General features: G+C 72.9%; 43 protein-coding genes (2 of these 43 running past the window's edge). 25 read left to right on the top strand and 18 right to left on the bottom strand.

Going from position 1 to position 57671, the window contains the following annotated elements; translation table 11 throughout:
* The 8 genes in view from ACWDRW_RS11910 to ACWDRW_RS11875 are tightly spaced (at most 38 nt apart) and all read left to right on the top strand, a layout consistent with a single transcriptional unit that may run on beyond the window.
* On the top strand, window positions 1-4377 hold the 3' portion of the coding sequence (locus ACWDRW_RS11910) for an amino acid adenylation domain-containing protein (protein ID WP_451722336.1). Its footprint begins 654 nt before the window's first position; the window shows 4377 of its 5031 coding nt (coding positions 655-5031); the start codon falls outside the window, past its left edge; it ends in the stop codon at window positions 4375-4377.
* Window positions 4374-15161: an amino acid adenylation domain-containing protein gene (locus ACWDRW_RS11905; RefSeq protein WP_451722335.1), complete on the top strand. Its 10788-nt coding sequence runs from the start codon at window positions 4374-4376 to the stop codon at window positions 15159-15161. The genes ACWDRW_RS11910 and ACWDRW_RS11905 overlap by 4 nt, the downstream gene beginning before the upstream one ends.
* 37 nt (window positions 15162-15198) lie before the next feature.
* Window positions 15199-16122 (top strand): ornithine carbamoyltransferase, encoded by a 924-nt coding sequence (locus tag ACWDRW_RS11900; protein ID WP_451722334.1) that lies wholly within the window; start codon window positions 15199-15201, stop codon window positions 16120-16122.
* The gene (locus tag ACWDRW_RS11895; RefSeq protein ID WP_451722333.1) at window positions 16119-17387 is read left to right on the top strand and encodes an MFS transporter; all 1269 of its coding nucleotides are present in this window, start codon (window positions 16119-16121) and stop codon (window positions 17385-17387) included. Before ACWDRW_RS11900 ends, ACWDRW_RS11895 begins: the two co-directional genes overlap by 4 nt.
* Window positions 17384-18139 carry a thioesterase II family protein gene (locus ACWDRW_RS11890; RefSeq protein WP_451722331.1) on the top strand — a complete coding sequence of 252 codons (756 nt, stop codon included), beginning with the start codon at window positions 17384-17386 and terminating at the stop codon, window positions 18137-18139. Before ACWDRW_RS11895 ends, ACWDRW_RS11890 begins: the two co-directional genes overlap by 4 nt.
* Window position 18140: 1 nt before the next feature.
* Window positions 18141-19076, top strand: coding sequence for a TauD/TfdA family dioxygenase (locus ACWDRW_RS11885; RefSeq protein ID WP_451722330.1), 936 nt, complete (start codon window positions 18141-18143; stop codon window positions 19074-19076).
* Between the two features lie 38 nt (window positions 19077-19114).
* Entirely contained in the window at window positions 19115-19891 is a 777-nt protein-coding gene (locus ACWDRW_RS11880; RefSeq protein WP_451722329.1) for a 4'-phosphopantetheinyl transferase family protein, read from the top strand.
* Window positions 19888-20826: a TauD/TfdA family dioxygenase gene (locus tag ACWDRW_RS11875; protein WP_451722328.1), complete on the top strand. Its 939-nt coding sequence runs from the start codon at window positions 19888-19890 to the stop codon at window positions 20824-20826. The genes ACWDRW_RS11880 and ACWDRW_RS11875 overlap by 4 nt, the downstream gene beginning before the upstream one ends.
* A gap of 156 nt (window positions 20827-20982) precedes the next feature.
* Here ACWDRW_RS11875 and ACWDRW_RS11870 read toward each other — a convergent pair whose 3' ends face one another.
* From ACWDRW_RS11870 to ACWDRW_RS11855, 4 genes are all read right to left on the bottom strand, one after another.
* Window positions 20983-23430, bottom strand: coding sequence for an FtsX-like permease family protein (locus ACWDRW_RS11870; protein WP_451722327.1), 2448 nt, complete (start codon window positions 23428-23430; stop codon window positions 20983-20985).
* Window positions 23424-24161: an ABC transporter ATP-binding protein gene (locus tag ACWDRW_RS11865; RefSeq protein WP_451722326.1), complete on the bottom strand. Its 738-nt coding sequence runs from the start codon at window positions 24159-24161 to the stop codon at window positions 23424-23426. The genes ACWDRW_RS11870 and ACWDRW_RS11865 overlap by 7 nt, the downstream gene beginning before the upstream one ends.
* 195 nt (window positions 24162-24356) lie before the next feature.
* Entirely contained in the window at window positions 24357-24860 is a 504-nt protein-coding gene (locus tag ACWDRW_RS11860; RefSeq protein ID WP_451722324.1) for a DedA family protein, read from the bottom strand.
* 165 nt (window positions 24861-25025) lie between these two features.
* Complete coding sequence (locus tag ACWDRW_RS11855; protein WP_451722322.1) at window positions 25026-26882, bottom strand: BTAD domain-containing putative transcriptional regulator; 1857 nt, start codon at window positions 26880-26882, stop codon at window positions 25026-25028.
* 286 nt (window positions 26883-27168) lie between these two features.
* On the opposite strand from ACWDRW_RS11855, the gene ACWDRW_RS11850 reads away from it, so the two are divergent.
* The 3 genes from ACWDRW_RS11850 (at window position 27169) to ACWDRW_RS11840 (ending at window position 29694) form a co-directional block, all read left to right on the top strand.
* The gene (locus tag ACWDRW_RS11850; protein WP_451722321.1) at window positions 27169-28476 is read left to right on the top strand and encodes a sensor histidine kinase; all 1308 of its coding nucleotides are present in this window, start codon (window positions 27169-27171) and stop codon (window positions 28474-28476) included.
* A 17-nt stretch (window positions 28477-28493) separates the two neighbouring features.
* Window positions 28494-29108: a LuxR C-terminal-related transcriptional regulator gene (locus ACWDRW_RS11845; protein ID WP_451722319.1), complete on the top strand. Its 615-nt coding sequence runs from the start codon at window positions 28494-28496 to the stop codon at window positions 29106-29108.
* A gap of 130 nt (window positions 29109-29238) precedes the next feature.
* Window positions 29239-29694, top strand: coding sequence for a phospholipase (locus ACWDRW_RS11840; RefSeq protein ID WP_451722317.1), 456 nt, complete (start codon window positions 29239-29241; stop codon window positions 29692-29694).
* On the opposite strand, the gene ACWDRW_RS11835 is transcribed toward ACWDRW_RS11840, so the two are convergent.
* Entirely contained in the window at window positions 29691-30185 is a 495-nt protein-coding gene (locus ACWDRW_RS11835; protein WP_451722316.1) for a GNAT family N-acetyltransferase, read from the bottom strand. The two genes, ACWDRW_RS11840 and ACWDRW_RS11835, sit on opposite strands and share 4 nt — an antisense overlap.
* A gap of 80 nt (window positions 30186-30265) precedes the next feature.
* Here ACWDRW_RS11835 and ACWDRW_RS11830 point away from each other — a divergent pair, with 80 nt between their 5' ends.
* Window positions 30266-31069, top strand: a complete 804-nt coding sequence (locus tag ACWDRW_RS11830) for an exodeoxyribonuclease III (RefSeq protein WP_451722314.1) — start codon at window positions 30266-30268, stop codon at window positions 31067-31069.
* A gap of 16 nt (window positions 31070-31085) precedes the next feature.
* On the opposite strand, the gene ACWDRW_RS11825 is transcribed toward ACWDRW_RS11830, so the two are convergent.
* Entirely contained in the window at window positions 31086-31706 is a 621-nt protein-coding gene (locus ACWDRW_RS11825; RefSeq protein ID WP_451722413.1) for a MerR family transcriptional regulator, read from the bottom strand.
* A gap of 171 nt (window positions 31707-31877) precedes the next feature.
* On the opposite strand from ACWDRW_RS11825, the gene ACWDRW_RS11820 reads away from it, so the two are divergent.
* The 4 genes from ACWDRW_RS11820 to ACWDRW_RS11805 all read left to right on the top strand — a co-directional run bounded on the left by ACWDRW_RS11820 (window position 31878) and on the right by ACWDRW_RS11805 (window position 35548).
* Window positions 31878-33467, top strand: a complete 1590-nt coding sequence (locus ACWDRW_RS11820) for a flavin-containing monooxygenase (protein WP_451722312.1) — start codon at window positions 31878-31880, stop codon at window positions 33465-33467.
* A complete protein-coding gene (locus ACWDRW_RS11815; RefSeq protein ID WP_451722311.1) occupies window positions 33464-34396 on the top strand; it encodes an alpha/beta fold hydrolase in 933 nt (310 codons plus the stop codon). Before ACWDRW_RS11820 ends, ACWDRW_RS11815 begins: the two co-directional genes overlap by 4 nt.
* Window positions 34393-35277 (top strand): SDR family oxidoreductase, encoded by an 885-nt coding sequence (locus ACWDRW_RS11810; RefSeq protein WP_451722310.1) that lies wholly within the window; start codon window positions 34393-34395, stop codon window positions 35275-35277. Before ACWDRW_RS11815 ends, ACWDRW_RS11810 begins: the two co-directional genes overlap by 4 nt.
* 88 nt (window positions 35278-35365) lie before the next feature.
* Window positions 35366-35548, top strand: a complete 183-nt coding sequence (locus ACWDRW_RS11805; RefSeq protein WP_451722309.1) for a hypothetical protein — start codon at window positions 35366-35368, stop codon at window positions 35546-35548.
* A 67-nt stretch (window positions 35549-35615) separates the two neighbouring features.
* Here ACWDRW_RS11805 and ACWDRW_RS11800 read toward each other — a convergent pair whose 3' ends face one another.
* Window positions 35616-38852 (bottom strand): S41 family peptidase, encoded by a 3237-nt coding sequence (locus tag ACWDRW_RS11800; protein WP_451722308.1) that lies wholly within the window; start codon window positions 38850-38852, stop codon window positions 35616-35618.
* Between the two features lie 172 nt (window positions 38853-39024).
* Between ACWDRW_RS11800 and ACWDRW_RS11795 the strand changes: the two genes are divergently transcribed.
* From ACWDRW_RS11795 to ACWDRW_RS11785, 3 genes are all read left to right on the top strand, one after another.
* On the top strand, window positions 39025-39627 hold the full coding sequence (locus tag ACWDRW_RS11795) for a TetR/AcrR family transcriptional regulator (RefSeq protein WP_451722306.1): 603 nt from the start codon (window positions 39025-39027) through the stop codon (window positions 39625-39627).
* 103 nt (window positions 39628-39730) lie between these two features.
* Window positions 39731-41950 carry an MMPL family transporter gene (locus ACWDRW_RS11790; RefSeq protein WP_451722305.1) on the top strand — a complete coding sequence of 740 codons (2220 nt, stop codon included), beginning with the start codon at window positions 39731-39733 and terminating at the stop codon, window positions 41948-41950.
* 123 nt (window positions 41951-42073) lie between these two features.
* Window positions 42074-42571: a YbaK/EbsC family protein gene (locus ACWDRW_RS11785; protein ID WP_451722304.1), complete on the top strand. Its 498-nt coding sequence runs from the start codon at window positions 42074-42076 to the stop codon at window positions 42569-42571.
* Window positions 42572-42608: 37 nt separating this feature from the next.
* Here the strand turns inward: ACWDRW_RS11785 and ACWDRW_RS11780 are convergent, their stop codons facing one another.
* Together ACWDRW_RS11780 and ACWDRW_RS11775 are read right to left on the bottom strand one after the other, a co-directional pair.
* On the bottom strand, window positions 42609-43238 hold the full coding sequence (locus ACWDRW_RS11780; RefSeq protein WP_451722303.1) for a maleylpyruvate isomerase N-terminal domain-containing protein: 630 nt from the start codon (window positions 43236-43238) through the stop codon (window positions 42609-42611).
* A 137-nt stretch (window positions 43239-43375) separates the two neighbouring features.
* Window positions 43376-43792 (bottom strand): RidA family protein, encoded by a 417-nt coding sequence (locus ACWDRW_RS11775; RefSeq protein ID WP_451722301.1) that lies wholly within the window; start codon window positions 43790-43792, stop codon window positions 43376-43378.
* Window positions 43793-43898: 106 nt separating this feature from the next.
* On the opposite strand from ACWDRW_RS11775, the gene ACWDRW_RS11770 reads away from it, so the two are divergent.
* Window positions 43899-44174, top strand: a complete 276-nt coding sequence (locus ACWDRW_RS11770; RefSeq protein ID WP_451722299.1) for a DUF1876 domain-containing protein — start codon at window positions 43899-43901, stop codon at window positions 44172-44174.
* A 53-nt stretch (window positions 44175-44227) separates the two neighbouring features.
* On the opposite strand, the gene ACWDRW_RS11765 is transcribed toward ACWDRW_RS11770, so the two are convergent.
* The 6 genes from ACWDRW_RS11765 to ACWDRW_RS11740 all read right to left on the bottom strand — a co-directional run bounded on the left by ACWDRW_RS11765 (window position 44228) and on the right by ACWDRW_RS11740 (window position 49116).
* Window positions 44228-45397, bottom strand: a complete 1170-nt coding sequence (locus tag ACWDRW_RS11765; protein WP_451722298.1) for a serine hydrolase domain-containing protein — start codon at window positions 45395-45397, stop codon at window positions 44228-44230.
* 43 nt (window positions 45398-45440) lie between these two features.
* A complete protein-coding gene (locus ACWDRW_RS11760) occupies window positions 45441-45887 on the bottom strand; it encodes an organic hydroperoxide resistance protein (protein ID WP_451722296.1) in 447 nt (148 codons plus the stop codon).
* A 132-nt stretch (window positions 45888-46019) separates the two neighbouring features.
* Window positions 46020-46490 (bottom strand): MarR family winged helix-turn-helix transcriptional regulator, encoded by a 471-nt coding sequence (locus ACWDRW_RS11755; protein ID WP_451722295.1) that lies wholly within the window; start codon window positions 46488-46490, stop codon window positions 46020-46022.
* A gap of 10 nt (window positions 46491-46500) precedes the next feature.
* On the bottom strand, window positions 46501-47268 hold the full coding sequence (locus ACWDRW_RS11750) for an energy-coupling factor ABC transporter ATP-binding protein (protein WP_451722293.1): 768 nt from the start codon (window positions 47266-47268) through the stop codon (window positions 46501-46503).
* A complete protein-coding gene (cbiQ, locus tag ACWDRW_RS11745; protein WP_451722291.1) occupies window positions 47256-48017 on the bottom strand; it encodes a cobalt ECF transporter T component CbiQ in 762 nt (253 codons plus the stop codon). Before cbiQ ends, ACWDRW_RS11750 begins: the two co-directional genes overlap by 13 nt.
* Window position 48018: 1 nt before the next feature.
* The gene (locus ACWDRW_RS11740) at window positions 48019-49116 is read right to left on the bottom strand and encodes an energy-coupling factor ABC transporter permease (protein ID WP_451722289.1); all 1098 of its coding nucleotides are present in this window, start codon (window positions 49114-49116) and stop codon (window positions 48019-48021) included.
* Between the two features lie 166 nt (window positions 49117-49282).
* On the opposite strand from ACWDRW_RS11740, the gene ACWDRW_RS11735 reads away from it, so the two are divergent.
* Entirely contained in the window at window positions 49283-49642 is a 360-nt protein-coding gene (locus ACWDRW_RS11735) for an SsgA family sporulation/cell division regulator (RefSeq protein ID WP_451722288.1), read from the top strand.
* Window positions 49643-49683: 41 nt separating this feature from the next.
* Here the strand turns inward: ACWDRW_RS11735 and ACWDRW_RS11730 are convergent, their stop codons facing one another.
* The 3 genes from ACWDRW_RS11730 to ACWDRW_RS11720 form a co-directional block, all read right to left on the bottom strand.
* Window positions 49684-51348: a penicillin-binding transpeptidase domain-containing protein gene (locus ACWDRW_RS11730; RefSeq protein ID WP_451722287.1), complete on the bottom strand. Its 1665-nt coding sequence runs from the start codon at window positions 51346-51348 to the stop codon at window positions 49684-49686.
* A 141-nt stretch (window positions 51349-51489) separates the two neighbouring features.
* Window positions 51490-53109, bottom strand: coding sequence for a penicillin-binding transpeptidase domain-containing protein (locus ACWDRW_RS11725; protein WP_451722286.1), 1620 nt, complete (start codon window positions 53107-53109; stop codon window positions 51490-51492).
* Window positions 53110-53193: 84 nt separating this feature from the next.
* Window positions 53194-54945 (bottom strand): dolichyl-phosphate-mannose--protein mannosyltransferase, encoded by a 1752-nt coding sequence (locus ACWDRW_RS11720; RefSeq protein WP_451722284.1) that lies wholly within the window; start codon window positions 54943-54945, stop codon window positions 53194-53196.
* A gap of 62 nt (window positions 54946-55007) precedes the next feature.
* Here ACWDRW_RS11720 and rsmI point away from each other — a divergent pair, with 62 nt between their 5' ends.
* From rsmI to ACWDRW_RS11700, 4 genes are all read left to right on the top strand, one after another.
* A complete protein-coding gene (gene rsmI / locus ACWDRW_RS11715; RefSeq protein WP_451722282.1) occupies window positions 55008-55850 on the top strand; it encodes a 16S rRNA (cytidine(1402)-2'-O)-methyltransferase in 843 nt (280 codons plus the stop codon).
* Window positions 55851-56021: 171 nt separating this feature from the next.
* Window positions 56022-56378 carry a hypothetical protein gene (locus ACWDRW_RS11710; RefSeq protein ID WP_451722281.1) on the top strand — a complete coding sequence of 119 codons (357 nt, stop codon included), beginning with the start codon at window positions 56022-56024 and terminating at the stop codon, window positions 56376-56378.
* A 33-nt stretch (window positions 56379-56411) separates the two neighbouring features.
* Window positions 56412-57302: a TatD family hydrolase gene (locus tag ACWDRW_RS11705; protein ID WP_451722280.1), complete on the top strand. Its 891-nt coding sequence runs from the start codon at window positions 56412-56414 to the stop codon at window positions 57300-57302.
* A gap of 136 nt (window positions 57303-57438) precedes the next feature.
* A protein-coding gene (locus ACWDRW_RS11700) for a ubiquitin-like domain-containing protein (protein ID WP_451722279.1) crosses the window boundary here: on the top strand, window positions 57439-57671 show its start. It continues 1126 nt past the right edge of the window; the window shows 233 of its 1359 coding nt (coding positions 1-233); the start codon lies at window positions 57439-57441; its stop codon lies beyond the right edge, outside the window.

The following is a 57671-nucleotide window of genomic DNA, read 5'->3' as shown; positions in this document are numbered from 1 at the left end:
GTGCTCGCGCCGGCGGGCGCCGAACGCGACCCGGCGGCGCTGCTGCGCGCGGTCGCCGCGCACGACGTCACCGTCCTGCAGGTCGTGCCGTCGGTGCTCCGGCTCCTCGTCGAGGAGGGCGACTTCACCGGCTGCGGCTCGCTGCGGCTGCTGTTCTCGGCCGGCGAGGCCCTGCACGCCGAGCTGGTCACGCGGCTGCGCGAGCGGGCCGGAAGCGGCCTGGAGGTGTGGAACACCTACGGCCCCACCGAGTGCTCCATCGACGTCACCGCCCAGCTCGTCGACCCCGGGCTCACCACCGGCCCGGTCCCGATCGGCCGGCCGCTGCCCGGCCTGCGGGTCCTGGTCCTCGACGCCAACCTCGCCCCCGTGCCCGTCGGCGTCCCCGGCGAGCTGTACGCGGGCGGTGTCGGCGTCGCCCGCGGCTACGCGGGCCGCCCCGACCTGACCGCCGAGCGGTTCGTGCCCGACCCGTACGCCGCCGAGCCCGGCGCCCGCCTCTACCGCACCGGCGACCAGGTCCGCTGGCGGGCCGACCGCACCCTGGAGTACCTGGGCCGCCTCGACCACCAGGTCAAGGTCAACGGCGTCCGCATCGAGCCCGGCGAGGTCGAGGCCGCGCTCGCCGCTCACCCCGACGTCACCGGCGCGGTCGTCGTGCCCTACCCCGCCGAGGACGGCGGCAAGCGTCTCGCCGCCCATCTCACCGGCTCCGTCGACCCCGCCGAGCTGCGCGCCTTCCTCGCCGAGCGGCTGCCGGACAGCCATGTGCCCGCCCTCTTCCACGTGCTGGACGCTTTCCCGCTGCTGCCCAGCGGCAAGGTCGACCGCGCGCGCCTGCCCTCCGCCGAGGAGATCACCGCCGCGGGGCAGCCCGCCTTCACCGCCCCGCGCGACACCGCCGAGGAGCTGGTGGCCGGGGTCTGGGCGGAGCTGCTGGGCCAGGACCGGGTCGGCGCCCACGACGACTTCTTCGCCCTCGGCGGCACCTCTCTGCAGCTGACCCGGCTCGCCTCGCGGCTGCGCGCCGCGTCCGGCGAGAAGGTCTCCCTGCGCGGCCTGTTCGCGGCCACGACGGTCGAGGCGCAGGCCCGGCTCATCGGCAAGCCCGTCGCGGACGGGGACGCGATCGTCGCCGTCCCGCGCACCGGCGAACTGCCCCTGTCCTCCGGTCAGCGCCGGCTGTGGTTCCTGGACCGGATGCACCCCGGCAGCCCCGAGTGGGTCGCCCCCCTCTTCCTGCGCCTGCCCGGCTCCCTCGCCGCCGACGACGTACGGTCCGCGCTCGACGCGCTGGCCGCCCGGCACGAGCCGCTGCGCACCCGGTACGTCAGCCAGGGCGGTGAGCCGCGCCAGGTCATCGACGCGCCCGGCGCCCTGGGCGTCGAGCTGCGCGTCGAGGACGCGACCGCCGACGGCGTCGCCGCCCTGTTCGGCGAGCAGTTCGCGCGCGGCTTCGACCTCGCCGAGGGCCCGCTGTGGCGGGCGCTGCTGGTCCGGATCCCGGGCGAGGACCACCTGCTGCTGCTCACCCTGCACCACATCACCTGCGACGGCTGGTCGACCGTTCTGCTGGAGCGGGAGCTGCGCGCGCTGTGCGAAGGGGCCGAACTGCCCGCCCTCGCCCTGCAGTACGCCGACTACGGCTCCTGGCAGCACGCCCGGCTCACCGAGGAGGTCGTCGAGCGGGAGCTGACGCACTGGCGCACCGCCCTGGACGGCATCGCCCCGCTGGACCTGCCCACCGACCGACCCCGCCCGGCGGTCCGCGACCCGCGCGGCGCGGTCGTGCCGTTCCGCATCAGCCCCGAGGTCGCGGGCAGGCTCACCGAGTTGGGCCGCGAGAACGGCGCCACCCCGTTCATGACGCTGCTCACCGCCTACGCGACCCTCGTCGCCCGCTACAGCGGGCAGTGGGACGTGCCGGTCGGCACCCCGGTCGCGGGCCGCACCCGGCCCGAGACCGAGAACATGGTCGGCTTCTTCCTCAACTCGCTGATCGTGCGCTGCGGACTCGGCCCCGAGGTCGGCTTCACCGAGGCCCTCGGCCGGGTCCGGGACGCGGCCCGCGCCGCCCTCGTCCACCAGGAGCTGCCGTTCGAGCGGCTCGTCGACGAGCTGCAGCCCGAGCGCGACCTGTCCCGCACGCCGCTCTACCAGGTCGCCTTCGACCTGCACAGCGAGGGCGTCACCAGTGTCGTCACCGCCGACGCCGACCTCGCCGCGTTCACCGAGGCCTGGCAGGTCGCCAAGACCGATCTGTCGCTGTTCATGCGGCAGACCCCCGACGGCTCGCTGGACGGTGTCCTGGAGTACGCCACCTCACTGTTCGACCGCGCCACCGCCGAGCGGATGACCGGCCACTTCCTCACCCTGCTGGAGCGGGTCGCCGCCGCGCCGGACACCCCGCTCGGCACCGTCGACCTGCTCTCCGCCGAGGAGCGCGGCCGGCTGCTGACCGAGTGGAACGACACCACGTTCCCCTTCGACGACAGGGCCGTCTTCGAGCTCTTCGAGGAGCGGGCCGCCGAGACCCCCGAGCGCACCGCGCTGACCTGCGGCACCCGCACGATGACCTACGGCGAGCTGGACGCCGCCGCCAACCGGCTCGCGCACCATCTGCGCACCCGGGGCGCGGGCTGCGAGTCGCGGGTCGCGGTGCTGCTCGACCGGGGCCCGGAGCTGGTGACCGCGCTGCTCGCGGTGTGGAAGGCCGGCGGCGCCTATGTGCCGGTGGACCCCTCCTACCCGGCCGACCGGATCACCGCGATGTGCACGGCCGCGGGCGCCCGGACGGCGGTCACCTCCGCCGCCTACGCCCACCGCTTCCAGGACTCCGGCGCCCGGCCGCTGCTGGTCGACGAGGACGCCGCCGACATCGCCGTCCGTCCCTCGACGATCCCCGCGCGGAGCCGGGACACCGACCTGGACCGGCTCGCGTACGTCATCTTCACCTCCGGCTCCACCGGTACGCCGAAGGGCGTCGAGGTGCACCACCGGGGCCTCGCCAACCACGTCGCCTGGGCGGCGCGGGAGCTGGCGGGGGAGGACTACGGCGGCGGCGCCCTGTTCTCCTCGGTCGCCTTCGACCTGGTCGTGCCCAACCTGTGGGCGCCGCTGGTCACCGGGCAGCGGCTGTTCCTGCTGCCGCAGGACACCGACATGTCCGAGCTGGGCAAGCGCCTGGCGGAGGCCGAGCCCTTCAGCTTCCTCAAGCTGACCCCCGGTCACCTCGACATCCTGGCGCACCAGCTGAGCCCCTCGCAGGCCGGCGCCCTGACCCCGGTGATGGTGGTGGCGGGCGAGGCCTTCACCCGGGCCACGCTGGAGCGCTGGCGCGAACTCGCCCCGGACATGCGGCTGATCAACGAGTACGGCCCGACCGAGGCCTCCGTCGGCACCTCCGTCCACCCGGTCCCGGCCGACGGCACCGAGGGCATCGCGGACGTCCTGCCGATCGGCCGCCCGCTGCCCAACATGACCATGTACGTCCTGGACGCGGCGCTCCAGCCGGTCCCGGTCGGTGTGACGGGCGAGCTGTACGTCGGCGGCACCGGCGTGGCGCGCGGTTACGCGAACCGCCCCGACCTGACCGCCGAGCGCTTCCTGCCCGACCCCTACGGCACGCCGGGCGCCCGCCTCTACCGCACCGGCGACCTGGTGCGCCGGCTGCCCGACGGTGACGTGGCCTTCCTCGGCCGGATCGACGACCAGGTCAAGATCCGCGGCCACCGCGTCGAACTCGGCGAGGTCCAGGCGGCGCTGGCCGCCCACGCGGGGGTGCGCGAGGCGTACGTGACGACCGTGGACGGCGAACTCGCCGCCTACTGCACCCCGGCCGCGGTCCCGGTCGACGCGCTGCGCGAGCACCTGGCGGAGCGGCTGCCGGAGTACATGATCCCGGCGACCTTCACCGGGCTCGACGCCCTCCCCGTCAACGCCAACGGCAAGATCGACCGGCGGGCGCTGCCCGCGCCGGGCCGGGCCGCCGAGGACGCGGGGCACGTGCCCCCGAGCGGTCCGGTCGAGGAGCGCATCGCCGAGATCTGGACCGAGCTGCTCGGCGTCCAGGCCGGCGCGCACGACAACTTCTTCCACATCGGCGGCAATTCCATCCTCGCCATCCGGCTCATCTCGCACCTCCAGCAGGAGTACGAGATCGACTTCGCCGTCCGCACGGTCTTCGAGGGACCGACCATCGCCCGGCTCGCCGCCGCCGTCGAGGAGCGCGTCCTCGCGCAGATCGACGCGCTGTCCGACGCCGACCTGCTGCGGGACGCCACGCAGCCGACGGACGCGCGGCCCGGCCCCGGCGCGCCGCGGGACGCCACCACGGACCTTTCGACCCACGCATCGCTGAAGGAGCACCAGGCATGAGCACGGGGGAAATCGAGCAGAGCACGGTCTCGGGCGCCGATCCCGAGGCGTTGCGGGCCGAGTTGCTGCGTCGGCGGCTCGCGGGGCGGCGGGGCGGGGCGGCACGGCGCGCGGAGATCACCCGCGCCGACCGGTCCCGGCCGCTGCCGCTGTCGTACGGGCAGCAGCAGATGTGGTTCCTCAGCCGGCTGGAGCCGGACAGCCCCGAGTACCTGGTCCCGCTGGTGCTGAGGCTGCGCGGTGACCTCGACACCGACGCTCTCGGGCGGGCCTGGCAGGGGCTGCTGGAACGGCACGAGATCCTGCGCACCCGGTACGTCCTCGACGGCGACGAGCCCGTCCAGGTCGTCGACGCCCCGCGCCCCACCCCCCTGGAGCTGTCCGAGGCGGCCGGTGACGCGGAGGCCCGCGCCCTCGTCGAGGCCGACCTGGCCCGCCCCTTCGACCTCGGCCGCCACTGGCCGGTGCGCGGGCGGCTGATCCGCCTCGCCGCCGACGAGCACCTCCTCGCCGTCGTCTTCCACCACATCGCCTGTGACGCCTGGTCCACCGGTGTCTTCGGCCAGGAGCTCGGCGAGCTGTACACCGGAGCCACGCCGGCCCCGCTCGCCGTGCAGTACGCCGACTACGCAGCCTGGCAGCGTGCCGAGCTGACCGGTGAGGTCATCGAGCGCCACCTCGGCTACTGGCGGCGCCAGTTGGACGGTCTGACCCCGCTGGACCTGCCCGCCGACCGGCCGCGTCCCGCGGTGCGCGACGGCGCGGGCGCCTCCGTCGCCTTCCAGGTCCCGGACGCCCTCGCGGCCCGGCTGCGCGAGCTGGCCGCCGGTCACGACGCCACTTTGTTCATGCTGTTCCTGGCCGCCTACCAGTCCCTGCTGGCCCGCTGGACCGGCCGCACGGACATCGCGGTCGGCACCGTGGTCTCCGGCCGTGGCCGCCCCGAGCTGCAGCAGCTCATCGGCTACGGCATCAACAGCCTGGTGATGCGCGGCGACCTGACCGGCGACCCCGCCTTCGGCGAGCTGCTGGCCCGCACCCGGTCCACCGTCCTCGACGCCTACGACCACCAGGACGTCGCCTTCGCCCAGGTCGTCGAGGCCATCGGCCCGGAGCGCGACCTGTCCCGCACCCCGCTGTTCCAGGTCGCGTTCACCATGCACGGCGACCGCGGCGCCGCCTTCGCCTTCCCCGGTGTGGACGTCACCCCGTTCGAGGGCTCCGGCAGCGTCGCCAAGTTCGACCTCGACCTCCAGGTCCGTGAGGGCGCCGACGGCTCCCTCGGCGGTCAACTGGAGTACGCCACCGCCCTGTTCGACGAGGCCACCGTCGAGCGCTTCGCCGGGCATCTGCTGCGGCTGCTGGACGCCGTCGCCGCCGACCCGGCCGCGCCCCTGTCGTCGTACGACATCCTCGGCGCCGAGGAGCGGGCCGTGCTGGTCGGCTCCCCGGAGGTGCCCGAGCCGGTGGTCCGGCGCGTGCACGAGCTGTTCGAGGAGCAGGCGGCGCGTACGCCCGACGCGGTGGCCGTCTCCTTCGAGGACGGCGCTCTCACCTACGCCGAGCTCAATGCCCGCGCCAACCGCGTCGCGCACGCCCTGATCGCCCGCGGTGTCGGCCCCGAGACGCTCGTCGGGCTGAGCCTGGAGCGCGGCGCCGAGCTGATCCCGGCGCTGCTCGGCATCCTCAAGTCCGGTGCCGCCTATCTCCCGCTCGACCCCGCCAACCCGGCCGACCGCATCGCCTACATCGTCCAGGACGCGCAGGCGCCGGTGGTGGTCACCACCCCCGAGCACGCCCACCTGTTCGACGTGGACGTGCTGTTCGTCGGCGACGAGGGGGAGCAGCCGGAGACGAACCCGGGCGTCCCGGGCAGCCCCGAGAACCTGATCTACACGATCTACACCTCCGGCTCGACCGGCAGGCCCAAGGGCGTCGCGCTCAGCCACGCCAACGTCGTGCGGCTCCTGGAGCGCGGCCACGAGCACTACGCGTTCTCCGAGACCGACGTCTGGCCGCTGTTCCACTCCTACGCCTTCGACGTGTCCGTGTGGGAGATGTGGGGTGCCCTGCTGTTCGGCGGGCGGCTCGTCGTGGTGCCGTACGCGGTGACCCGTTCGCCGGAGGAGTTCCTCGACCTGCTGGTGCGCGAGAAGGTCACGGTCCTCAACCAGACGCCGACCGCGTTCCGCTCGCTGATCGGCACCGACGCCGAACTCTCGCTGCGCGCGGTCGTGTTCGCGGGCGAGAAGCTGGAGGTCTCCGAACTGCGGCCGTGGACCGAGCGGTTCGGGCTGGACCGGATCGCCCTGGTGAACATGTACGGGATCACCGAGACGACCGTCCACACCACCTACCACCGCCTCACCGAGGCCGACCTCGACCCGCAGGCCGGCAACCCCGTCGGCCACCCGCTGGCCGACCTGCGGGTCTACCTGCTGGACGGCGACGGCCTGCTCGTCCCGGTCGGTGTGCCGGGCGAGATCCACGTCGGCGGCCCGGGTGTGGCCCGCGGCTACCTCAACCGGCCGCGGCTGACCGCCGAGCGGTTCGTGCCCAACCCCTACGGCCCGCCCGGCTCCCGGCTCTACAAGAGCGGCGACCTGGCGCGCCGACTGCCCGACGGCAGCCTGGAGTTCCTCGGCCGCATCGACGACCAGGTCAAGATCCGCGGCTTCCGCATCGAGCTCGGCGAGATCGAGACCGCCCTCGCCGCGCACCCCCGGGTCCGCGACGCCGTCGTCCTGGTCCGCGAGGACACCCCCGGCGACAAGCGCCTGACCGCCTGGGTCACCCCGGCGGGCGACACCGCCCCGACCCCGGCCGAGCTGCGCTCCCACCTGTCCGGGCAGCTGCCCGAGTACATGGTCCCGGCCGCCTTCGTGGCCCTCGACGCGCTGCCGCTGACCACCAACGGCAAGCTCGACAAGCGCGCCCTGCCCGCCCCGGGCCAGGACGCCCTCGGCGCCTGCGGGTACGTCGCCCCGCGCACGGTCGCCGAGGAGCGCATCGCCGAGGTGTGGGCCGAGGCGCTGGGCCTGGAGCGGGTCGGTGTCGAGGACGGCTTCTTCGAGCTGGGCGGCCACTCCATCCGCGCCGTCAGCCTCGTCGGCCGGCTGCGCGCCCTCGGCTACGACCTCGCCGTCCGGGACGTCTTCGAGCACCGTACGGTCGCCCGGATCGCCGAGCTGGTCACCGGCCGCCCGGCGCCCGCCGAGGCGGTCCGTACCGTCGAGCCGTTCGCCCTGGTCCCCGACGCGGACCGGGCGCAGCTGCCCGAGGGCCTCGCCGACGCCTACCCGCTGTCGCAGGTGCAGCTCGGCATGGTCGTCGAGATGCTCACCGACGACGGCAAGCACCCGTACCACAACGTCACCTCCTTCCGGATCCGCGACGAGCGCCCCTTCTCCCTCGACGCGCTGAAGGAGGCCGCCGCGGTCGTCGTCGCCCGCCACGAGGTGCTGCGCACCTCCGTCGCCCTCACCGGCTACTCGGTGCCGCTCCAACTGGTGCACGCCGACGCCGAGATGCCGGTCGGCGCCCGGGACCTGTCCCACCTCACCGACGACGAACTCCAGGCGTCCTTGCGTGAGTTCACCGTCGTCGAGCGAGCCCGCCTGTTCGACCTGGCCACGCCTCCGCTGCTGCGCCTGTACGCGCACACGGCCGCCGACGGCAGCTGGTGGATCACCAACACCGAGTGCCACGCGATCCTCGACGGCTGGAGCCACCACTCCCTGCTGATGGAGGTCCTGACCGAGTACGACCGGATCCGCGACGGCCGGGAGCCCTCCGAGGCCCCCGTCCCGGCGGTCCGCTTCGCCGACTTCATCGCCGCCGAACTGGACGTGCTGGACTCCGCCGACTCCCGCGCCTACTGGCAGGGGATCGTGGACGGGCACGCCCGGCTCACCGTCCCCGCCCCCTGGCGCGGCGACCCGGACGACACCGGCGCCCCCTACCGGGTGGCCGTGCCCTTCCACGACCTGGAGGAGCGGCTGCGCTCCCTGGCCGCCAAGGCCGGCGCCTCCCTCAAGAGCGTCCTGCACGCCGCCCACCTGAAGACGCTGAGCATGCTCACCGAGGAGGAGCGCTTCTTCTCCGGCCTGGTGTGCAACGCCCGGCCCGAGATCCTCGGCGCCGACCGCGTCTACGGCATGCACCTCAACACCCTGCCGTTCGCCCACGACCGCGACCACGACACCTGGCGCGAGCTGGTCGCCGCCGTGTTCGCCCGCGAGATCGAGCTGTGGCCGCACCGCGCCTTCCCGATGCCGGTCATCCAGCGCGATCTCGCCGACGGCGAGCGGCTGATCGACATGCGTTTCAGTTACCACGACTTCGACCAGGTCGACCGCGAGCAGGTCGACTACCTGGCGAGCATCGACGACAGCCCCACCGAGTTCCCGCTCGGCGTCTCCGCCCGCGTCGGCCACCTCGTCCTCACGACCTCCCCGCGCGCCCTCGGCCGCACCGGCACCGACCGCCTCGCCGCCATGCTCCGCCAGGTCCTGGAGGCCATGGCCGCCGACTCCGAGGGCGACGCCCGCGCCACCTTCCTGCCCGAGGGCGAGCTGGACCGGCAGCTGGTCGAGTGGAACGCCACCGCCCACCCCGCCGAGACCCGGACCGTGCTCCAGCGCTTCGAGGAGCAGGCCGCCCGCACCCCGGGCGCCGTCGCCGTCCGCCACGCGGGAGGCACGCTCTCCTACGGCGAACTCGACGCCCGCGCCAACCAGGTGGCCCACCACCTGCGCGCCGAGGGCGTCGGCGCCGAGTCCCGGGTCCTGGTGCGGCTGGACCGCGGCCCCGACCTGCTGACCGCGCTGCTCGCGGTGTGGAAGGCGGGCGGCGCCTACGTGCCCGTGGACCCGTCCTACCCGGCCGACCGGGTCGAGGCCGTGCGCGCGCTCTCGGGCGCCGCGCTCACCCTGACCGCGCTGCCCGCCGACGCCCTCGTCAACCGGCCCGTGCACGCCCCGGACCGGACGGACGACCTGGACCGGCTGGCGTACGTCATCTTCACCTCCGGCTCGACCGGCACGCCGAAGGGCGTCGAGGTGCACCACCGGGGCCTGGTCAACCACGTCGCCTGGGCCGGCCGCGAGCTGGCCTCGCGCGGGGAGGGCGGCGCCCCGCTGTTCTCCTCCGTCGCCTTCGACCTCGTCGTCCCCAACCTGTGGGCGCCGCTGGTCACCGGGCAGGCCGTGCACACCGTCGCGGGGGACGTCGACATGGCGGACCTCGGCGAGACGCTCGCGGCCTCGGCACCGTACAGCTTCGTCAAGCTCACCCCCGGTCACCTGGACGTGCTGGCCCAGCAGTTGACCGCCGAGCAGGCGGCCGCGCTGGCGCCGGTGCTGGTGGTCGCCGGCGAGGCGTTCACCCGGGCCACCCTGGAGCGCTGGCGCGCGCTCGCCCCGGACGTGACGCTGATCAACGAGTACGGCCCCACCGAGGCCTCGGTCGGCACCACGATCCACCCGGTCCCAGAGGACGCCGACACGGACGTCCTGCCGATCGGGCGTCCGCTGCCGAACATGACGACGTACGTCCTGGACACGGCGATGCGTCCGGTGCCGGTCGGGGTCACGGGTGAGCTGTACGTCGGCGGTACCGGGGTGGCGCGCGGGTACGCGGGCCGTCCGGACCTGACCGCCGAGCGGTTCGTGCCGGACCCGTACGGCGAGGTGCCGGGCGCCCGGCTGTACCGCACCGGTGACCTGGTGCGCCAACTCGCTGACGGGAACGTCGAGTTCCTCGGCCGGATGGACGACCAGGTCAAGATCCGCGGCTACCGCGTCGAACTCGGCGAGGTCCAGGCCGTCCTAGGCGCCCACCCGGACGTCCGTGACGTCTTCGTCACCACGGCCGACGGCGAGCTCGTCGCCTACTGCACCCCCGCGACGGTCACCGCCGACTCCCTGCGCGCGCACCTGGCGGACCGGCTGCCCGAGTACATGGTCCCGGCCGCGTTCGTCGCGCTGGACGCCCTGCCGCTGAACGCCAACGGCAAGGTCGACCGGCGCGCCCTGCCCGCCGTGGACCCGGTGGCCGCCGTGCACGACGGCTACGTCGCCCCGCGCACCGTCACCGAGGAGCGCATCGCCCAGGTCTGGGCGCAGGTCCTCGGCCTGGAGCGGGTCGGCGTCGAGGACGGCTTCTTCGAGATCGGCGGCCACTCCATCCGTGCCGTCGCCCTCGTCGGCGCGCTGCGCCAGGCCGGCTTCGACATCGGCGTCCGCGACGTCTTCGAGCACCGCACGGTCGCCGAGCTGAGCGAGTTCCTCACCGGCCGCCCTGGGCGCACCGAGGTGGACACGCCCGTCGAGCGGTTCGCCCTGATCTGCGACGAGGACGAACAGAAGCTGCCCGCCGACGCGGTGGACGCCTATCCGCTCACCCAGGTCCAGCTCGGCATGGTCCTGGAGATGCTCGCCGACCGGACCCAGGCCGCCTACCACAACGTCTCCTCGTTCCGGATCACCGACGACGACCGCCCGTTCTCCGCCGCCGCCCTGCGCACCGCCGCGGCCACCGTCGCCGCCCGGCACGAGCTGCTGCGCACCTCCTTCCACCTGGACGGGTACACCGAGCCGCTCCAGGTCGTGCACGCCGACGCGACCGTCCCGGTCGCCGTCCACGATCTGACCGGCCTCGACGAGACCGCCCGCCGGGACGCCGTCCAGGAGTTCATCGCCGCCGAGCGCGCCGATCTGTTCGACCTGGAGCGGGCCCCGCTGCTGCGGATGACCGCGCATGTCGAGGGCGACGGCGCCTGGCGGCTCGGCCTCACCGTCTGCCACGCCATCACCGAGGGCTGGAGCCACCGGGCGCTCCTCATGGAGCTTCTCGACGAGTACCGCCGCGCCCGCGACGAGGCCGCCCCGGCCGAGCTGCCGGCGCCCACCGTCCGCTACGCCGACTTCGTCGCCGCCGAACTGCGCTCCCTGGACTCGGAGTCGGACCGCGGCCACTGGCAGGACGTCACCGGCCGGTACGCGCGCTTCGCCCTGCCCTCCGCCTGGGCGGGCGACCGCACCGCCCCGCGCGAGCGGTTCCGCGTCGCCGTCGAGCTCCGCCCGTACGAGCAGGGGCTGCGGGCGCTCGCCACGCGGGCCCGGGTCTCCCTCAAGAGCGTGCTGCTCGCCGCCCACCTGAAGGCGCTCAGCCTGCTCACCGAGGAGGACCGCTTCCACTCCGGGCTCGTCTTCAGCGCCCGCCCCGAGGCCCCCGGCGCCGACCGCGTCTACGGCATGTACCTCAACACCCTGCCGTTCGCCTTCGACGCCGACCGCGACCGCACGTGGGAGGAGCTGGTCCGCGAGGTCTTCGCGCACGAGGCGGGCATGTGGGAGCACCGCCGCTACCCGATGCCGGCCATCCAGCGCGACGCGGGCCTGGAGCGGCTGCTCGACGTCCGGTTCAGCTACCAGGACTTCGACCACGTCGACACCGAGCGCGTCGACGTCGGCGACAGCTCCGGCGAAGGGGCCACCGAGTTCGACCTGGCCGTCTCCGCGGTCTCCGGCTACCTGTTGATGACCACCCACACCCACGCCCTGTCGAGGGAGCACGCCGACCGGCTCACCGCCCTGTACGCGGGTGTCCTCACCGCCATGGCGACCGACCCCACCGGCGACGCCCGGCTCGTCCCGCTGCCCGCGCAGGAGCTGCACCGCCAGCTGGTGGAGTGGAACGACACCGCGCACGAGGCCGAGACCGCCACCGTGCTCCAGCGCTTCGAGGAGCAGGCGGCCCGCGTCCCGGACGCCCCGGCCGTCGCCCTCGGGGACGAGACGGTCACGTACGCCGAGCTCGACATGCGCGCCAACCGCCTGGCCCACGCGCTGCGTTCGCGCGGCGTCGACGCCGAGGCCCGAGTGGCCGTCCAGCTCGACCGGGGGCCGGACCTGATCGCCGCACTGCTCGCGGTGTGGAAGGCGGGCGGCGCCTACGTGCCGATCGACCCGTCCTACCCGGCCGAACGCGTCGCCGCGATCGTCCGCACCTCGGGCGCCGCGGTGGCGCTCACGCAGACGGAGTACGCGGACCGCTTCGGCGGTACGGACGTCCTGCTCGTCGACTCCGACCTCGGATCCGCGCCGGCCACGCCTCCGGTCCGCACCGACGACCTGGACCCGCTGGCGTACGTCATCTTCACCTCCGGCTCGACCGGCACGCCCAAGGGCGTGGAGGTGCCGCACCGGGGCCTGGTCAACCATGTCGCCTGGGCGGCGCGCGAGCTGGCGTCGCGGGGCGAGGGCGGCGCGCCGATGTTCTCCTCGGTCGCCTTCGACCTGATCGTCCCCAACCTGTGGGGGCCGCTGGTCACCGGGCAGCGCGTGTTCACCGTCGGGCAGGACACCGAGCCCGGCATGCTGGGGCGGGCGCTGCTCGCGGGTGCGCCGTACGCGTTCATCAAGCTCACGCCGGGCCATCTGGACCTGCTCGCCGAACAGCTCACCACCGAGCAGGCGCAGGAGCTCGCCGGGGTCATGGTCGTCGCGGGCGAGGCGCTGCCCGGCGCGACCGCGGACCGCTCCCTGGACATCCTCGGCCCGGGCCGGCTGATCAACGAGTACGGGCCCACGGAGGCCTCCGTCGGTTCCACGGTCTTCCCGGTCGTCGAACCCGTCGCCCGGGACGTCGTCCCGATCGGGCGTCCGCTGCCGAACATGACGACGTACGTCCTGGACACGGCGATGCGTCCGGTGCCGGTCGGTGTGGCGGGCGAGCTGTACGTCGGCGGTACCGGGGTGGCGCGCGGGTACGCGGGCCGTCCGGACCTGACCGCCGAGCGGTTCGTGCCGGACCCGTACGGCGAGGTGCCGGGCGCCCGGCTGTACCGCACCGGTGACCTGGTGCGCCAACTCGCGGACGGGAACGTCGAGTTCCTCGGCCGGATGGACGACCAGGTCAAGATCCGCGGCTACCGCGTCGAACTCGGCGAGGTCCAGGCGGTGCTCGCCGCCCACGCGGAGGTGCGCGACGCCTTCGTCACCGTCCACGAGCCGGTGCCGGGGGACCGGCGCCTGGTCGCGTACTGGACGCCGGCCGCGTCCGCCGCGCCCGACGCCGAGACCCTCGCCGCGCACTGCGCCCTGCGCCTGCCCGACTACATGGTCCCGTCGGCCTTCGTCGCCCTGGACGCCCTGCCGCTGAACGCCAACGGCAAGGTCGACCGGCGTGCCCTGCCCGCCGTGGACCGCGGCGCCCTGCGCACCGGCACCGACCACGTGCCGCCGCGCACGCCCACCGAGCTGACCCTCGCGGGCATCTGGTCCGACGTCCTCGGCGTCGAGCAGATCGGCGTCCACGACCGGTTCTTCGACCTCGGCGGCCACTCGCTGCTGATGATCAAGGTGCTGGCGGCGGCCCGGGCTGCCGGGCTCACGGTCTCGATCTACCGCATGTACCAGCACGACACCCTGATCGACCTGGCGGCGGCGATCGACGAGGACATGGCGGAGGCCGCGCCGGCCGTGCCGGAGGCCGTACCGGAGGAGCCCGAGGCTCCCGCCACGGGCACCGTCCAGGTGCCCGCCGAACTCCTCGCCACCCTGCTGCGGCAGGCTCAGGCGGGAGCCGCGGACCCCGCCGCACTCGCCCGGGCCGCGGCACTGCTCGGCCCGGCCACCACTCCGCACTTCTCCGCCCGGCGGGAGTTCGCCGACGGCCTCACCGCCGTCATGGCCGACCACCACGTCCCCGGAGTCGCCCTCGCGGTGCTGCGGGACGGCGCCCTGGCCGACGTACGCGGACACGGCCTGCTCGTCGCGGACGGGGAGGCACCGGTCACCGACCGGACCCTGTTCCAGGTCGGCTCGATCAGCAAGCACGTCACCGCCTTCGCCGCCGTACGGCTGGTGGACCAGGGCGTGCTCGACCTGGACGCGGACGTCAACACCCTGCTGACCTCCTGGAAGCTGGCCGACGACCCGGCCGCGCCGGGGCCGGTCACCGTGCGCCAGCTGCTCGGCCACCGCGCCGGACTCGCCCGGCACCGCAGTGTCGGCTTCAAGCCCGGCGAGCAACTGCCGACCCTGCTCGACCTGTTGGAAGGCCGCCCGCCGGTCAGCACCCCGCGCGTGCGCCGGGAACTGCCGCCCGGTGAGGTGTTCCGCAAGAGCAGCACCCACTACTGGGTGCTCCAGCAAGTTCTCGAGGACGTCACCGGCGAGGACTTCGAGACGCTGATGCGGCGCCTGGTCCTGGATCCGCTGGGCCTCGCCGACACCAGCTTCGACCAGCGGTTCCCGGAGACCTCCGGGCTGCCGGCGGCACACGGCCACGACGCCCACGGCACCCCGCTCGCGGGCGGCTGGCGGGGCCGCGCCCACCTGGCCGCCGCGGGCCTGTGGACCACGGCCGGGGACACCGCCCGGCTGGTCCTCGCCGTACGGGACGCCCTGCTCGGCACCGAGGGCGCGCTCGTCGGCCAGGCAAGCGCGCGGGAACTGCTGGCGGGTGAGTCCGGCACGTTCTACGGGCTCGGCACCATCGTCGACGACAGCGGCGACGACCTGGAGTTCGGGCACGGGGGCGAGCCCTCCGGCTACTGGAACATGGCGATCAGCAGGCTGCACGCCGGCACCGGCTTCGTGGCCCTGACCAACGCCGACTCCGGCAAGGCCGTGGTCAAGCACCTCACCGCCGAACTCGGCCGGGACGACGCCCGGTTCGGCAGCGGACGGCTCGCCGCCGACTGGCGCGGCGAGGGCGACGCCGGCGAACTGCCCGCCGTACTGGCGCCGGTCGTCACCGACGAGGACCGCGCATGACCGTCCCGGCCCGCATCCCGACCTCCTGGAGGACACCGTGGCATCCGTACGGCACCTGATCTCCATCGACGACCTCGACGACACCGACCTGCGCTCGCTCGTCGCGCGCGGCGCCGAGTTCTCGGCCCGCGCGGCGGGCCGCCCGACGCCGCTGGCCGGGGACGTCGTGGGCATCTACTTCAGCAAGACCTCCACCCGCACCCGCACCGCCTTCTCCAGCGGTGCCCTCCGGCTCGGCGCGCAGATCATCGCCTACGGGCCCGGCGACCTCCAGCTCAACACGGGGGAGACCAGCGAGGACACCGGGCGGGTCATGTCCCGGATGCTCGACGTGCTCGTCGCCCGGACCGCGGGCGACCCCGCCGAGATGCGGGCCTGGGCCGCGCAGGAGCGGATGGCGGTGATCAACGCCATGAGCGCCGACGAGCACCCCACCCAGGCGCTGACCGATCTGACCACGCTCCAGGGGCAGTTCGGACGGGTGGACGGACTGAAGGTGCTCTACGTCGGCGAGGGCAACAACACCGCCTCCGCCCTCGCCCTCGCCCTGACCCGCTTCCCCGAGGTCGAGTTCGAGCTGCGCACCCCGCCCGGCTACGGCCTCGCCCCCGCCTACCGGGAGCGGGCCGCCGCACAGGCCGCCCGCAGCGGGGCCCGGTTCGCGGAACGCCACGACATGGACGCCGTACCCGCCGGATTCGACGTCGTCTACACCACCCGCTGGCAGACCACCGGCACCGCCAAGCCGGACCCCGACTGGCGGGAGATCTTCGCGCCGTTCCAGGTCACCAAGGCGCTGTGGGAGGACAGCCCCAAGGCGGTGTTCATGCACGACCTGCCCGCCCACCGCGGCGAGGAGGTCACCGCCGAGGTGCTGGACGGCCCCGAGTCCATCGCCTTCGCCCAGGCCGAGAACAAGATGCACAGCGCGATGGCGGTCCTGGAGTGGTGCAGGACATGACCTCGCCCGTCGCCGAGGCCCCCGCCGCCCCGGCACCGCTGCGCCGCAACCGGGAGTTCCTGCTGCTGTGGTCCGGGGCGAGCCTGTCGTTCCTGGCCGCCCGGGTCACCTCGGTCGCCTATCCGCTGATCGTGCTCTGGCACACCGGCTCGCCGGTCGCCATGTCGGTCGTCACCACCGCGGCCCTGCTGCCGCTGCTGCTGGTGCAGCTGCCGGCCGGAGTGGTCGTGGACCGCTTCGACCGGCGCCGGCTGATGCTGGTCTGCGAGGCGGGGCGGCTGCTGGCGGTGGGCAGCGTGGCGCTCGCCCTCGCGGCGGGCCGCATGTCGGTGGCGCACCTGGCGGCCGTGGCGTTCGCGGAGTCGGCGCTGGCGGTGTTCTACCGGCTGGCCGAGCGGGGAGCCGTACGCAACCTCGTGCACCCCGCGCACCTGTCGGCCGCCCTCGCGCAGAACGAGGCGCGCGGGCGGGCGGCCGGGCTGCTCGGCCAGCCGGGCGGCGCGCTGCTCTACACGGCGGCACGCGGCCTGCCCTTCGGCTTCGGGGCGCTCGCCTACGCCTGTTCCTTCGTGAGCCTGCTCCTGATCCGCAAGGACTTCCAGCAGCGGCGCACGGTGGCCCCCCGTCGCCCGGCCGCCGAGGTCGCCGAGGGCATGCGCTGGCTGTGGCGGCAGCGGTTCCTGCGGGCGGCGCTCGGCTATGTCGCCGGGACCAACGTGCTCTTCCAGATGCTCGCGCTGGCCCTGATCCTGCGGATCAAGGAGGAGGGCCTGTCGCCGTCGGCCCTCGCGGTCGTGGTGGGCGTCGGCGGGATCGGCGGCCTGTGCGGGGCGCTGGCCGGCGGGCGGCTCGAGCGCCGGACCAGCCGCCGGGCCCTGCTGATCGCCGGGGCGGTGGTCTGGGCCCTGCTGATCGGCGCCATGGGCTTCACCGCGCGGCCGGTCCTGCTCGGAGCGCTCTACGCCGGGATCGGCTTCGTCGGCGCGGTCTTCAACGTCTCCGCCGCCGTCTACCAGGTCCGCACCACCCCGGACGCCCTCCAGGGCCGCGTCGCCGCGACCGCCGCGCTGATCGGCTCCGGCACGAACGCCCTCGGCTCCTTCGCGGGCGGCCTGCTCCTGGCGGCGTGGGGAGCGGAGTCCACGGTCCGGGCGATCGCCGCCGCGATGGCCGTGCTGGCGCTACTGGCGGTACTGGCACCCGACCTGAGACGAGAACTCCCGGGCGAGCCCGAGACATCCACGAAAGGAGAGGCGGCCTCATGACCGTCGTACAGGACATGCCCTGGTTGCGGTCCTACCCCGCCGCGTCCGGACGGGCACCCCGGCTCCGGCTCGTCTGTTTTCCGCACGCCGGCGGCAACGCGCAGCTGTTCCGCGGCTGGGCCGCCCGGCTGCCGGCCGACGTGGAGCTGCTGGCCGTGCGCTACCCCGGCCGGCAGGAGCGACTCAGTGAGCCGTGCGTGGAGGACATGGCCACCCTCGCCGACGCCGTGACCGCCGCGCTGCTGCCCTTCCTCGACCGGCCCCTCGCCCTGTTCGGGCACAGCATGGGCTCCTCCGTGGCCTACGAGAGCGCCCTGCGGCTGCAGACGCGGCACGGCGTCGTCCCGCGCCGCCTGGTGGTCTCCGCCCGCTCCGCCCCGCACCGCGCCCGCCCCACCGGACTGCACCACCGCTCCGACGACGACCTCGTCGCCGGGGTGCGCCGCCTCGGCGACCTCGGCTCGGAGGCCTACGACGTCCCCGAACTGCGCGAGCTGCTGCTGCCCGCCCTGCGGGCCGACTACCGGCTCATCGAGGCCTACCGGCCCGCCGATCCGCCCGAGGTCGTGCATGCCCCGATCACCGCCTGCCTCGGCAGCGACGACCCCGGCTGCGACCCGGACGCGGTCGCCGCCTGGGCCGAACTGACCACCGCCGGATTCCGGTTGCGCACCTACCCCGGCGACCACTTCTACCTCGCGCCGCGCGAAGCCGAGCTGCTCGCCGACATCACCCAAGACCTGGAGGTTTGACATGACTCAGACGGACATCTGGACCCCCCTGGAGATCGAGGCCGAGGGGACGGGCGGCGCCGACGAACTCGTGGAGCGGGTCATCGGCATGGGCGAGCAGTTCGGCAAGCTGCTCGTCGCCGAGAAGGGCCTGGTCTTCCGCGGCTTCGGCGTCACGCCCGCCGAACTCGACCGGGTGCTCGACGCGCTGCTGCCCAACCGGCTCGCCTACGTGCACGGCAACTCCCCGCGCACCAAGGTCGGCAGCAACGTCTACACCTCGACCGAGTACCCGCAGGAGTTCACCATCTCGATGCACAACGAGATGAGCTACGCCCACGCCTGGCCGGCCCGCCTGGCGTTCTACTGCGAGGTCCAGCCCGGCAGCCGCGGCGCCACTCCGGTCGTCGACGCCGCCCTGTGGCTGCGGTCCCTCGACGACAAGGTGCGCGAGTCCTTCGCCGACGGCGTGCGCTACGTGCAGAACCTGCACGACGGCTTCGGCCTCGGCAAGAGCTGGCAGGACACCTTCGAGACCACCGACCGGGAGGCCGTCGAGGCCTTCCTCGCCCCCACCGGCGCCGACTGGGAGTGGAAGGCCGACGGCGGCATCCGCGTCTCCTCGCTGCGCCCGGCCACCACCCTTCACCCGGTCACCGGCGCCGAGGTGTGGTTCAACCAGGCCGACCAGTGGCACCCCGCGGGCCTGGGCGACGACACCGCCGCCGCCCTGGCGCAGATCCTGCCCGAGGACGAGCTGCCGCAGAACGTCACCTTCGCCGACGGCAGCCCCATCCCCGCCGAGTACGTCGAGCAGATCCGCGACCGCGGCCTGGAGCACGCCGTGGACGTCGACTGGCGCACCGGCGACCTGCTGCTGATCGACAACGTCCTGCTGGCCCACGGCCGCCGCCCCTTCACCGGGGACCGCCGGGTGCTGGTCGCCATGTCCGACTGACCCCTCGGCGCACCGACGAAACAGAACGGACTGAGGCGATGACCGCCGCATACGAGTATCTGAGGGACCACGACGCGGTCCACGTCTGGCGGGGCAGGGCACCGGACACCCTCGCGCCGGGCGACCTCGATCTGCTGTCCGAGGAGGAACTGGCGCAGGTGCGGCGGCTGGGCGACCCGGCCGCCACCCGCTACGCGTCCGCGCACGCGGCCCTGCGCCGGATCCTCTCCGAGTACCTCGGCGTGCCCCCGCGCGAGGTGGTCCTCGGCCGCCGCCCGTGCCCGCGCTGCGCGCACCCCCGGCACGGGCGGCCGACGATCGACCGACCCGCCACGGACCTCGACTTCAACCTGTCGAGGTCCGGGCCGCACTGGCTGCTCGCCGTCCTGGTCGGCCGGCAGGTCGGCGTCGACCTGGAGGACGGCCGCGACCTGGACGTGGAGGGCGCCTCCCGGTTGGTGATGAGCGCCTCCGAACTCGCCCACGTGGACTCCCGCGCGGGCGAGACCGAGCGGCTGCACGCCTTCTTCCGCTGCTGGACCCGCAAGGAGGCCGTGGTCAAGGCGAGCGGCGTCGGCATCATCACCAACCTGCGCGAGGTCGACGTACAACCGGCCGACGACGGCCCGGTGCTCGTCGACCATGCGCTGCCCACCGGGCCCGACACCTGGCTGGTGGAGGACCTGCCGGTGGTCGACGGCGTGTTCGCCGCGCTGGCCCGGCAGGCGGGCACCGCACTCGGCCCGGTCGTACCGCGCCGCTACGAGTCCCTGGAGAGCCAGGGCGAGACGACGAGAGGGGTCCTGGTCCCATGACCGCGATCACGTACACGGCCGCGCCCGGCACCGCGGTGCACGAGTGGATCGCCGAGCACCGCACCGAGCTGCGGGAGGTCCTCGGCACCCGCGGAGCGATCCTGCTGCGCGGCTTCGAGGTCGGCGGCGTCGACGGCTTCGACGGGGTGGTGCGGGCCTTCTCCGGCAGCGCGCCGCTGGACTACGCCGAGCGCTCCTCGCCGCGCTCCACCATCAAGGGGCAGGTGTACACCTCGACGGACTACCCGGCGGACGAGGAGATCTTCCTGCACAACGAGAACTCCTACCAGGCCGTCTGGCCGCACACCCTGTACTTCTACTGCATCGAGCCGGCCCTCACCCAGGGCGCGACCCCGCTCGCGGACATCCGCGAGGTGTACGCGGCGATCGACCCGGCGGTGCGCGAGGAGTTCGTCCGGCGCGGCGGCTGGCGCGTGGTGCGCAACTTCCACGCCGACTTCGGGGTGCCGTGGCAGGAGGCCTTCGGTACCGAGGACCGGGACGCGATCGTGGCGTACTGCCGGGGCAAGGGCATCACCGCCGAGTGGCGCCCCGACGGCGGACTGCGCACCACCACGGTCCGCGACGCGGTGCACACGCACCCGGTCTCCGGCGAGGAGGTCTGGTTCAACCACGCCACGTTCTGGCATGTCACCTCGCTCGCGCCGGAGGTGCAGGAAGGGCTGCGGGAGATCTTCGACGACGCGGACCTGCCCACCAACACCTACTTCGGTGACGGCGGCCGGATCCCCGACGAGACGGTGGCGCATCTGCGGGCCGCCTACCGCAAGGCGTCCACCCGCTTCGACTGGGAGCGCGACGACGTGCTGATCGTCGACAACATGCTGGCCGCGCACGGCCGTGAGCCCTTCACCGGTCCGCGGAAGATCGCGGTGGCGATGGCGGAGCCCTCGCGTTCCCCGGTCGCGGTCTGACCCCTCTTTTTTCGCGCCGTTTCCGGCGCGCGCACGAAGCGAGGGCCGGCCGCCGGTTCCGTACTCATGACGTACGGAACCGGCAGCCGGCCCTCTGGGGTGTCGCGCCGAGCGGGACGGGGGAGTGGACCACCCGGCGCGACGGTCATCGGGCGGTCACTCCCGCATGCCCGCCAGCTCCACGGCCCGGCGCCGCATGGAGATCCCGGCCGGGGCCACCGCGGAGACCACGGCGAGCACCGCGCACGCGCCCACCGCCGAACCGACCGCCGTCCACGGGATCGCGATCGGCGTCCACACCGACAGCAGGCCCAGCGCGCTCCACATCCCGAGCAGGTTGAGCGCGGCCACCAGCAGTCCCAGCACCCCGCCGACCACCACGACCATCAGGGCCTCGGCGGCGACCAGCCGCAGCACCTGCCCGGTGGTGGCCCCGGCGAGCCGCAGCACCGCCAGGTCCCGCACCCGGTCGGAGGTCGCCATCACCAGGGTGTTGGCCAGCGAGATGCCCGTGTAGAGCAGGGCGATGCCGAGGACCAGCAGGTAGCCGAGCCGGGTGGTCTCGTTGGTCTCCGGGTAACTGGCCTGCACCCACTGGGACTTGGTGAACACCTCGCCGCCGTCCGCCCGGACCGCGGTGCGCAGGGCCGCCGCCACCGCCGAGGCGTCGGCGCCGTCCGCGACCTTCACGTCGACCCGGTCGACCGGGGCCCTGGGGGCGTTGGCCGGGGTGACGTACACGCCGTTGTTGCCGGTGCCGATGGACATCACCGCGGCGATCCGCAGCGACTTCTTCGTGCCGTCGCCGAGCCACACGCTCACCGTGTCTCCCACCGCGTGCTTCTCCCACTCCTCGTTGACGATGATCGAGTCGTCGTCGAGGTCGGTGACCCGGCCGGCCGAGACCGGAAGCCGCACGGTGTCGGCGAGCGCCTTCGGCTCGGCGGCACGGGCGTCGGAGCGGATCAGCGCGACGCCCTCCTCCAGGACGTACACCGCGCTCGCCTGCGTCGCGGAGACCTCCGCGCCGGGCACCTTCCGCAGCCGCTCCACGGTCGCCGCGTCGAAGCCGTCCCCGGCCGGGGAGAGCACGAAGTCGGCGGAAGTCTGCTCCCGCGTCTCCGTCGCCTTGGCCTCGTTCAGCGTGGCCGTGGCGCCGAGCAGCGAACCGGCCAGCGCCACCGTGACCAGCACGGGCGCCGCGATGGCGGCCGTACGACGGACGCCGGCGGCGGCGTTCTCGCGCACCAGCATGCCGCCGGCGCCCGGCAGTTGGGCCGGCAGCCAGGCGATCAGCCGGGTCAGCGGACGCACCAGCACCGGTGACAGCAGCGCGATCGCGGTGATCAGCAGCATCGGGCGGCTGGTGTACGTCTTGCGGTGCAGCAGATCGCCCGGCTGGGTCACCAGCGCCAGCACCAGCGTCACGGCGGCGGTGAGCAGCAGGCCCGCGCCGAACAGCCAGCGGCCCCAGGTCATGGTCCGGCTGTCCACGGACGCCTCGCGCAGCGCCTGCGTCGGCCCGGTCTTCCCGGCCCGCCAGGACGCGGCGACGACACCGCACAGCGCCACGAGCAGACCCGTCCAGAACGCCATGTGGTACGGCCAGGTGTGGTCACCGATGGTGAACCACTCGGGCGCGAGCCCGCCGTCCACCACCCACTCGGCGAGGTACGGCGCCGCGTACGCGCCGAGCACACAGCCCGCCGCCGAGGCGAGGACGCCCACGAGCAGCGCCTCGGCGAACACCATCCGGCGGATCTGGCCCGGCGTGGCTCCCGCGGTGCGCAGCAGCCCGAACTCCCGGCGCCGCTGGGCGACGGCGAAGGCGAAGGTGGAGGCCACCACGAACACCGACACGAAGCCGCTGACCCCGCCGGCGGTGCCGAACATCGCGTTCATCGCGGTCAGGGCCTCGCTGTCGCGGTCCGGGTCGGCGTCCGCGAGCCGCCGGTCGTTCCCGGTCAGCACCTCGGCGTCGGCACCGACCGCCTGACGGACGGCCGCCGCATCGGCGTCCACGACCAGCTGCGTACTGAGCGGGGCGAGTTGGGCGGCCCGCGCGTCGGTCCAGAAGACGGCGTCCTCGAACCCGAGCCCGCCGACGGTCCCGACCACGGTCACGGTGCCGAAGCCGGTGCGCAGCTCCTTTCCTACGGTGGCCCAGTCGCCGGTGACGACGACCTCGCCCGCGCCGGAGGGCGCCCGCCCGTCCTTCAGCTCGTACGGCGCGAACGCGGCCGTCGACCAGGGGTGACCCACCAGATCGCCGGGCGCGCCCTCGGCCCGTACGGCGAAGGAGCGGTCCTCGGTGACGGTACCGAGTTCCTTCAACGCGGTGACCGTCTTGTCCGGGACCGGGTTGGGCGCCTGCAGCTTCTGCTTCCGGTCGCCGATCGAGGTCGGCACGACCAGGGTGTCCTCGCCCTGCACGACGACCGGGGCCGCGGCGAACCGCTCCGGCTGCCGCTCGGGCGCGTTCAGGGAGGAGGCGAGGGCGAGGCCCATCACGGCGATCAGCGCGACACCGAGCGACAGCGCGACGAAACTGCCCACGAAGGTGACCCAGCGCGTGCGCAGGGTGCGCAGGGCGACGCTCAGCACGGCACGGCCTCCAGCTTGGTCATGCGGGCGGCGATGTCGCCCGCCGAGGCGCCGATCAGCTCGCCGTTGACGTGCCCGTCGACCAGGAAGACCACCCGGTCCGCGTAGGAGGCGGCCACCGGGTCGTGGGTCACCATGATGATCGTCTGGCCCTCGGCGTCGACCATGCCGCGCAGCAGCGTCAGCACCTCACGGCTGGTCTGCGAGTCCAGGGCACCGGTCGGCTCGTCGCCGAACAGCACCTCGGGGCGGGTGATCAGGGCGCGGGCCAGGGCGACGCGCTGCTGCTGGCCGCCGGACATCTCCGACGGACGGTGCCCGGCGCGGTCGCCGAGGCCGACCTGGGCCAGCACCTCGCGGACCCGGGCCTTCTTCGGACGACGGCCCGCCAGACGCAGCGGCAGGGCCACGTTCTGCTCGGCGGTCAGCGAGGGCAGCAGGTTGAACGCCTGGAACACGAAGCCGATGCGCTCCCGGCGCAGCAGCGTCAGCCTGGTCTCGCTCAGCTTGGTCAGCTCGGTGTCGCCGACGGTGACCGAGCCCGAGGTGGGACGGTCCAGACCGGCGGCGCACTGGAGCAGGGTGGACTTGCCGGAGCCGGAGGGGCCCATGACGGCGGTGAAGGTGCCCCGGGGGAAGGCGAGGGAGACCTGGTCGAGCGCGGTGACACGGCCGGCGCCCGACCCGTACTCCCGGCTCACGGAGCGCAGTTGGATCGCGTTGTTGGTCATCTGTCCCTAAGTCCCTGTTCGTTGGTGACGGAGTCGGTCCTCCCGCGCACCACGGCGGGACGGAAGTAGCGGTCGGTGGGGATGAAGAGGCGCCGGCGAAGCCATTGTCGGAGCGGGCGGGGGGCGGTGGGGGGCGGCTCGGATGGCAGGAGACTGTCCTGGCAGGAACCTGCGCGGCGCCTGGTCACGGGCGGCTCAGCCGGGCCCGGCGGGGCCCAGGACGTACCCGATCAGCACGAAGGACGGCGCCCACACCGCGCTGCTGACCAGTGACCAGGCGAGGTAGCGGGGCAGCGGCATCCGGACGGCTCCGCAGAGCGTGGGGACGAGGGTGCGCAGTACGGCGGTGAACCGGCCGACGAACACGGCTCCACCGCCACGCCGCTCGATGAGTCCGAGGGCCCGATCGGTGTACCGGCGACGGCGTCCCGAGCCGGGGAGCCGCTCCAGCAACCGCCGCCGCCAGCGCCGCCCCACGGCGTACCCGACGGCGTTGCCGAGCAGCGCGCCGGCCATGGCGGTGAGCAGCGCGGCCTCCACGCTGATGTGCCCGTGCCAGGCGAACACCCCGCCGAGCACCACAGCGGTCTGCCCCGGCAGGAGCGCCCCGATCACCGGCAGTGCGGCCTCCAGAGCGGGCAGCACCAGAACGGTGACCAGAATCCCGAGGCTCCCGTAGGCGAGCACCCGCTCTCCCATCCAGGCCAACATCCGTCCCCCGTCCCTCACACCATCCCGACCCCTCTACGAAACCGTGGGTGCGGGGTCCGACGCAGTGCGGCAGAACGGAGACTTGGGGTAGGGCCAGACATACCCTGCGGGGTAGCGGTGGGACAGCGGCCCCTGCGCGGGACCGCACCCGCCTCACGCCCCCGTCAGCGTCAGGTCCCCGTCCCGGTCCGACTGGCCCGCCGCCACCAGCCGCAGCAGTTCGTGGAAGCGGTACCTGGGCTCACCGGCCGCGTCGATGCCCGCCATCTCCAGCAGGGCCGCCTCCACCAGCCGCTCCAGCAACTCCTCCGCCACCTCCTCCGGGACACCGAGGAAACAGGCGGCCCGAGCCGTGGTGAACGCCTCCGTGCCGTGCGCGGCGAAGGACAGCGCGAACTCCCTCTCGTCCCGCGGCCGCCCCGACAGGGCCGCCACCAGCGTGCGCCGGACGTCCAGCTCTCCCACCCGCAACTCCTCCACCCGGCACGCCGGATCCGCCAGCCGCCGCGCCAACCGCGCCGCGGGCCGGTGCGGCCGCGCCGCGAGCCGCGTCCCCGCCACCCGCAACGCCAACGGCAACCCCGCACACCCCCGCACGATCAGCTGAGCCGCCTCCGGCTCCACCCCGATCCGCGCGGCCCCGGCCACCGCCCCCAGCAGCGCCAGCGCATCCCGCTCCCCGAGCGGCTCGAGCGTCATGCTCCGCGCCCCGGGCACCGTCGACAGCCGCCCCCGGCTCGTCACCAGCACCGCCGCGTCCGTCGTCGCCGGCAGCAACGCGTCGAGCTGCAGCTCGTTCGCCGCGTCGTCCAGCACGATCAGCAGCCGCCGCCCCGCCGTCGCCGTACGCCACCGGTGCACCAGCTCGTCGAGCCGCCCCGGCCCCCCACCCGGCACGGCGACCTCCTCCGGCCGCTCACCCAGCGCGCGCAGCAACTGCGCGAGCACCGTGCCGCAGTCCTTGACCGTCCCGTCCTCGTGCCGCAGCCGCGCGTACAGCTGCCCGTCCGGGAAGTTCCCGGCCATCGCGTGCGCGACCCGCACCGCCAGCGCGGTCTTGCCGACCCCCGCCATCCCGTTGATCAGCAGCCGCCGCGGCCGGAACGGCAGCCGCCGCTCCGCGGGCCCCGGCACCAGCGCCGCGCACAGCTCCTCGAACTCCCGCCGCCGTCCGGTGAAGTCCGCCAGATCCGGTGGCAGCAGCATCGGCGCCGTCCGCTGCACGACGGCCCCCGACCCGACGAGGAGCGCCCCCCGCGACGCAGGCTCCGGCAGCCGCCCCAACTCCCCACTGAGCGCCCCCTGGTAGGCCGCCGCCAGATCGGGGCCCGGGTCCACCCCCAGCTCCTCGGCCAGCACCGTCCGCCCCTCGTGGTAGACGTGCAGCGCGTCCGCCTGCCGCCCGCTGCGGTACAGCGCCGTCATCAACTGCGCCCGCAGCCGCTCCCGTACCGGGAACTCACTGACCAGCCCGGTCAGTTCGGAGACCAGCCGCTGATGGCGGCCGAGCGCCAGGTCCGCCTCGACCCGGTGCTCCAGCGCCGTCACCCGGGCCTCCTCCAGCTGCGGCACCTCCGCCTCGGCGAGGTACGGCGTCACCCCGGCCAGCGCCGGCCCCTGCCACAGATCGAGCGCCCGGCGCAGTAAGTCCGCCGCGTCCCCGAACCGCCGCTCCTCCAGCGCCCGCCGCCCTCGCCGGTCCAGCTCCTCGAACTCCACCACGTCCAGCCGGGCCCCCTCCGCCAGCAGCTGGTATCCCGGCTGGCGTCGAACCAACTCCACTTCCGGGCCGAGGAGTTTGCGCAGCCGCGAGATGTAGGTGTAGATCTGCGCGTTCATGGTGGCCGGCGGCTCCCACCCCCACAGCAGTTCGCTGAGCCGGCCGTCCCCCACGACCCGGCCCCGGGCCAGCAGCAGCGCCGCCAGCACCGTGTGCACCTTGGAACCGGACAGAGCCACGCGCCGCGCCGTGTGCCGTGCCTCCACCGGCCCGAGAAGCTGGAATTCCATGTGAGTCCCCCACTCTTGAGAGCCCCGGCCGTACGGTCAGGGCCGGATCGCAACGCGCGGAGCGTTGACCCTTGGCCATTGTTTGCGCCACTCCCGGCCGGAATTCAGCCTTCGATTTGGCAGCAGCCTGCGATGGCAGGAGCTTGCACCCCGGCATCCGTGCCCCCTCGACCCCGGCACCCGTGCCCCCTCGACCCCCCCGCGGGGGAGGTAGGGCTGGCCATACCCCCCGTCCGCCCCCTGGACCGATGGCACACCCATGGCCACGCCTTCTACGGTGACCCCCATGCACCCTCGCAATGTGTGGCAGGCCATGTCCCGCCCGGGCTTCCTGCTGTCGCCGTGGCCCTGGCGCTCCGTCGCGTACCTGCTGACGGGCGTGCTGGCCGGGCTCGCCGCGCTCGTGTCCCTGGTGACCCTGCTGGCGGTCGGCGGCGTGCTGGCGATCGCCCTGGTCGGCCTGCCCCTGCTCGCCGTCACGGCCCTCGCCGGACTGCCCGTGGCGACCCTCGAGCGGCGGCGGCTGGGCCTGATCGACCTCGACCCCGCGCACGGCGGCCACCCCGAGCCCGCCGAGCCGGGACCCTGGAGCTGGTTCACCACCCGGGTGCGCGAGCAGCTGACCTGGCGGGAACTCGGCTACGCCCTGCTCTTCGCCTGTCTGCTCTGGCCCGCCGAGGCCTTCGTCGTCACCGGCGCGCTGCTCTTCCCGGTGTCGATGGTGGCCACCCCGGTGCTGATGGCCACCGTCGGCGGCGGTGAGGAGACCAAGGTGCTCAAGACCTGGACGGTCACCGACTGGCCCACCGCCTTCGGGGTCGCCGTCCTCGGCGTGCTGCTGCTGGCCGCCGGCGCCTACGTCCTCGGCCTCACCGCCGGGGCCCGCGCCGAACTCACCCGGCTGCTGATCGCCCCCCGCGACGCCGACCTCGGCGAGAAGGTCGTCGAGCTCACCCGCTCCCGGGTCCGGATCGTCGACGCCTTCGAGGCCGAACGCCGCCGTATCGAACGCGACTTGCACGACGGCGCCCAGCAACGCCTGGTCGCCCTCACCATGACCCTCGGCCTCGCCCGCCTCGACGCCCCGCCCGGCCCTCTCGCCGACCAGCTCGCCAAGGCCCACGACGAGGCCGGCAAGGCCCTCGCGGAACTGCGCGAGCTCATCCACGGCATCCACCCCAAGGTGCTCGCCGACTACGGCCTCGACGCCGCCGTCGCCGACGCCGCCGACCGCAGCGCCGTCCCCGTCGACGTCGACCTCGACCTGCCCGGACGGCTGCCCCAAGCGGTGGAGAGCGCCGCCTACTTCGTCGTCTGCGAGGCCCTCGCCAACGTCGCCAAGCACAGCGGCGCCGACCGTGCCGCCGTCAGCGGCGGGCACGCCGACGGACGGCTGGTGCTCCAGGTCCGCGACGACGGGCGCGGCGGCGCGGACGCGGGACTGGGCACCGGACTGACCGGTCTCGCCGACCGGGTGTCCGTCCTCGATGGCAGACTCTCCCTGTCCAGTCCGCCGGGCGGACCGACCCTGTTGCGTGTGGAGATTCCTTGCGAGTGGACCGAGACGGCCGAACGCGTCGATCGCTCCGGGTAGTTCTGGCCGAGGACAGCGTGCTGCTGCGCGAGGGGCTGATCGGCCTGCTCGGCCGCTGCGGCCACGAGGTGGTCGCGGCCGTCGGCGACGCGCCGGCCCTCGTCGCCGCCGTCGCCGAGCACGAGCCGGACATCGTCGTCACCGATGTGCGCATGCCGCCGGGCTTCCAGGACGAGGGCCTGCACGCGGCGGTGACCCTCCGGGAGAAGCGGCCCGCCCTGCCCGTGCTCGTCCTCAGCCAGTACGTGCAGCGCACCTACGCCTCCGACCTCCTCGACTCCGGCGACGGCTCCGGCGTCGGCTACCTCCTGAAGGACCGGGTCGGCCAGGTCGAGGAGTTCGTGGACGCCCTGAGCGAGGTCGCCGAGGGCGGCACGGTCGTCGACCCCGAAGTGGTACGGCAGTTGCTGCGCCGGCGCCGTGACCCGCTGGAGCGGCTCACCCCCCGCGAGCGCGAGGTGCTGGCGCTGATCGCGGAGGGCAAGTCCAACGGCGCGATCGCCAAGACCCTGGTGGTGTCCGAGGCGGCGGTGGGCAAGCACATCGGCTCCATCCTCACCAAGCTGGATCTGCCCCCGGCGGAGGAGACCCATCGCAGGGTCCTCGCGGTCCTCGCCTACCTGCGGGCCTGACCGGCCGTACGGCACGAGCCCGACCTGGCCCTATAGGCGGCGCATACATCCGCCATAACCCCGCGGCGAACGCTGGCGCCGCTCCGGCGACGGACGTCGGAGCGTGCAGCGCTCCCACGGAGGACCCCACATGCGCCGTCGTACCGCAGCCGCGTCCCTGGCCACCGCCACGCTCGCGCTGACCGCCGCCCTGCTGCCCGCCACGGAGGCCGCCGCGGCCCCGGCCGACAAGAACGCGGTGCTCAGCGGTTGGACGCAGACCAGCGCGAGCAGCTACAACGCCTTCTTCGCGGCCAAGGCGAACCAGGGCGCCTGGAGCGCGTACGGCTTCGACTGGTCCACGGACTACTGCACGACCTCGCCGGACAACCCCTTCGGCTTCCCGTTCGCCAACGCCTGCGTCCGCCATGACTTCGGTTACCGCAACTACACGGCGGCCGGGACCTTCGACGCCAACAAGGCCCGCCTCGACGATGCCTTCTACGCCGACCTCAAGCGGGTGTGCGCCGCCTACTCCGGTCTGAAGAAGACCTCCTGCGACGCGACCGCCTGGACCTACTACCAGGCGGTCGACAAGCTGGGCTAGGGGCGCCCGCGCTGGACCAGCGCCTTGGCGTAGCAGCGGCTCAGCTCGTGGAAACGGTAGTAGCCGAACTTCGCGCACGGCTCGTACCCGCTGGAGGTGTACAGAGCGATCGCCTCCGGCTGCTGCGTCCCGGTCTCCAGGACCATGCGGGTACGGCCCGCCGCCCGGGCGTCCGCCTCCAGCGCGGCCAGGATCCGGCGGGCCAGCCCCACCCCGCGCATCTCCCGGACGACGTACATCCGCTTCAGCTCCGCGTCGCCGTCCTCGTTCCCCTCGCCGTTCGCGTCCTGTCGCCGCCAGCCGCCGGTGGCGACGGGCCGGTCCAGCTCGTCGTAGGCGATCAGGTACACGCCGTTCGGCGGCTCGAAGTCGCCCGGCGCGAGGACCGTGGCATCGCCGCCGTCGCCGTACCGCTCGTGGTACTCGGCCTGGACCTCGGCGTCGAGCTTGAGGGCGTCGGGGTGGTCGTAGGGAACGGGGCGTATGTCCATACCGGAAACCGTACATCCATTCGATCTCGGCTGGTGGGGCGAAGTTTAGACTCGGTCCAGTGTGCCGGTATCGTGCCCGGGTGCTCACTGTGACCTCCGTGAATGTGAACGGGCTGCGCGCCGCCGCGAAGAAGGGCTTCGTGGAGTGGCTGGCCGAGACCTCCGCCGATGTGGTGTGCCTCCAGGAGGTGCGCGCCGAGCCGCAGCAGCTGCCGGAGAACGTGCGCACCCCCGAGGGCTGGCACGTCGTGCACGCCCCCGCCGCCGCCAAGGGCCGCGCCGGCGTCTCCCTCTACACCCGCCGCGAGCCCGACCGGGTGCGGGTCGGCTTCGGCTCGAGCGAGTTCGACACCAGCGGTCGCTACGTCGAGGCCGATCTGCCCGGAGTGACGGTCGCCTCCCTCTACCTCCCCTCCGGCGAGGTCGGCACCGAACGCCAGGACGAGAAGGTCCGCTTCATGGACGAGTTCCTCGCCTACCTGAAGGAGCTGCGCCAGAAGGCCGCCGCCGACGGCCGCGAGGTCGTCGTCTGCGGCGACTGGAACATCGCCCACCAGCAGGCGGACCTGAAGAACTGGCGCTCCAACCAGAAGAGTTCCGGCTTCCTGCCCGAGGAGCGCGCCTGGCTCACCCGGGTCCTCGACCCGGCGGACGGCGGCTACGTCGACGTCGTCCGCGCCCTGCACCCCGACATCGCGGGCCCGTACACCTGGTGGTCGTACCGGGGTCGCGCCTTCGACAACGATTCGGGTTGGCGCATCGACTACGAGATCTCGACGCCGGGACTCGCGGACAAGGCGATCAAGGCCTACGTCGAACGCGCGGCCACGCACGCCGAGCGTTGGTCGGACCACGCGCCGGTCACGGTGGTCTACGACCTCTAGGACCCGCCAAGGCCCGCTAGGACTGCTTGCGCAGCCGCCGGTCCAGGGCCAGTGACAGTTCCGCCTCCACCACGCTCCGGGCGAGCGGGCGCAGGCGGGGGAGGTCCTCCTCGGTGGCGTGGCGCAGGACCAGGTCGGCGAACATCTCCGCCAGGTCGTCCACGTGCTCGCGGACCTGTTTGCCCGCCGCCAGGACGGCAGCCAGCGGGATCCCCTCGCGGACCAGGGCCGCCGACACGTCCAGCAGGCGGCGGCTGATGTGGACGATCTCGTCGCCGTCGGTGCCGAGGTAGCCGAGGTCGAGGGCGGCCGCGAGGTTCTCGGCGGTGACCTGGCCCTCGAAGCGGGCGGCCAGTTCCTCGGGGGTCAGCCGGACCGGCTCCTCCTCCGTGGGGGCGGTGACGCCGAGCAGGTCGGCGACGTCCCGGCCGTTGTCGAGGGCCTCGGCCAGTTCCGCGATGCCGCTGAGGGTGTGGCCGCGCTCCAGCAGGGCGGCGATGGTGCGCAGCCGGGCCAGGTGGTGGTCGTCGTACCAGGCGATGCGGCCCTCGCGGCGGGGTGGCGGGATCAGCTTGCGCTCGCGGTAGAAGCGCAGGGTGCGCACCGTGATGCCGGCCACCCTGGCCAGCTCCTCCATGCGGTACTCACGCTTTTCTGCCACGCCCGCAGCCTATGTCGTACCCGCGGTAACTTTCCTCGTCCCGACCCCTACCCATGAGTACGGCGCTGCTCTACGCTCCCATTGCGCCAGTGTTCACTGGCAGAGTCGCACGCTGTGCGGAGTCGTACGTCTGTGGAGGGCTTCGGGATGACCGAACACGAGCATGTACGGGTGGCGGTGATCGGATCCGGGTTCGGGGGGCTCGGGGCCGCGGTGCGGTTGCGGCGCGAGGGCGTCACCGACTTCGTCGTCCTGGAACGGGCGTCGAGCGTCGGCGGCACCTGGCGGGACAACAGCTACCCCGGGTGCGCCTGCGACGTCCCGTCGCACCTGTACTCGTTCTCCTTCGCCCCCAACCCGGACTGGCCGCGCACCTTCTCCGGGCAGGAGCACATCCGCGCCTACCTGGAGCACGTCACGGACGTCTTCCGGCTGCGCCCGCACCTCCGCTTCGACTCGGAGGTGAAGCGGATGACGTGGAACGCCGAGCGGCTGTGCTGGGACATCGAGACCACCAGCGGGAATCTCTCGGCCGACCTGGTCGTCTCCGCCACCGGCCCGCTGTCCGACCCGAAGGTCCCGGACATCCCCGGTCTCGACTCCTTCCCCGGGAAGGTGTTCCACTCCGCCCGCTGGGACCATGACTTCGACCTGCGCGGCAAGCGCGTCGCCATGGTCGGCACCGGCGCCTCCGCCATCCAGATCGTGCCGGCGATCCAGCCGGAGGTCTCCCGGCTCACGCTCTTCCAGCGCACCCCGCCGTGGGTGATGCCGCGCATGGACCGCGCGATCAGTGGCGCGGAGCGCTGGCTGCACCGGCGGCTCCCGTTCACCACCCAGGCCCGGCGCGGGCTGCTGTGGGGCATCCGGGAACTGCAGGTCCAGGCCTTCACCAAGCACCCGAACGAACTGGGGCTGGTCGAGCGGCTGGCCAAGCGGAACATGGCCCGGGCCATCAAGGACCCGGCCCTGCGGGCCAAGCTCACCCCGGACTACCGGATCGGCTGCAAGCGGATCCTGCTGAGCAGCGAGTACTACCCGGCGATCGCCCGGCCCAACGTCGACGTCGTCGCGAGCGGGCTCACCGAGATCCGCGGCTCGACGGTGATCGCCGCCGACGGCACCGAGGCAGAGGTCGACGCGATCGTCTTCGGCACCGGCTTCCACGTCACCGACATGCCGATCGCGGACCGGGTCGTCGGCGCGGACGGGCGGACGCTCGCCGAGGCGTGGAAGGGCGGGATGGAGGCGCTGCGGGGCGCGTCCGCCGCCGGTTTCCCGAACTGGATGACGATCATCGGGCCCAACACCGGGCTCGGGAACTCCTCCATGATCCTGATGATCGAGAGCCAGCTGAACTACCTGGCCGACTTCGTGCGGCAGCTGGACGTCCTCGGCGGACGCGTCGCCCTGGACGCCCGCCCGAGCGCCGTGAACGCCTGGACGCGCCGGGTGCAGGAGCGCATGAAGCGCACGGTGTGGAACACGGGCGGCTGCACGAGCTGGTACCTCGACGCGAGCGGCCGCAACACCACGATCTGGCCGGGCACGACGAGCGAGTTCCGGCGCGCGACCCGGCGGGTGGATCTCGGGGAGTACACGGTGGTGCGCGCCGTGGGCGCGGAGGGCGGCGCGAGCGCGGAGAGCGGCGCCGGGGGAAGTGAAGGCACACAGGTCAGCGCGCCCCCTGAGCAGGGGCGCACTTCCGCCGACGCGCGCCCGGAGGTGGACGCGTGAGCCGGCTGACGCACGTGAGCTCCGGGCCCTACGCCCCGCCCGCCCCCGCCCGTGAACTCACCGCGCTCTCCGCGGACGGCGCGCACCTGCACGTGGAGGTGCACGGCCCCGAGGACGCGCCCCCCGTCGTGCTCGCGCACGGCTGGACCTGCTCCACGGCGTTCTGGGCGGCGCAGATACGGGACCTCGCCGCCGACCACCGGGTCATCGCCTACGACCAGCGCGGCCACGGACGCAGTCCGGCGAGCCGGGCCTGCGGTACCGACGCACTCGCCGACGACCTGGAAGCCGTACTGAGGGCGACGCTCGCGCCGGGGGAGAAGGCGGTGGTCGTCGGGCACTCCATGGGCGGGATGACGGTGATGGCCGCCGCCGCGCGGCCGGCGTTCCGGGAGCACGCGGCCGCCGTGCTGCTGTGCAGCACCGGGGCGTCGCGGCTGGTCGCCGAGTCCACCGTCGTACCGATGCGGCCGGGGCGGGCGCGGACGTGGCTGACGAAGCGGATCCTCGGGTCGCGGGCGCCACTCGGACCGGTCACGCCCCTCGCGCGGCGGATCCTCAAGTACGCGACCATGGGCCCGGGTTCGGCGCCGCACATGGTCGAGGCGTGCGCGCGGATCGTGCACGCCTGCCCGCGCCGGGTGCGGCACTCCTGGTCGCAGGTGCTGGACCTGCTCGACCTCGACCACGGGCTGCGGGAGCTGACCGTCCCGACCGCGGTCGTCGTGGGCACGGCCGACCGGCTCACCCCGCCGGTGCACGCCCGCTCGCTGGCCGCCGCCCTGCCGAACTGCCTCGGCGTCACCGAACTGCCCGGGCTCGGGCACATGACGCCGGTCGAGGCGCCCGAGCTGGTCAGCGGCCGGATCCGGGAACTCGTCACCGCCCACGTACGTGGCGGGCACGCACAGATCAAGGAGGGCGCATGAGCAGGGTGAGCCTGGAGGGACAGGTCGCCGTCGTCACCGGAGCGGCGCGGGGCGTGGGCGAGCTGCTCGCCCGGAAGCTCTCCGCGCGCGGGGCGAAGGTGGCGCTGGTCGGCCTGGAGGCGGACGCCCTCAAGCAGGTCTCCGAACGGCTGCACAGCGAGAGCGGCCACTGGTACGCCGACGTCACCGACCACGAGGCGATGGCCCAGGTCGCGCGGGAGGTCAAGGAGCGGTTCGGGAAGGTCGACATCGTGGTGGCGAACGCCGGTGTCGCCTCCGGAGGGCCCTTCGTGGACTCCGATCCGGACGCCTGGCGGCGGGTCGTCGAGGTCAACCTCATCGGCTCCGCGGTCACCGCGCGGGCCTTCCTGCCGGTGCTGATGGAGAGCCGCGGTTACCTGCTCCAGATCGCCTCCCTCGCCGCGATCACCCCGGCGCCGATGATGACGGCGTACTGCGCCTCCAAGTCGGGCGTGGAGGCGTACGCGCACAGCCTGCGCGCCGAGGTCGGCTACAAGGGCGTCCGGGTGGGCGTGGGGTATCTGTCGTGGACCGACACCGACATGGTGCGCGGGGCCGATCAGGACGATGTCATGCGGGAGTTGCGGCAGCGGCTGCCGTGGCCGTCGAACAAGACGTACCCGCTGGGGCCCGCGGTCGACCGGATCGTCGCCGGCATCGAACGGCGGTCGAGCCATGTGTACGGGCAGTGGTGGCTGCGCGGGATGCAGGGCGTGCGGGGGTATCTGCCGGCGCTCATCGGGACCGTGGGACAGCGCGAGATGCGACGGTTCGCGGACCGTCTCGACGGCATGCGGATCGGGCTGGTGGGAGCGGGCGGCGAGGCCGATGAGCAGGAGCGGACTACGCGCCGTAACTGATCGACATGCGCAGCGTCACGGGTCGTGTGAATCTGGTCGAGGCCCCGGACCGGGGCTCTTCCCCTCACCCCCACGGGAGTGAACCCACATGGGTATGAAGGACCAGTTCCAGGACAAGTCCGAGCAGTGGCAGCAGCAGGCCAAGGACAAGATGCACGAGGCCCGCGACAAGGCCTCGCAGCGCGGCCGGCAGCCCCGTGACCGCGACGAGGAGCCGGAGCGCTCCCAGCGCGAGGAGCAGGAGCGCTTCGATCAGGACTACGACATCTGACGCTGCGCACTGAGCGGAAAGGGTGCCCCCGTGAAGGGGCACCCTTTCTCCGTGTCCGCGAAAGCGCTCAGGCCCGCGGCGGCAGTTTCGGGCGGGACCTGTCCGGCACGTGCGCGTAGTCCGGTGGGGTCGCCGGGGGGTTCGTCTCCAGCAGGTCCAGGGCCAGGCGCACCGCGTCGTCGAGCTGGGCGTAGCGGCCCTCCGCCCAGTCCAGGGGGGTGCGCAGGACGTCCAGGTCAGGCGTGACGCCCTTGTTCTCGACGGACCAGCCGTACGCGTCGAACCAGGCCGCGTTCATGGGCACCGTGATCACCGTGCCGTCGCCGAGCCGGTGGCGGCCGGTCATCCCCACGACGCCGCCCCAGGTGCGCTGCCCCACCACCGGGCCCAGCTTCAGCAGCTTGAAGGCCGCCGTGATCATGTCGCCGTCCGACGAGGTCGCCTCGTCCGCCAGCGCCACCACCGGACCGCGCGGGGCGTTGGAGGCGTACGACACCGGCTGGGCGTCGCGGGTGAGGTCCCAGCCGAGGATCGTGCGGGTCAGCTTCTCCACGACCAGCTCGCTGATGTGACCGCCCGCGTTGCCCCGTACGTCCACGATCAGCGCGGGCCGGGACACCTCCATCCGCAGATCCCGGTTGAACTGCGCCCAGCCCGAGCCGCCCATGTCGGGGATGTGCAGATAGCCGCACCGCCCGCCGCTCAACTCCCGGACGACCGAGCGGCGTTTGGCCACCCAGTCCTGGTAGCGCAGGGGGCGTTCGTCGACCAGCGGGACCACCGCGACCCGGCGGGCGCGTCCCTCGCCCTCGGCCGGGGTGAAGGTCAGCTCCACCGTCGTGCCGCCCGCCCCGGCCAGCAGTGGATACGGACCCGTCACCGGATCCACCTCCCGGCCGTCCACATGCGTCAGCACCGCGCCCTCACGGATGCCCGTCCCCGCCAGGGGCGAGCGGGCCTTGGAGTCGGAGGAGTCGCCGGGCAGGATCCGCCGTACCGTCCAACCGGACTCGCGCAGCACGAGGTTGGCGCCGAGCAGGCCCTGCCGGCGCTGGTAGTGCGGCGGGCCCTCGTTGCGGCGGGCGGGGGTGACGTAGGCGTGGGAGGTGCCCAGCTCGCCGAGGACCTCCCGGAGCAGATCCGCGAACTCGTCGGGGGAGGCGACGCGTTCGACCAGCGGCCGGTACTGCGCCAGCACCGCGTCCCAGTCGATCCCGCACATCCCGGGGTCCCAGAAGTAGGCGCGGATCAGCCGGCCCGCCTCCTCGTAGGACTGGCGCCACTCGGCGGGCGGGTCGACCTCGTGCAGGATGCGCCGGGCGTCGATCCACACCGTGGAGTCGCTGTCGCCGGTCTCCGTGGCGGGCACGGCCCGCAGGTCGCCCTCGTCGACCACGACCAGCCTGCTGCCGTCGCCGCTGACCGCGAACCAGTCGAGGTGGTCGACGAGTTCGGACTTCTTCGCCTTGGTGATGTTGAAGTGCTCCAGGGTCGGGCGGCCGGTCGTGTCGTCGGGGTTGACGAAGGTCTCGCCGAGCGCCCCCGAGATCGGCCAGCGCAGCCAGACCAGGCCGCCGCCCGCCACCGGGTACAGCGCCGAGTACTTGGAGGCGGCGACCGGGAACGGCGTCACCCGGCTCTCCAGGCCCTCGATCTCCACGGTGACCGCGCCGCCCTCACCGCCCTCGTCCTCCACCGGGTCCAGGCCCCCCGCGGCCGGACGGCCCTCGGGGGTGAGCGCGAACGGGCTCGGCGTGGCCGACGACAGCGGCACCAGGTAGGGCCGGCAGCCGAGGGGGAAGGACAGGTCGCCGGTGTGGACGTCGTAGACCGGATCGAAGCCGCGCCAGGACAGGAAGGCCAGATAGCGGCCGTCGCTGGTGAAGACCGGGTTCTCGTCCTCGAAGCGGCCGTTGGTGACGTCGACGATCAGCCGGTCCTTGATCCGGGCCAGCTTGATCTGCCGCAGGGAGCGGCCGATGCCCGGGTGCGACCAGGTCAGCCAGGTCCCGTCCGGGGAGAACGCGAGGTCGCGGACCGGGCCGTTGACCGACCGGATCAGTTCGGTCACCTCGCCGTTGGATTCCTCGGTGGCGTCGAGCAGCAGCAGCCGTCCGTCGTGCGCGGCCACGGCCAGGCGCTCGCCGTCGGGATCGGAGACCATCTCCAGCACCCGCCCGACCTCGCCCGAGGCCATCCGGCGCGGCGCGCGGTCGCCGGTCGCCCGGGGCAGGTAGGCGATCTCGATCGCGTCCTCGCCCTCGGCGTCGGTGACATAGGCGACCTGGCCGCCCGAGCCGAGCATCTCCGGGAGCCGGACCCGTACGCCCGGGGTGTCGGTGATGGTCCGGGCCGGGCCGTCGCGGTGGGTGAGCCAGTACAGGCTGCCTCGGACGACGACGGCGCTCGCGCGGCCCGTCTCGTCCACGGAGACGCCGTCGACGTGGTGGGCGGCGGGAACCATGTACCGGCGGCGCCCCGGGCGCGGGCCGCCGATCCGGACGTCCAGCTTCCGAGGCTCGCTCAGGAGGTCGTCCACCAGCCACAGTTCACCCGCGCACTGGTAGACCACCCGGGTGCCGTCGCTGGCCGCGTGCCGGGCGTAGAAGGCGTCGTGGTCGGTGTGCCGGCGCAGGTCGGAGCCGTCGTGGGCGCAGGAGTAGAGGTTGCCGACGCCCTCGTGGTCGGAGAGGAAGGCGATCCGGCCGCCGACGAACATGGGGCAGGCGAGATGGCCCTCGAGGTCGGCCAGCAGCCGTTCGCCGTGCAGCCAGAGGCGGCCCATGGCGCCGCCCCGGTAGCGCTTCCAGGCGGCCGGCTCGTGCGGCGGGGTGCCGGTGAGGAGCAGGGTCTTGCGCTCGCCGTCCAGGTCGGCGACCTGGAGGTCGGAGACCGGGCCCCAGGGCAGTTTGCGGCCGGGGGAGCCGTCGGGGGTGACCTTGTAGGCCCAGGTGAAGTAGGAGAAGGGCTCGCCGTGCGAGGCGACCGCGAGGATGTCGCTCGTCCCGTCCTTTTCGGGCGGGGTCCACCCGGTCACCTGGGTGTCCGGGCTGCCCCAGTGGCTCAACTGCCGTTCCGGGCCGCCGTCCGTCGGGACCAGGTGGATCTCGGGGACGAGGCTGCGCCAGCTCGTGTAGGCGACGCGGGTGCCGTCGGGCGAGAAACGGGGGTGCCCCACCTTCGTACGGTCCACGGTGAGCCGCCAGGCTCTGCCGGGTCCGTCCACAGGGGCCAGCCAGAGGTCGTCCTCGGCCACGAAGCAGAGCAGGTCACCGTTGATGTGGGGCAGGCGCAGATAGCTCACCTCCCCATGCTTTTCCCGCGGATGGGTCGGGGCAACTCGTATGAAACCGCCAGTAAGCGCACCCGCGTGACCCATGACACGTACGAAACGGTTTCGTTTCGCTCAGCCACTGCGCTACATTCGTCATGTACGAAACCGTGTCGTTCGCAAGTAGCGGGAGAAGGTGGGAGTCATGACTGAGGTCGCGACGGCGCGTCGCAGTCGTATCACCCCCGAGCGTGAGGCCGAGCTCTACGGGGCCGTCCTCGACCTGCTGCGCGAAGTCGGTTACGACGCCCTCACCATGGACGCGGTCGCCGCGCGCACCAAGTCCAGCAAGGCCACGCTCTACCGCCAGTGGGGCGGCAAGCCGCAGCTCGTCGTCAAGGCGATCCGGGCGACCAAGCCCGGCGGCTCCTTCACCGACGCCGACACCGGAACCCTCCGGGGCGACCTGCACGCCCACCTGGAGCACTCGGACGACTGCCAGATGGAACAGAACGCCGCGCTCATGCGGGGTCTGGCCATGGCGGTGCACAACAACCCCGACCTCCTGCGGGAGTTCCGGGAACAACTCATCGAGCCGGAGATGTCGGAGCTGCGTCGTGTGCTGCAGCGCGCGATCGACCGGGGTGAGATCCGCGAGGACTGCCCCGCCCTCGACTACGTGGTGCACATGATGATCGGGGCGTTCGTCACCCGCGGTCTCATCGAGGACCGGCCGCCCACCCAGGCCTTCCTCCGTTCGTACATGGACGCCGTGGTCCTCCCCGCCCTCGGCGTGCCCGCCGTCTGAAACAACCTCCCCAGCAAGCCCCCACCTGACGTCACCGCTCACGTCGCCGGGCTGATCGCCCCTGCCCTGAACACCCCACCGACATGACCGGGAGTACGCCTCCGTGGCCACGTTTCTCTATCGCCTGGGCCGTCTGGCCTTCCGGCGACGCCACTTCGTCGCCCTGATCTGGGTGGCCCTGCTGACGCTCGCCGGCGTCGGCGCCGCCTCCGCGCCCGCCGCGGGCAACAGTTCCTTCTCCATCCCCGGCACCGAGGCCCAGAAGGCCTTCGACCTGCTGGAGGAACGATTCCCCGGTTCGAGTGCCGACGGCGCGACCGCCCGGGTCGTCTTCCAGGCGCCCGACGGGCAGAAGCTCGGCGCCGCCGACCACAAGGCCGCCGTCGAGCAGGCCGTCAAGGAGCTGGGCACGGGCTCGGAGGTCGTCTCCGTGACCGACCCCTTCACGACGAACTCCGTCTCGAAGGACGGCACCGTCGGCTACGCCCAGGTCCGCTACGAGGTCTCCGGCATGGAGCTCGAGGAATCCTCCAAGGAGGCCCTGGAGCACACCGCCGACGAGGCCCGCGAGAGCGGCCTGACCGTCGAGATCGGCGGTGACGCGCTCCAGGCCGCGCCCGAGACCGGGTCCACCGAGATCATCGGCATCGCGGTCGCCGCCGTCGTCCTCGTCATCACCCTGGGCTCGCTGGTCGCGGCCGGACTGCCGCTGCTGACGGCCATCATCGGGGTGGGGATCGGCGTCTCGACGATCACCGCCCTCGCCAACGCGCTGGACCTGGGCTCCACCACCTCCACGCTCGCGATGATGATCGGCCTCGCGGTCGGCATCGACTACGCCCTCTTCATCGTCTCCCGCTACCGCGCCGAACTGGCCGAGGGCCGGGACCGCGAGGAGGCCGTCGGCCGGGCCGTCGGCACGGCGGGCTCCGCGGTGGTCTTCGCCGGCCTCACCGTCGTCATCGCGCTGGTGGGCCTGTCCGTCGTCAACATCCCGATGCTGACGAAGATGGGCGTCGCGGCGGCCGGCACGGTCGTCATCGCCGTCCTGATCGCCCTGACCATGATCCCGGCGCTGCTCGGGTACGCGGGCCGCAAGGTCCAGCCGGCGGGCGCCAAGAGCAAGCTGTTCGGCCGCCGGAAGACGACGGACGGGCCGGCGAAGCCCAACATGGGCACCCGCTGGGCCAGCTTCGTGGTCCGCCGCCCCGTGGCGGTGCTGCTCCTCGGCGTCATCGGCCTCGGCGCCGCCGCAGTCCCGGTCACCTCGCTGGAACTGGGCCTGCCCGACGACGGCTCCCAGCCCACCTCCACCACCCAGCGCCGCGCCTACGACCTGCTCTCCGAGGGCTTCGGACCCGGCTTCAACGGTCCCCTGATGGTGGTCGGCGACGCCCAGGGCAGCGACGACCCCAAGGGCGCCGCGACCGAGGTGGCCGACGAGATCGAGGGCCTGAAGGGCGTCGTGACGGTCACGCCCGCGACCTTCAACAAGGCCGGGGACACCTTCACCATCACCGTGATCCCCGACTCCAAGCCCTCCTCGACGCAGACCGAGGACCTGGTCCACGCCATCCGTGACACGGGCGCGGACATCAGGGCCGGCACGGACACCGAGGTGCTGGTCAGCGGCACCACGGCGATGAACATCGACTTCTCGCAGAAGATGAACGACGCGCTGATCCCGTATCTGGCGCTCGTGGTGGGCCTCGCCTTCCTGCTGCTGATCGCGGTGTTCCGCTCGATCCTGGTCCCGCTGAAGGCGGCCCTCGGCTTCCTGCTCAGCGTGCTCGCCGCGCTCGGCGCCGTGGTCGCGGTCTTCCAGTGGGGCTGGCTGTCCGGCCTGATGGGCGTGGAGGAGACCGGCCCGATCATGTCGATGATGCCGATCTTCATGGTGGGCGTGGTCTTCGGTCTCGCGATGGACTACGAGGTCTTCCTCGTGACCCGGATGCGCGAGGCGTACGTCCACGGCGAGAAGCCCGGCCAGGCCGTGGTCACCGGCTTCAAGCACGGCGCACGGGTGGTCACCGCGGCCGCCGTGATCATGATGGCGGTCTTCGCCGGCTTCATCGGCTCCTCCGAGTCGATGGTCAAGATGATCGGCTTCGGCCTCGCGGTCGCCGTCTTCTTCGACGCCTTCGTGGTCCGCATGGCCATCGTTCCGGCGGTGCTGGCGCTGCTCGGCAAGAAGGCCTGGTGGCTGCCGAGGTGGCTGGACCGCGCGCTGCCCAACGTCGACGTCGAGGGCGAGGGCCTGCGCGCCGCGGCCGAGGCGCGGGCGGCGAAGGACGACGAGGACAAGGAACTGGTACGCGCCTGACGTACCGCTTCCGACGGGACCAGCCGGTGAGGGCCAACGTGGGGACGGTGGCGCCCTCACCGGCTGTTTTCCTTCCCGAAAGCCGTTCGCGTGGGCGGCACGCCCGCCGCTAGCGTGCGGTGCATGACCTCTACCGAGTCCGCAGCCCACCCCCGTTTCGCCGCGGCCCTCACCGAGCTGGGCCTGGACGAGCTGACGCCCGAGATCCGCCACTTCCCGGAGGCGACCCGCACCGCCGCCGAGGCCGCCGCGGCGATCGGCTGCGAGCTGAGCCAGATCTGCAAGTCACTGATCTTCGCCGCGGACGGCGAGCCGGTGCTGGTCCTGATGGACGGGGCCTCCCGCGTCGACGTGGAACTCGTCCGCGCGCACCTCGGCGCGCGGAAGGTGACCCGGCCCAAGGCGGACGTCGTACGGGAGACCACCGGGTACGCCATCGGCGGCGTACCGCCCTTCGGGCACCGCACGAGGACGCGGGTGCTGGCCGACCGGTCGCTGCTCGACCACGACGTGGTGTGGGCCGCGGCGGGGACGCCGTACACCGTCTTCCCGATGGAACCCAAGACCCTGATCGCCCATGCCGGCGCCACCGTGGTGGACGTGCGCGAGCACACGGCGTGACGCCACTGATCGCCACGGCGGTCCCGCGGACAGGTGGTCAACCCAGGGTGAGCCACTGAATGCCCAGGCGGCTGACCTCCACCGTCTCCCGCTGGGTGATCGGTTCGCGCCCCGTCGCCTTGCGCAGGAAGCGAAGCTGACTCCAGCCGAGCCTCTCCAGCGCCGGCGCCCCGTCCGGGCCGCCGAGCAGAAGATCCTGCACCAGATCCGCGGCCTGGGAAGTCAGCCACGGTTCGCGTCGCCCCAGGGCGTCGGCCAGGTCCAGGCCGTGCACGGCGACCTCGACCACCCGCGTCAGCAGGAACTCCGACAGGAGCATCGGATCACCGTGCCGGGTACGAACCACCCGCCCCTGCGGCTCTGCCCGGCACAGTCGCTCGACCTGCCGCCAGGTGGCGTCGAAGTCCTCGGCGAGGGCGGCACCGCTGAGCTGCGCGGACGCATGGTCCCGGGCCAGGGCGATCCGAGCCGCGTTGGTGTCCGGAGCGAAACGGGCGTCGGGCCGGTAGTACTCCACTGCCGAGATCTCGGCACGGGCCGGTGCCGGCGCGGCCAGCATGTCCGGCAGCCAGGCGATCACCACCCGGACATGCGCCAGCAACTCACTCACCGTCCACGGTGCGCACCGCGTCGGCAACTGCCACTCGGCCGCCGACACTCCCGTCATCGCCCGTGCGAGCTGCCCAGCCTCCAGACGAAACGCTTCAACCACCCGCCCCTGATCCATGTCGATCAAGCTACCCGGCCGGAACCGGTGCTGCGGCCGGGTTGGGGCCGGTCCCGGCCGCGGCACCGGCGGTCGGCTCAGTCGTCCTCGCGTGGGCGTACGGCGACGGCGTCCACCTCGAAGAGCATCCCCGGGAGGGCGAGGGCGGCGACCCCGCTCAGGGTCTGGGCCGGGAGGCGGTCGCCGAACCGGGCCCGCAGGGCCTTGCCGAGCGCCTCCAGCCTGCCCGGCTCGTGGTCGACGACGAACGTGCCGAGGCGCACCACGTGCTCGAATCCGAGGCCGACGGCCGCGAGCGCCGAGCCGAGCCGGTCGAAGGCCAGCTCGACCTGGGTGGCGAAGTCGCCGGGCACGGGAGAGCCGGACGCGTCGGAGGCGTACTGGCCGGCGATGTGGACGGTCTCGCCGGGGGCTGAGACGACGTGGCTGTAGCCGAAGGGGGTCGGGTCGTGGAGCGTTGCGGGGTTGGTGATGGTGCGCTCGTCAGACGTCATGATCCACTCAACGCGCCGGAGCCGACGGCGCATTCCGTGTCATAGCGGTGGTGCGGAACATGGCTGGAGGAGCACCCTGGAAGGAGGTGTTCCGGAGGTGATCGTCATGATGCACACCACAGTGGGATGGCACGTCGAACTCGAGTTCCAGGAGGACGAGACGCACACGCGGGCAGCGGCGATGGTACGGCTGCCCGACGGCACCGAGGTGCGGGCCCAGGGCCACGCGAGCCGCCACCACACCGACGCGAATCAGCCACGGGTCGGGGAGGAGATAGCGGCGGCGCGGGCCCTGAACGAACTCGCCATGCAGATGCTGACCAAGGCGCACGGCGAGATCGACCAGGCCTCGGGACGCACGTCGCACCCGATCCACGTATAAGGAGCGCACGCCGAAGCAGGGCGCGCACGAAAACGCGGGGCGCGTGGAAGTCTTTACGCGCCCCGCGTGAGCGCCTGTCCTACCGCCCGTACCAGCGCCTGAGCGCGCGGGTCCGCCGTCACGCTCTTGCGGAAGCCGTTGGTGACGTAGCCGAAGGCGATGCCCGAGTCGGGGTCGGCGAAGCCGAGGGCGCCGCCGCGGCCGGGGTGGCCGAAGGAGGTGGGGGAGAGCAGCGGGGACGCGCTCCCGTGGAGCATGTAGCCGAGCCCGAAGCGCGTGCCCACGACCAGGACCCGGTCCGGCCCCGCGGACTGCTCGCCCCGGGCCAGTCGGGCCGTCTCGGGGGTGAACAGTCGCCGTCCGCCGTCGACTTCGCCGATCAGCGAGGCGTAGACGCGGGCCAGGCCGTCCGCGGTGGCGATGCCGTTGGAGGCGGGCAGGACCGCGGCGCGGTAGGCCGGGGCGTTCTCGTCGGGCAGCGGGGTGATCGCGGCGAAGGCGCGGCGGGTCAGGGAGTCCGGGTCGGCGTAGGCGTCGGAGACGGCCCGCTTGGGACGGGTGCGCAGGCCTCCGGCGGCCTCGGGGCCCTCGACCTTGCCCACCCGGCCCACCCGCGGTGCCACGGCGTTCGGCAGGCCCAGCCAGAAGTCGGCGCCCACGGGCCCGGCGATCTCCTCGGCCGTCCACTCACCGATCGACCGCCCGGTCACCCGGCGCACCAGTTCCGCGGTCAGCCAGCTGTAGGTCTGCGCGTGATAGCCGTGCGCGGTGCCCGGCTCCCACGCCGGCGCCTGCGCGGCGACCGCCTCGGCGCCGAGCACGGGATCGGCCGCCTGTTCCGGCGTGAGCGGCCGGTCCAACACCGGCACCCCGGCCCGGTGCGCGAGGACGTGCCGGACGAGTGTGTGCTCCTTGCCGGCGGCCTTGAACTCCGGCCACCACCGGCCGACCGGCGCGTCCAGGTCCAATTCCCCGCGCTGATGCAGCAGCAGGAGGACGGCGGCGGCGACGCCCTTGGTCGCCGAGCGCACGATCTGCGCGGTGCCGCGCTCCCACGGCGCCGTTCCGTCGACGTCCCGGGTGCCGCCCCACAGCTCCACGACCCGGTGGCCGTCGCGGTAGACGGCGACCGAGGCGCCCCGGTCCCCGAGCGTCTCGAAGTTGCGTCGGAACGCCTCCCTGACCGGCTCGAAGCCCTCGGCCACTGTGCCGTTCACGTCCACGCCCGTACTCCTCTACGCCCTGCTCGGTGCTGGTGCCTCTCCTTCACCCAAGCACGATGGTCACGTCGATGTTCCCGCGGGTGGCGTTCGAGTAGGGGCAGACGTCGTGCGCCGCGTCCACCAGCTTCGCCGCGAGGTCCGCGTCGAGGACCGGGAGGGACACGCTCAGCGCCACCGCGAGGCCGTAGCCGCGGTGCTTGTTGGGGCCGATGCCGACCTTCGCGGCGACCGTGGAGCCGGTCAGGTCGTAGCCCTCGCGGTTGCCGACGAGGATCAGGGCGTTGTGGAAGCAGGAGCTGTACCCGGCCGCGAAGAGCTGTTCGGGGTTGGTGCCGTTGCCGTCGCCGCCGAGTTCCGGCGGCATCGCCACCTTCAGCTCGATCTGCCCGTCCTGGCTGGTCACATAGCCGTCCCGGCCGCCGTGCGCGGTGGCCTCCGCGACGTACATGATCTTTGTGGGACGGGTGTCGACAGCGGTGTCCTCGCTCATGGTCGGCCTCCCCCGGATTTGCTTGTGCACGAGTACATCGTGCACAAGGTACTGGCCGGTATGGGTGGGGGTGCGGGCAGGGGGTGGCAACCGCGGGTAACGCCCGGCGCGCGGGAGGGGGGCGCGTGAAGATCAGCGTGCGCGGTCCGCTGCCGCCTGCGCCTTCTCCGTGAGCCGCCACAGCTCCTCGCGCAACCGCGCCACCTCGGGCCCGTCGAGCTCGGTCGCCGCGAGCAGGGCACCGGGTACGCGCGCCGCGCGCTCCCTGAGTTCCTCCGCGCGCCCCGTGCACGCCACGAGCACCGAACGCTCGTCGCCCGTCGCGCGCTCCCGGCGCACGAGCCCCGCGCCTTCCAGCCGCTTGAGCAACGGCGACACCGTGCCGTAGTCCAGCCGCAGCGCCCCCGCCAGCTCCTTCACCGTCGTCTCGCCCCGCTCCCACAGCACCAGCAGGACCAGATACTGGGGATACGTGAGACCGAGCTCGTCGAGCAGCGGACGGTACGCGGCCGTCACCGCGCGCTGGGCGGCGTACAGCGCGAAGCACAGCTGCTCGTCGAGCACCAGCGACCCGGCGGCGCGACCGTTCTCGTCGTCTCTCACGCGCCCATTGTCACGGACGGCCCGGCGCCGCCGGCACCGAACGCGGGTCGAAGCCGAAGGGCAGCTCGAGCCGGTGCGCGCGCATCAGCTCCTCGTCCGCGAGCAGTTCGCCCGTCCTGCCGTCCGCGGCGATCACGCCCTCGCTGAGGACCAGCGACCGCGAGCACAGCTCCAGGGCGTACGGCAGATCGTGCGTGACCATCAGGACCGTCACGTCCAAGGAGCGCAGGATGTCGGCCAGTTCCCGCCGTGACGCGGGGTCCAGGTTGGAGGACGGCTCGTCCAGGACCAGGATCTCCGGCTCCATGGCCAGCACGGTCGCCACCGCCACCCGGCGGCGCTGCCCGAACGACAGATGGTGCGGCGGTCGTTCCTTGAACTCCGCCATGCCGACCTGGGCCAGCGCCCGGTCCACCCGCTCCTCCAGCTCGGCCCCCTTCAGCCCGGCCGCCGCCGGACCGAACGCCACGTCCTCGCGGACCGTCGGCATGAAGAGCTGGTCGTCCGGGTCCTGGAAGACGATGCCGACCTTGCGCCGGATCTCCGCCATGTGCGCGCGCTCCACGGGCAGCCCCGCGACCTTCACCGTGCCGGTGCCGCCGGTGAGGATGCCGTTGAGGTGCAGCACGAGCGTCGTCTTGCCGGCGCCGTTCGGGCCGAGCAGCGCGACCCGTTCGCCGCGCCCGATGGAGAAGTCCACGCCGAACAGGGCCTGGTGGCCGTCGGGGTAGGCGAAGGCGAGGCCGGAGACCTCCAGGGAAGCAGTCACAGCGTCCATCCCAGCAGACATACGACGAGGGCGGCGAAGGGGAGGGCGAGCGCGTAGGTCCACTGCGCCCGGGACGCGGTCACCTCGTCGATGACCGGCATGGCACCGGCGTACCCGCGGCTGACCATCGCCAGGTGGACGCGCTCGCCGCGCTCGTAGGAGCGGATGAACAGCGCGCCCGCCGACTTCGCGAGCACCCCCCAGTGCCGTACGCCGCGCGCCTCGAACCCGCGCGACTCACGCGCGATCCGCATGCGCCGCATCTCGTCGGTGATGACATCGCCGTAGCGGATCATGAAGGACGCGATCTGCACCAGCAGCGGCGGGAGCTTCAGGCGCTGGAGGCCCAGCAGGAGTTCACGCAGTTCGGTCGTGGAGGCGAGCAGCACGGAGGCGGCGACGCCGAGGGTGCCCTTGGCGAGCACGTTCCACGCGCCCCACAGGCCGCTGACGCTCAGGGACACACCGAGGACGTCGACCCGTTCGCCCTCCGCCACGAACGGCATCAGCACCGCGAACGCGACGAACGGCACCTCGATCAGCAGCCGCTTGAGCAGGAAACCGGCGGGCACGCGCGCGACGGAGGCGACGACCGCGAGCAGGACGGCGTACAGCCCGAACGCCCACATCGCCTCGCGCGGGGTCGACACCACGACCACCACGAACGCGAACGTGGCGGCGAGCTTGGTGTGCGGCGGCAGACCGTGCACGGGCGAGTGCCCGTGCCGGTACAGCCGGTGCGCGTGCCCGGCGCCCACGTCAGACGCCCGAGCCCGCGGGCGAGGCGGACGAGCCGGACGCGCCCGACGAGGCGTCCTCCGCCGTACGCCGCCGGCGCACGGCCCAGAACACCGCGCTCCCCGCGACGACCGTGACCCCGACGCCGATGACGCCCGCCAGCCCCCCGGACAGGCGGGCGTCGTCCACGTCCCGCACGCCGTAGTCCGCCAGCGGAGAATCGGCGGAGGCGTGCTCCTCGGTCTTCCGGTCGATGCCGTTGTCGGCGGCGACCTTCTCCAGGCCGTCCGGGTCGGCGGAGGCGTAGAAGCTGACGAAGCCGGCGAGGACGAGCGAGGTGACCAGACCGGTGATCCACAGCGCGCGACGGGAGGCGCGCGCCGCGACGGGCGCCGTGCGCGCACCCGCGCGTTCCTCGTCGCTCGCCGGCGCGTCGACCAGCTCGCCGTTGACCCGCAGCCGCAGACGCTGTCGCAGGTCGCGCGCGCCGTACACGAGATCCGGGCGCACCGCGATCACCGCGCCCACCGTCAGCGCCGTGATCGCCGCCTCGCCGATGCCGATCAGGACGTGGACGCCGACCATCGCGCCCGCGACCTTGCCGATCGAGACATCGGTGGTGCCGCCGATCGCGTACATCAGCGTGAAGGCGAGCGCCGCCGACGGCACCGAGACCAGCGCGGCGACGAAGGACGCGACGGTCACCGAGCGGCGGGTGCGCGGCAGGATCTTCACCAGGCCGCGGAAGAGGCCGTAGGCCACGACCGTCGTCACGACCGCCATGTTGGTGATGTTCACGCCGAGCGCGGTCAGACCGCCGTCCGCGAAGAGGATGCCCTGCATCAGCAGGACCACCGACACGCACAGCACGCCGGTGTAGGGGCCGACAAGGATCGCGGCGAGGGCGCCGCCGAGCAGGTGGCCGCTGGTCCCCGCCGCGACGGGGAAGTTCAGCATCTGCACCGCGAAGATGAACGCGGCCACCAGGCCGGCCAGCGGCGCGGTGCGTTCGTCGAGCTCGCGGCGCGCGCCGCGCAGGCTCACGGCGACCGCGGCCGCGGCGACCGCTCCGGTCGCGACCGAGGTGGGGGCGTCTATGAATCCGTCAGGCACATGCACCGTTCGATGATAGTGGCTTGTTGCGAACGGTTTGCAAGAGCGTGTGACCGAAAAGAACCGGCGCAAGGTCTCCGGTCCAGGAAGCGCCCGGCGCGAAATATGCGACATTGGAGAGGAAGCGGATTTACGGCTTCCATACAGGTCGCTGAGCGTAAGGGGCCTTCCGATGTCCGTAGTCGAGCAGTACGCGCGAGCCCACATCGTCACGGACACCGACGTCCGCGTGCAGGAGGACCGCGACGCCGTCCCCGTGGTCCTTCGCTACGACCCCGATCTGGATCCCCGCGCGGTGCGGTTCGGGCTGCCCGGGGCGCACGAATGGACATGCGACCGGTCTCTGCTGGAACAGGGCCTGCGCGCCCCGGCGGGCAGCGGTGAGATACGGGTCTGGCCGTGCGGCCGGGTGCAGGCGGTGGTGGAGTTCCACTCCGCGCAGGGCGTCTCGGTCGTGCAGTTCGACAGCAAGGCACTGCTGCGCTTCCTGCGCCGTACCTACATAGCCGCGGCCGAACCCGTACGCGGCTGAACCCGCCCGGCACCGAGCCCGCCCGGGACCAGGCCCCGGCCTCAGCCCCCCAGCTTCAGCAGCGCCGCCACGATCGGCCCCGCCGTCTCGCCGCCGTGACCGCTCGCCTGGACGACACCGGCCGCGGCGAGGTCGCCCCGGTAAGCGGTGAACCAGCCGTTCGGCTTCTTCTGCCCGTCGACCTCCGCCGAGCCGGTCTTCGCCCCGACGTCCCCGCCGACCCCGGACATCGCCTCGGCCGCCGTACCGTAGGCCGCCGTGTAGGCCATCAGCTCGCGCAGCTGGGACAGCGTGCCGGCGGACATCGTGCGCGCGGCGGTCGCCAGCTCGCGGCCGTCCACGTCGGGGGAGACCAGGTAGGGCTGGTGGAAGACGCCCGACTTCACGGTCGCCGAGACCGACGCCATGTTCAGCGGGTTCATGCGCACCCCGCCCTGCCCGATCAGCTCGGCCGCCATCTGCGCCTTCGACTGCACCGGGACCGCGCCGTCGAAGGTGGAGACGCCCACGGACCAGTTGTTCAGGCCGAGTCCGAAGACCTGCTGGGCCTGCTCGGTCAGGCTGTCGTCGTCGAGCTCGGGCGCCTGGCTGATGAAGGCGGTGTTGCAGGAACGGGCGAAGCTCGCCTTGAAGGTGCCGCCCTTGATCAGGAACTTGTCGTCGTTCTGGAACTTCCAGCCGCCGTAGGTGAAGTACTTCGGGCACGGGTGCGCCTCGTTCGCCGACGCGAGCCCCTTCTCGATCAGCAGCGAGGAGGTGACGACCTTCATCGTGGAGCCGGGCGCCAGGGAGCCCTGGAAGGCGGTGTTGAAGCCCTTGGAGGCGTTGGCCACGGCCAGGATCTCGCCGGTCGAGGGACGCAGCACCACCACGGAGGAGCGGGCCTTCTTGGCGACCTGCTCCTCGGCCGCGGCCTGGAGGGTCGGGTTCAGCGTCGTCTTCACCGTGCCCGGCGTGCCCTCGCTGAGCTCCAGCAGCGTCTTGTCCGCCGACTTGGAGCCCTTGCCGCGCAGTACCCGCAGCTCGATGCCCGCCTTGCCGCCCGCCGTCTTGCCGTACTTCTCGCGCAGCCCGTCCAGGACCGTGCCCAGCGAGGGGTACTTCGCGGCCGTCAGCACCCCGCCGTCCCGGTCGAGCGCCCTCACCGGCGGGGTCCCGGACTCCCCGGTGACCAGCCTGTCGCCGTCCTTGAGATCGGGGTGGAGGACGGAGGGGTGCCACTGGACGACCGGCTCGCCGTCGCCCTCGCGCCGGACGACGGTCAGCGCGCTGTCGTAGGCCAGCGGCTCGCTCAGCTTCTCGTACGTCACCGTGCCCTTGACGGCGAAGGGGACCTTGGCGCCGGCCGGGGTGCCGGCGGTCAGCGTGACGCCCGTGACACGGGCGTCCTTGGTGTAGCCGGTGAGCAGCTTCTTCGCGGCCGCCGCGTCGTCCGTGGCCGCGGCGGCCCCGGCGGTGTCGCCCCGCTGCCAGGCGGTGAGGAAGGCCCGGGACGCGGTGGCGACCTCCTTCGCGGAGAGCGGGCCGGTCCTGACCGGGTCCGCCTTCTCGTTGGCGGCCGCGTTCTGCGTACGGTCCCCGGCGCCGCCGTACAGCGCCCAGCCGGCGATCCCGGCGCCCGCGACGACGACCACGGCGACCGCCCCGCCGGCCAGTACGGCGGGACTCGTCCTCCGTCGCTCGGCGACGCGCCTTCTCTTGCCCACAGCCTTCGCTCCTCCGCGAATTCCCCAGGGTCCCCGTTGCCCTCGACCATCCAACGACGGCACCACCCTAGAGTCCCGTCCTGAGCGCGTGATCTCAGCCACCCCCGGCGCGCGCGGGCCGTATGTCCCGCGCGGGTCGCGTCAGCCGCCCGCCGCCAGCACGGCCCGCACGATCGGGCCCGCCGCCTCGCCGCCCCGGCCGCCCGAGACGCTCATCGCCGAGGCGGCGACGTCGTTGCGGAAGCCGGTGAACCAGCTGTTGGCGGCCTCGCCGTCGACCTCGGCGGAGCCGGTCTTGGCGCCTATGTCGCCGCCGAGCCCGGACATCACCTGTTGGGCCGTGCCCTGGGTCGCGGTGAGCCGCATCATCTGCTTGAGCTGGGACGCGGTGTTCGCCGACAGGCCCTGGGCGGTGGCCAGTTCGCGGCCGTCCAGGTCGGGGGAGACGAGATACGGCTGCCGGAAGGTGCCCGTGATCGCGGTGGCCGTGACGGACGCCATGTTCAGCGGGCTCATCTGGACCTGGCCCTGGCCGATGGCGTTGGCCGCCCGGTCCGGGCCCGCGGAGGCGGGCACGCTGCCGTCGAAGGAGCTGACGCCGGTCTTCCAGTTGTCCTTGCCGAGCCCGAACCGCTCCTGCGACTCCGCCATGAGCGAGGCGTCGGTCAGCGGCTCCTCGTCGACGAGCTTGATGAAGCCGGTGTTGCAGGACCGCATGAAGGTGTCGGCCAGGGTGGCGCTCTCGTTGGCCGCCAGGCCCGGCAGGTTCTTGAAGGTCTGGCTCTGCCAGGTCGCCGTGTCCGGGCAGGGCGCGGGGCTGTTCATCGAGGCGACACCGTTGTCGATGAGCATGGCCGCGGTGACGATCTTCATCGTGGAGCCGGGCGCGACGCGCCCCTCGAAGGCGGCGTTGAAGGCGTCCTCGCGGTGGTTGGCCACCGCCAGCACCTCGCCCGTGCTCGGCTTGACGGCGACGACGGAGGACTCGGCGTACTGCTCGACCGCCTTCTCGGCCGCCGCCTGCACACCCGCGCTGAGCGTGGTGCGCAGCTTGCCCGGCCTGCCCTCGGCGAGCGTGAGCAGCGGGGTGTCGGCGACGCCCTCGGCCGCGTGCCGGATCACCAGCTCGACGCCGGGCGAGCCGCCGGCCTTGTCGCCGTACCGCTCGCGCAGGGTGTCCAGGACCGGCCCGAGCGAGGGGTACTTCGCCTTCGTCAGCACCTGCCCGTCGCGGTCCACGGCCTCGATGGGCGGGCTCGCCGACGCGCCGGTGACCAGGGTGTCGTCCTTCTTCAGCTCCGGATGGACCACGGCCGGGTCCCAGTCGACCAGCGCCCGCCCGGAACTCTTCCCGCGCACCACCTTCAGCTCGCTGTCGTACCGCAGCGGTTTCGTCTTCCCCTCGTACGACACCTTCGCCGCGACCGAGAAGGGCACGACCCCGCCGTTCGCCTTCCCCGGCGTGATCCGCACGTCGGTGATGTGCGCGCTCTCGCCGTACGCGGTCAGCAGCGGCTCGGCGGACTGCGCGAAGTCCGTGTACGAGGCCGCCTCGGCCGCCTGGCCCTTCTCCCAGGCCGCGAAGAACTTCCCCGAGGTCTCCTCGACCTCGTCCCCGCTCGGCGGCCCGGTCTGCACGGCCGCCGGTCCGCCTCCGTCACCGCTGACCGCGGACACGATGTTGTAGGCGCCGTACCCGGCACCGCCCACCATCACCGCGAACACTCCGCCGATGACGGCGGCCTTCACCCCCTTGCCCATTGGGCTGTCCCCTCCCCGTTTCCCCGTTGGTCCTTCGCACTGTAGGGGGAGGGTGTGACAAGGGAGCCGGGAGTTTCCCGATCGTTAGACCCAGGTATCCAGCCACATCCGTGAACGCCAGTCGTCCATCGGGATCGAGGTGCCGGTGTACAGCGGCCAGAAGTAGATGAAGTTCCAGGCGATCAGCAGCACCAGGACGCCCGCTCCGGTCGCCCCCGCGACCCGGCGGGTCTCGCTCGATCCCGGTGGTCCGACGATCGCGCCGAGCAGCATCGCGACGGCCAGGCACAGGAAGGGCAGGAACACGACGGCGTAGAAGAAGAAGATCGTCCGCTCCTGGAAGAAGAACCAGGGCAGATAACCGGCCACGACGGCACAGGCGATGGCGCCCGCGCGCCAGTCGCGCCGGAAGAACCAGCGCCACAGCACGTACAGCAGGGCGAAGCAGGCCACCCACCACAGCAGGGGCGTGCCGATCGCGAGCACCTCGCGCGCGCACTTCTCGCCCGCGTCGGCCGGGCAGCCGTCCTTGCCGGGCGCGGGGGACTCGTAGAAGTACGACACCGGGCGGCCGGTGACGATCCAGCTCCAGGGGTTGGACTCGTAGGTGTGCGGGGAGCTCAGGCCGACATGGAAGTCGTACACCTGGTGCTCGTAGTGCCACAGGCTGCGCCACCAGTCCGGGAACAGCCACGACCAGTCGCTGTGTTTGCCGTCGGTGGCGGCCCAGTTGCGGTAGTAGCCGCCGGAGCCGTCCGTGGCGGAGAGGATCCAGCCCGTCCAGGACGCGATGTACGTGACGATCGCCACCGGCACGGTGGCGACGAAGGCCAGGCCCAGGTCGCGCTTGAGCACCGCGAGATGGGGGTGGCGGGCGCCCGCCACCCGGCGCGAGCCGACGTCCCACAGGACCGTGAGCAGGCCGAACGCGGCCAGGAAGTACAGGCCGTTCCACTTGGTACCGATGGCCAGGCCCAGCATCAGGCCCGCCGCCCAGCGCCACGGACGCCACCCCAGGGAGAGGGTCTCGGCGATGTGCGCGTCGGGGCGGACCCGGCCGTCCGCGTCCGCGGGCAGCGCCGCCGCCAGCCGCTCGCGCGCCTTGTCGCGGTCGACGACGAGACAGCAGAACGCGGCCAGCACGAAGAACATCAGCACGCCGTCGAGCAGAGCGGTCCGGCTCATCACGAAGTGCAGCCCGTCCACCGCCATCAGCGCGCCCGCGAGACAGCCGAGGAAGGTCGAGCGGAAGATCCGGCGGCCGATCCGGCACAGCATCAGCACCGACAGCGTGCCGAGCAGGGCGGTCATGAACCGCCAGCCGAACGGATCGAAGCCGAAGATCAGCTCGCCGAGCCCGATGACGTACTTGCCGACCGGCGGATGCACGACGTACGCCGCGTCCGAGGGGATGTCGACCTTGTCGCCCAGGGACAGCACCAGGTCGTTGGCGTTCTTGTCCCAGTTGACCTCGAAGCCGCGGTGGACAAGCGCCCACGCGTCCTTGGCGTAGTACGTCTCATCGAATATCACCGCCTTCGGGCTGCCCAGGTTCCAGAACCGCAGCACGCCCGCGAACAGCGTGACCAGGAGCGGACCGCCCCAGCCCGACCAGCGCACCAGCCGCTCGGTGAGCGTCGGCGGCAGGCCGATCAGCGTCCACACGCGCGTGCCGGGCCGTACGTACGGCGGCACCAGGCGGTCGCGGACGTCGGTTCTGGGCCCCGCCGTGTATCCGAAGCGGCGCAGCCGCTGCTGCCACGAGGGCCGCTGGTCGTGCGGCGCCTTGCCCTGCCGGGTGTCCGTGGAGTCCATGGACGAGGCTGTACTGGTCACCGCGCCATCGTAGGGAACCCTTCTGTGGGAGTCCCGCGCATGGCGCCTGCGAGGATGGAAACGTGACAGGAACCCTTGTTTTGGCAGGCACCCCGATCGGCGACATCGCGGACGCCCCGCCGAGGCTGGCCGAGGAGCTGGCCGGCGCGGACGTCATCGCCGCCGAGGACACCCGGCGGCTGCGCCGGCTGACCCAGGCGCTGGGCGTCACCCCCAAGGGCCGGGTGGTGTCGTACTTCGAGGGCAACGAGTCCGCCCGTACGCCCGAACTCGTCGACGAACTGCTCGGCGGCGCGCGCGTGCTGCTCGTCACGGACGCGGGCATGCCGTCGGTGTCCGATCCCGGGTACCGGCTGGTCGCGGCGGCCGTCGAGAAGGACATCAAGGTCACCGCCGTACCCGGCCCCTCCGCCGTCCTGACGGCGCTCGCGCTGTCCGGGCTGCCCGTGGACCGGTTCTGCTTCGAGGGGTTCCTGCCGCGCAAGGCCGGTGAGCGGCTCTCGCGGCTGCGGGAGGTCGCCGAGGAGCGGCGCACGCTCGTCTACTTCGAGGCCCCGCACCGGCTCGACGACACCCTCGCCGCGATGGCCGAGGCGTTCGGGCCCGAGCGGCGGGCCGCGGTGTGCCGGGAGCTGACCAAGACGTACGAGGAGGTCAAGCGCGGCCCGCTGGGCGAGCTCGCGCAGTGGGCGGCCGAGGGCGTGCGCGGGGAGATCACCGTCGTCGTCGAGGGCGCGCCGGAGAAGGGGCCCGAGGAGATCGGGCCCGAGGAGCTGGTCGCCCGGGTGCGGGCGCGCGAGGAGGCGGGGGAGCGGCGCAAGGAGGCCATCGCGGCGGTCGCGGTGGAGGCGGGGCTGCCGAAGCGGGTGGTGTTCGACGCGGTGGTGGCGGCGAAGAGCCGCTGACCTTCTCGGAGCCGCTCGCCATGCCGGGGTAAAGCGGTCCGGGCGTTTCGGCAAGGAACGTCCAAGGCGGTGCCAACACTGCACAGTTCACGTGCTTTCGACCCGGCGGGGGGAGTCCACTGAGCGTGAGGGGCGTGAGGCGCCCCACCAGCGGACCCCCAGGGAGCCGGTATGAGTGAGATCGCAGGGCATACCCGTCTCGGCGCCGCGGCGACCCCCGTCGTCCACGAGTCGTATTCCTTCGCCTGCATGCGCTGCGGGCACGGCTGGGAACAGTCGTACGAGATCGAGCACCACACGGACGCCGACGGGCAGGAGTTCGTCCGGTACGTGGCGGACGGCAAGGTCGTCCCCTCGCCGCTGAGCCGGCCGACGTGCCAGAACTGCGACGGGCATGTCGTACGGCTCCTGCGCGCGGGTCAGGTCTCGTCGGCGCGGGACGCGGAGCGGGCGCACGGGCCGCACGAGGAGCGGCACCACTGGCAGCTGTCCCATCTCCTGCACCCCTTCCAGCACAGGGCGAGCTGAATGCGGGGCGTGCCCCTTTCGTAGGATCGGGGCATGCCTTCCTCCAGCTCCAGCGACCGCGACAAGAACGCGGCGCCGCCGCTCCCGGAGCCCCTCCGGGTACCGGTCGCCGACTCCCACACCCACCTCGACATGCAGTCCGGGACGGTGGAGGAGGCGCTGGCGAAGGCGGCGTCGGTCGGCGTGACGACCGTCGTGCAGGTCGGTTGCGACGTCCGCGGCTCGCAGTGGGCGGCGGACACGGCGGCGGCGCACGACAGCGTCCACGCGGCCGTCGCCCTGCATCCCAACGAGGCTCCGCGCATCGTCCACGGCGACCCCGACGGCTGGTCCCGGCAGGGGGCGCGCGAGCCGGGCGGGGACGCCGGGCTCGACGCGGCGCTCGCCGAGATCGACCGGCTGGCCGCGCTGGCGCACGTGAAGGCCGTCGGCGAGACGGGCCTGGACTACTTCCGGACCGGCGACGAGGGCAAGGAGGCGCAGGAGCGCTCCTTCCGCGCCCACATCGAGATCGCCAAACGGCACGGCAAGGCGCTGGTCATCCACGACCGCGACGCCCACGCGGACGTGCTGCGGGTGCTGAAGGAGCAGGGCGCCCCCGAGCGGACCGTCTTCCACTGCTACTCCGGCGACGGCGAGATGGCGGAGATCTGCGCCCGCGCCGGATACTTCATGTCCTTCGCCGGCAACGTCACCTTCAAGAACGCCCAGAACCTGCGGGACGCGGTGGCCGTGGCTCCGCTGGAACTGCTCCTGGTGGAGACCGACGCGCCCTTCCTGACCCCGGCGCCCTACCGCGGACGGCCCAACGCCCCCTATCTCATTCCGGTCACGGTGCGCGCGATGGCCGCGGTGCGCGGCATCGACGAGGACGTGCTGGCGACGGCGCTCGGCGCGAACACGGCACGCGCCTTCGGCTACTGAGGGCCGGTTCCGCACCGGGGGCCCGGCCCTTGCTCGGTCACATCATGTAGTCGCGTCGCTTTGGAGAGTGACACTCGCTCCGCTAGGTTCTGGGGGCCCGATCGGGACCCCTCTGGCCCTCTGGAGCGTGCCGACGTTGAGCAGCAACTCGCAGTACGAGACGTACGAGGCGCCGGTGGCGTACGGCGGCCTCGACGCGCCCCCCGGTGATCTGCACAGCGCGGAGACGTGGGGGTACGGGGTGGTCGCCGGAGCCGCCGCCCTGGAGTCGGCGTACGTGGACACGTACCGGCCGGCGTACGAGGAGGCGGCGCAGGCCGAGGGGGCGCTCGCGTCCGGTGCGCGCGCAGCCGGCGGCCGGCGGGGCGC

This window comes from Streptomyces sp. NPDC003635, from assembly GCF_053587635.1.
The sequence above is the reverse complement of the archived record's forward strand: the minus strand, read 5'-3'. Positions and strand labels throughout refer to the sequence as shown.

Bases quoted from the DNA above. Each gene is read 5' to 3' on its own strand.
- ACWDRW_RS11825 (WP_451722413.1), bottom strand. From the start codon at position 31,706: ATGGAGGAGCTGGCCAGGGTGGCCGGCATCACGGTGCGCACCCTGCGC.
- ACWDRW_RS11705 (WP_451722280.1), top strand. From the start codon at position 56,412: ATGCCTTCCTCCAGCTCCAGCGACCGCGACAAGAACGCGGCGCCGCCG.
- ACWDRW_RS11780 (WP_451722303.1), bottom strand. From the start codon at position 43,238: ATGACGGGAGTGTCGGCGGCCGAGTGGCAGTTGCCGACGCGGTGCGCA.
- ACWDRW_RS11885 (WP_451722330.1), top strand. From the start codon at position 18,141: ATGACTCAGACGGACATCTGGACCCCCCTGGAGATCGAGGCCGAGGGG.
- ACWDRW_RS11865 (WP_451722326.1), bottom strand. From the start codon at position 24,161: ATGACCAACAACGCGATCCAACTGCGCTCCGTGAGCCGGGAGTACGGG.
- ACWDRW_RS11850 (WP_451722321.1), top strand. From the start codon at position 27,169: ATGCACCCTCGCAATGTGTGGCAGGCCATGTCCCGCCCGGGCTTCCTG.
- ACWDRW_RS11905 (WP_451722335.1), top strand. From the start codon at position 4,374: ATGAGCACGGGGGAAATCGAGCAGAGCACGGTCTCGGGCGCCGATCCC.
- ACWDRW_RS11735 (WP_451722288.1), top strand. From the start codon at position 49,283: ATGTCCGTAGTCGAGCAGTACGCGCGAGCCCACATCGTCACGGACACC.
- ACWDRW_RS11795 (WP_451722306.1), top strand. From the start codon at position 39,025: ATGACTGAGGTCGCGACGGCGCGTCGCAGTCGTATCACCCCCGAGCGT.
- ACWDRW_RS11855 (WP_451722322.1), bottom strand. From the start codon at position 26,882: ATGGAATTCCAGCTTCTCGGGCCGGTGGAGGCACGGCACACGGCGCGG.
- ACWDRW_RS11895 (WP_451722333.1), top strand. From the start codon at position 16,119: ATGACCTCGCCCGTCGCCGAGGCCCCCGCCGCCCCGGCACCGCTGCGC.
- ACWDRW_RS11785 (WP_451722304.1), top strand. From the start codon at position 42,074: ATGACCTCTACCGAGTCCGCAGCCCACCCCCGTTTCGCCGCGGCCCTC.
- ACWDRW_RS11710 (WP_451722281.1), top strand. From the start codon at position 56,022: ATGAGTGAGATCGCAGGGCATACCCGTCTCGGCGCCGCGGCGACCCCC.
- ACWDRW_RS11835 (WP_451722316.1), bottom strand. From the start codon at position 30,185: ATGGACATACGCCCCGTTCCCTACGACCACCCCGACGCCCTCAAGCTC.
- ACWDRW_RS11880 (WP_451722329.1), top strand. From the start codon at position 19,115: ATGACCGCCGCATACGAGTATCTGAGGGACCACGACGCGGTCCACGTC.
- ACWDRW_RS11770 (WP_451722299.1), top strand. From the start codon at position 43,899: ATGATGCACACCACAGTGGGATGGCACGTCGAACTCGAGTTCCAGGAG.
- ACWDRW_RS11890 (WP_451722331.1), top strand. From the start codon at position 17,384: ATGACCGTCGTACAGGACATGCCCTGGTTGCGGTCCTACCCCGCCGCG.
- ACWDRW_RS11840 (WP_451722317.1), top strand. From the start codon at position 29,239: ATGCGCCGTCGTACCGCAGCCGCGTCCCTGGCCACCGCCACGCTCGCG.
- ACWDRW_RS11875 (WP_451722328.1), top strand. From the start codon at position 19,888: ATGACCGCGATCACGTACACGGCCGCGCCCGGCACCGCGGTGCACGAG.
- ACWDRW_RS11725 (WP_451722286.1), bottom strand. From the start codon at position 53,109: ATGGGCAAGGGGGTGAAGGCCGCCGTCATCGGCGGAGTGTTCGCGGTG.
- ACWDRW_RS11860 (WP_451722324.1), bottom strand. From the start codon at position 24,860: ATGGGAGAGCGGGTGCTCGCCTACGGGAGCCTCGGGATTCTGGTCACC.
- ACWDRW_RS11820 (WP_451722312.1), top strand. From the start codon at position 31,878: ATGACCGAACACGAGCATGTACGGGTGGCGGTGATCGGATCCGGGTTC.
- ACWDRW_RS11750 (WP_451722293.1), bottom strand. From the start codon at position 47,268: ATGGACGCTGTGACTGCTTCCCTGGAGGTCTCCGGCCTCGCCTTCGCC.
- ACWDRW_RS11775 (WP_451722301.1), bottom strand. From the start codon at position 43,792: ATGACGTCTGACGAGCGCACCATCACCAACCCCGCAACGCTCCACGAC.
- ACWDRW_RS11760 (WP_451722296.1), bottom strand. From the start codon at position 45,887: ATGAGCGAGGACACCGCTGTCGACACCCGTCCCACAAAGATCATGTAC.
- ACWDRW_RS11805 (WP_451722309.1), top strand. From the start codon at position 35,366: ATGGGTATGAAGGACCAGTTCCAGGACAAGTCCGAGCAGTGGCAGCAG.
- ACWDRW_RS11810 (WP_451722310.1), top strand. From the start codon at position 34,393: ATGAGCAGGGTGAGCCTGGAGGGACAGGTCGCCGTCGTCACCGGAGCG.